General features: G+C 68.5%; 65 protein-coding genes and 1 tRNA gene (2 of these 66 only partly in view). 11 read left to right on the top strand and 55 right to left on the bottom strand.

The features are described 5' to 3' along the window. Nucleotides 1-127, top strand: the 3' end of a protein-coding gene (locus DEIGR_RS03780) for an AI-2E family transporter (RefSeq protein ID WP_058975387.1). Its footprint begins 1031 nt before the window's first position; only the last 127 of its 1158 coding nucleotides appear in the window; its start codon lies off the left edge, out of view; it ends in the stop codon at nucleotides 125-127. 235 nt (nucleotides 128-362) lie between these two features. Here the strand turns inward: DEIGR_RS03780 and DEIGR_RS03775 are convergent, their stop codons facing one another. The 9 genes from DEIGR_RS03775 to DEIGR_RS03740 all read right to left on the bottom strand — a co-directional run bounded on the left by DEIGR_RS03775 (nucleotide 363) and on the right by DEIGR_RS03740 (nucleotide 5757). Then, complete coding sequence (locus tag DEIGR_RS03775; RefSeq protein ID WP_058975384.1) at nucleotides 363-1448, bottom strand: GGDEF domain-containing protein; 1086 nt, start codon at nucleotides 1446-1448, stop codon at nucleotides 363-365. 232 nt (nucleotides 1449-1680) lie between these two features. Continuing rightward, nucleotides 1681-2031 (bottom strand): 50S ribosomal protein L17, encoded by a 351-nt coding sequence (gene rplQ / locus DEIGR_RS03770; RefSeq protein ID WP_046843183.1) that lies wholly within the window; start codon nucleotides 2029-2031, stop codon nucleotides 1681-1683. Between the two features lie 27 nt (nucleotides 2032-2058). Then, nucleotides 2059-3060 (bottom strand): DNA-directed RNA polymerase subunit alpha, encoded by a 1002-nt coding sequence (locus DEIGR_RS03765; RefSeq protein WP_046843184.1) that lies wholly within the window; start codon nucleotides 3058-3060, stop codon nucleotides 2059-2061. A 14-nt stretch (nucleotides 3061-3074) separates the two neighbouring features. Continuing rightward, on the bottom strand, nucleotides 3075-3695 hold the full coding sequence (gene rpsD, locus DEIGR_RS03760) for a 30S ribosomal protein S4 (protein WP_046843185.1): 621 nt from the start codon (nucleotides 3693-3695) through the stop codon (nucleotides 3075-3077). A 136-nt stretch (nucleotides 3696-3831) separates the two neighbouring features. Next, a complete protein-coding gene (gene rpsK / locus DEIGR_RS03755) occupies nucleotides 3832-4227 on the bottom strand; it encodes a 30S ribosomal protein S11 (protein ID WP_046843186.1) in 396 nt (131 codons plus the stop codon). A gap of 3 nt (nucleotides 4228-4230) precedes the next feature. Further along, the gene (rpsM, locus tag DEIGR_RS03750; RefSeq protein WP_058975383.1) at nucleotides 4231-4611 is read right to left on the bottom strand and encodes a 30S ribosomal protein S13; all 381 of its coding nucleotides are present in this window, start codon (nucleotides 4609-4611) and stop codon (nucleotides 4231-4233) included. A 2-nt stretch (nucleotides 4612-4613) separates the two neighbouring features. Continuing rightward, nucleotides 4614-4727, bottom strand: a complete 114-nt coding sequence (rpmJ, locus tag DEIGR_RS19565; RefSeq protein ID WP_012693977.1) for a 50S ribosomal protein L36 — start codon at nucleotides 4725-4727, stop codon at nucleotides 4614-4616. Nucleotides 4728-4843: 116 nt separating this feature from the next. Beyond that, nucleotides 4844-5086, bottom strand: coding sequence for a translation initiation factor IF-1 (infA, locus tag DEIGR_RS03745; RefSeq protein ID WP_012693978.1), 243 nt, complete (start codon nucleotides 5084-5086; stop codon nucleotides 4844-4846). 131 nt (nucleotides 5087-5217) lie between these two features. After that, the gene (locus DEIGR_RS03740; RefSeq protein ID WP_058975381.1) at nucleotides 5218-5757 is read right to left on the bottom strand and encodes a PadR family transcriptional regulator; all 540 of its coding nucleotides are present in this window, start codon (nucleotides 5755-5757) and stop codon (nucleotides 5218-5220) included. A gap of 68 nt (nucleotides 5758-5825) precedes the next feature. On the opposite strand from DEIGR_RS03740, the gene DEIGR_RS03735 reads away from it, so the two are divergent. Continuing rightward, nucleotides 5826-6332 (top strand): DUF4188 domain-containing protein, encoded by a 507-nt coding sequence (locus DEIGR_RS03735; RefSeq protein WP_058975379.1) that lies wholly within the window; start codon nucleotides 5826-5828, stop codon nucleotides 6330-6332. A gap of 37 nt (nucleotides 6333-6369) precedes the next feature. Then, the gene (locus tag DEIGR_RS03730; RefSeq protein ID WP_058975378.1) at nucleotides 6370-7593 is read left to right on the top strand and encodes a hypothetical protein; all 1224 of its coding nucleotides are present in this window, start codon (nucleotides 6370-6372) and stop codon (nucleotides 7591-7593) included. Here the strand turns inward: DEIGR_RS03730 and DEIGR_RS03725 are convergent. The 19 genes from DEIGR_RS03725 to rpsH form a co-directional block, all read right to left on the bottom strand. Then, entirely contained in the window at nucleotides 7576-9993 is a 2418-nt protein-coding gene (locus tag DEIGR_RS03725) for a putative bifunctional diguanylate cyclase/phosphodiesterase (RefSeq protein ID WP_058975376.1), read from the bottom strand. The two genes, DEIGR_RS03730 and DEIGR_RS03725, sit on opposite strands and share 18 nt — an antisense overlap. A gap of 94 nt (nucleotides 9994-10087) precedes the next feature. Continuing rightward, on the bottom strand, nucleotides 10088-11044 hold the full coding sequence (locus tag DEIGR_RS03720; protein ID WP_058975373.1) for an epimerase: 957 nt from the start codon (nucleotides 11042-11044) through the stop codon (nucleotides 10088-10090). A gap of 4 nt (nucleotides 11045-11048) precedes the next feature. Continuing rightward, entirely contained in the window at nucleotides 11049-12227 is a 1179-nt protein-coding gene (locus DEIGR_RS03715) for a VWA domain-containing protein (protein ID WP_058975371.1), read from the bottom strand. 25 nt (nucleotides 12228-12252) lie between these two features. Then, nucleotides 12253-13608 carry a polysaccharide deacetylase family protein gene (locus DEIGR_RS03710; RefSeq protein WP_058975368.1) on the bottom strand — a complete coding sequence of 452 codons (1356 nt, stop codon included), beginning with the start codon at nucleotides 13606-13608 and terminating at the stop codon, nucleotides 12253-12255. A gap of 42 nt (nucleotides 13609-13650) precedes the next feature. After that, nucleotides 13651-15903, bottom strand: coding sequence for a DUF5682 family protein (locus DEIGR_RS20785; protein WP_058975367.1), 2253 nt, complete (start codon nucleotides 15901-15903; stop codon nucleotides 13651-13653). Next, a complete protein-coding gene (locus tag DEIGR_RS20285; RefSeq protein WP_153013613.1) occupies nucleotides 15896-16222 on the bottom strand; it encodes a hypothetical protein in 327 nt (108 codons plus the stop codon). The genes DEIGR_RS20785 and DEIGR_RS20285 overlap by 8 nt, the downstream gene beginning before the upstream one ends. Before the next feature lie 116 nt (nucleotides 16223-16338). Beyond that, on the bottom strand, nucleotides 16339-16890 hold the full coding sequence (locus tag DEIGR_RS20280) for a hypothetical protein (RefSeq protein ID WP_153013612.1): 552 nt from the start codon (nucleotides 16888-16890) through the stop codon (nucleotides 16339-16341). Between the two features lie 5 nt (nucleotides 16891-16895). After that, nucleotides 16896-17987 (bottom strand): ATP-binding protein, encoded by a 1092-nt coding sequence (locus DEIGR_RS03700; protein ID WP_058975364.1) that lies wholly within the window; start codon nucleotides 17985-17987, stop codon nucleotides 16896-16898. Further along, a complete protein-coding gene (locus DEIGR_RS20275; RefSeq protein ID WP_153013611.1) occupies nucleotides 17984-18643 on the bottom strand; it encodes a hypothetical protein in 660 nt (219 codons plus the stop codon). Before DEIGR_RS20275 ends, DEIGR_RS03700 begins: the two co-directional genes overlap by 4 nt. Further along, the gene (locus tag DEIGR_RS03690; protein ID WP_153013610.1) at nucleotides 18640-20010 is read right to left on the bottom strand and encodes a DUF5691 domain-containing protein; all 1371 of its coding nucleotides are present in this window, start codon (nucleotides 20008-20010) and stop codon (nucleotides 18640-18642) included. The genes DEIGR_RS20275 and DEIGR_RS03690 overlap by 4 nt, the downstream gene beginning before the upstream one ends. After that, nucleotides 19994-21346, bottom strand: coding sequence for an SWIM zinc finger family protein (locus DEIGR_RS03685; protein ID WP_058975359.1), 1353 nt, complete (start codon nucleotides 21344-21346; stop codon nucleotides 19994-19996). The genes DEIGR_RS03690 and DEIGR_RS03685 overlap by 17 nt, the downstream gene beginning before the upstream one ends. A gap of 301 nt (nucleotides 21347-21647) precedes the next feature. Continuing rightward, nucleotides 21648-22241: an adenylate kinase gene (locus tag DEIGR_RS03680; RefSeq protein WP_058975357.1), complete on the bottom strand. Its 594-nt coding sequence runs from the start codon at nucleotides 22239-22241 to the stop codon at nucleotides 21648-21650. A 153-nt stretch (nucleotides 22242-22394) separates the two neighbouring features. Continuing rightward, on the bottom strand, nucleotides 22395-23726 hold the full coding sequence (secY, locus tag DEIGR_RS03675) for a preprotein translocase subunit SecY (protein ID WP_058975354.1): 1332 nt from the start codon (nucleotides 23724-23726) through the stop codon (nucleotides 22395-22397). Beyond that, on the bottom strand, nucleotides 23727-24185 hold the full coding sequence (gene rplO, locus DEIGR_RS03670) for a 50S ribosomal protein L15 (protein ID WP_058975352.1): 459 nt from the start codon (nucleotides 24183-24185) through the stop codon (nucleotides 23727-23729). Next, entirely contained in the window at nucleotides 24182-24349 is a 168-nt protein-coding gene (gene rpmD, locus DEIGR_RS03665) for a 50S ribosomal protein L30 (protein WP_046843198.1), read from the bottom strand. The genes rplO and rpmD overlap by 4 nt, the downstream gene beginning before the upstream one ends. Then, nucleotides 24346-24867 (bottom strand): 30S ribosomal protein S5, encoded by a 522-nt coding sequence (gene rpsE, locus DEIGR_RS03660; protein WP_083523915.1) that lies wholly within the window; start codon nucleotides 24865-24867, stop codon nucleotides 24346-24348. The genes rpmD and rpsE overlap by 4 nt, the downstream gene beginning before the upstream one ends. Further along, nucleotides 24857-25195 (bottom strand): 50S ribosomal protein L18, encoded by a 339-nt coding sequence (rplR, locus tag DEIGR_RS03655; protein WP_046843200.1) that lies wholly within the window; start codon nucleotides 25193-25195, stop codon nucleotides 24857-24859. Before rplR ends, rpsE begins: the two co-directional genes overlap by 11 nt. After that, nucleotides 25195-25752, bottom strand: a complete 558-nt coding sequence (gene rplF / locus DEIGR_RS03650) for a 50S ribosomal protein L6 (protein ID WP_058975348.1) — start codon at nucleotides 25750-25752, stop codon at nucleotides 25195-25197. The genes rplR and rplF overlap by 1 nt, the downstream gene beginning before the upstream one ends. A gap of 93 nt (nucleotides 25753-25845) precedes the next feature. Next, nucleotides 25846-26247 carry a 30S ribosomal protein S8 gene (rpsH, locus tag DEIGR_RS03645; RefSeq protein WP_046843202.1) on the bottom strand — a complete coding sequence of 134 codons (402 nt, stop codon included), beginning with the start codon at nucleotides 26245-26247 and terminating at the stop codon, nucleotides 25846-25848. Between the two features lie 340 nt (nucleotides 26248-26587). Between rpsH and DEIGR_RS03640 the strand changes: the two genes are divergently transcribed. Continuing rightward, on the top strand, nucleotides 26588-27319 hold the full coding sequence (locus DEIGR_RS03640; protein ID WP_083523914.1) for a basic secretory protein-like protein: 732 nt from the start codon (nucleotides 26588-26590) through the stop codon (nucleotides 27317-27319). Between the two features lie 63 nt (nucleotides 27320-27382). Here DEIGR_RS03640 and DEIGR_RS03635 read toward each other — a convergent pair whose 3' ends face one another. The 20 genes from DEIGR_RS03635 to rpsL all read right to left on the bottom strand — a co-directional run bounded on the left by DEIGR_RS03635 (nucleotide 27383) and on the right by rpsL (nucleotide 39459). After that, nucleotides 27383-27568 (bottom strand): type Z 30S ribosomal protein S14, encoded by a 186-nt coding sequence (locus DEIGR_RS03635; protein ID WP_046843203.1) that lies wholly within the window; start codon nucleotides 27566-27568, stop codon nucleotides 27383-27385. A gap of 13 nt (nucleotides 27569-27581) precedes the next feature. Further along, nucleotides 27582-28121, bottom strand: coding sequence for a 50S ribosomal protein L5 (gene rplE / locus DEIGR_RS03630; RefSeq protein ID WP_046843204.1), 540 nt, complete (start codon nucleotides 28119-28121; stop codon nucleotides 27582-27584). A 90-nt stretch (nucleotides 28122-28211) separates the two neighbouring features. After that, nucleotides 28212-28559, bottom strand: coding sequence for a 50S ribosomal protein L24 (gene rplX / locus DEIGR_RS03625; protein WP_046843205.1), 348 nt, complete (start codon nucleotides 28557-28559; stop codon nucleotides 28212-28214). Next, nucleotides 28559-28963, bottom strand: coding sequence for a 50S ribosomal protein L14 (gene rplN / locus DEIGR_RS03620; protein ID WP_058975344.1), 405 nt, complete (start codon nucleotides 28961-28963; stop codon nucleotides 28559-28561). Before rplN ends, rplX begins: the two co-directional genes overlap by 1 nt. Beyond that, nucleotides 28960-29244 carry a 30S ribosomal protein S17 gene (rpsQ, locus tag DEIGR_RS03615; RefSeq protein WP_046843206.1) on the bottom strand — a complete coding sequence of 95 codons (285 nt, stop codon included), beginning with the start codon at nucleotides 29242-29244 and terminating at the stop codon, nucleotides 28960-28962. Before rpsQ ends, rplN begins: the two co-directional genes overlap by 4 nt. Next, complete coding sequence (gene rpmC, locus DEIGR_RS03610) at nucleotides 29241-29441, bottom strand: 50S ribosomal protein L29 (protein ID WP_046843207.1); 201 nt, start codon at nucleotides 29439-29441, stop codon at nucleotides 29241-29243. Before rpmC ends, rpsQ begins: the two co-directional genes overlap by 4 nt. Continuing rightward, nucleotides 29428-29853, bottom strand: coding sequence for a 50S ribosomal protein L16 (gene rplP / locus DEIGR_RS03605; RefSeq protein WP_046843208.1), 426 nt, complete (start codon nucleotides 29851-29853; stop codon nucleotides 29428-29430). Before rplP ends, rpmC begins: the two co-directional genes overlap by 14 nt. Continuing rightward, on the bottom strand, nucleotides 29853-30599 hold the full coding sequence (gene rpsC / locus DEIGR_RS03600; RefSeq protein WP_046843209.1) for a 30S ribosomal protein S3: 747 nt from the start codon (nucleotides 30597-30599) through the stop codon (nucleotides 29853-29855). Before rpsC ends, rplP begins: the two co-directional genes overlap by 1 nt. Beyond that, nucleotides 30599-30997, bottom strand: a complete 399-nt coding sequence (gene rplV, locus DEIGR_RS03595) for a 50S ribosomal protein L22 (RefSeq protein ID WP_081424521.1) — start codon at nucleotides 30995-30997, stop codon at nucleotides 30599-30601. Before rplV ends, rpsC begins: the two co-directional genes overlap by 1 nt. Continuing rightward, nucleotides 30994-31281 carry a 30S ribosomal protein S19 gene (gene rpsS / locus DEIGR_RS03590; RefSeq protein ID WP_046843210.1) on the bottom strand — a complete coding sequence of 96 codons (288 nt, stop codon included), beginning with the start codon at nucleotides 31279-31281 and terminating at the stop codon, nucleotides 30994-30996. Before rpsS ends, rplV begins: the two co-directional genes overlap by 4 nt. Nucleotides 31282-31294: 13 nt before the next feature. Then, nucleotides 31295-32128: a 50S ribosomal protein L2 gene (gene rplB, locus DEIGR_RS03585; RefSeq protein WP_058975342.1), complete on the bottom strand. Its 834-nt coding sequence runs from the start codon at nucleotides 32126-32128 to the stop codon at nucleotides 31295-31297. 13 nt (nucleotides 32129-32141) lie between these two features. After that, nucleotides 32142-32429: a 50S ribosomal protein L23 gene (locus tag DEIGR_RS03580; protein WP_046843212.1), complete on the bottom strand. Its 288-nt coding sequence runs from the start codon at nucleotides 32427-32429 to the stop codon at nucleotides 32142-32144. After that, the gene (gene rplD, locus DEIGR_RS03575) at nucleotides 32426-33031 is read right to left on the bottom strand and encodes a 50S ribosomal protein L4 (protein ID WP_046843213.1); all 606 of its coding nucleotides are present in this window, start codon (nucleotides 33029-33031) and stop codon (nucleotides 32426-32428) included. The genes DEIGR_RS03580 and rplD overlap by 4 nt, the downstream gene beginning before the upstream one ends. A gap of 3 nt (nucleotides 33032-33034) precedes the next feature. Next, a complete protein-coding gene (rplC, locus tag DEIGR_RS03570; RefSeq protein WP_058975340.1) occupies nucleotides 33035-33655 on the bottom strand; it encodes a 50S ribosomal protein L3 in 621 nt (206 codons plus the stop codon). Continuing rightward, a complete protein-coding gene (rpsJ, locus tag DEIGR_RS03565) occupies nucleotides 33652-33975 on the bottom strand; it encodes a 30S ribosomal protein S10 (protein WP_014685998.1) in 324 nt (107 codons plus the stop codon). Before rpsJ ends, rplC begins: the two co-directional genes overlap by 4 nt. A 5-nt stretch (nucleotides 33976-33980) precedes the next feature. After that, a complete protein-coding gene (tuf, locus tag DEIGR_RS03560) occupies nucleotides 33981-35198 on the bottom strand; it encodes an elongation factor Tu (protein ID WP_058975338.1) in 1218 nt (405 codons plus the stop codon). Between the two features lie 366 nt (nucleotides 35199-35564). Continuing rightward, nucleotides 35565-35993, bottom strand: a complete 429-nt coding sequence (locus tag DEIGR_RS03555; protein ID WP_058975337.1) for a hypothetical protein — start codon at nucleotides 35991-35993, stop codon at nucleotides 35565-35567. 107 nt (nucleotides 35994-36100) lie between these two features. Then, a complete protein-coding gene (gene fusA / locus DEIGR_RS03550) occupies nucleotides 36101-38194 on the bottom strand; it encodes an elongation factor G (protein WP_058975335.1) in 2094 nt (697 codons plus the stop codon). A 256-nt stretch (nucleotides 38195-38450) separates the two neighbouring features. Further along, entirely contained in the window at nucleotides 38451-38921 is a 471-nt protein-coding gene (gene rpsG / locus DEIGR_RS03545; RefSeq protein ID WP_046843218.1) for a 30S ribosomal protein S7, read from the bottom strand. A 136-nt stretch (nucleotides 38922-39057) separates the two neighbouring features. After that, nucleotides 39058-39459 (bottom strand): 30S ribosomal protein S12, encoded by a 402-nt coding sequence (rpsL, locus tag DEIGR_RS03540; protein ID WP_046843219.1) that lies wholly within the window; start codon nucleotides 39457-39459, stop codon nucleotides 39058-39060. A 329-nt stretch (nucleotides 39460-39788) separates the two neighbouring features. Here rpsL and DEIGR_RS03535 point away from each other — a divergent pair. Continuing rightward, nucleotides 39789-39878: transfer RNA gene (locus tag DEIGR_RS03535), tRNA-Ser, on the top strand. Nucleotides 39879-39927: 49 nt separating this feature from the next. On the opposite strand, the gene DEIGR_RS20780 is transcribed toward DEIGR_RS03535, so the two are convergent. Further along, complete coding sequence (locus DEIGR_RS20780; RefSeq protein WP_058975333.1) at nucleotides 39928-40359, bottom strand: hypothetical protein; 432 nt, start codon at nucleotides 40357-40359, stop codon at nucleotides 39928-39930. A 93-nt stretch (nucleotides 40360-40452) separates the two neighbouring features. Here DEIGR_RS20780 and DEIGR_RS03525 point away from each other — a divergent pair, with 93 nt between their 5' ends. The 5 genes from DEIGR_RS03525 to DEIGR_RS03505 all read left to right on the top strand — a co-directional run bounded on the left by DEIGR_RS03525 (nucleotide 40453) and on the right by DEIGR_RS03505 (nucleotide 45748). Next, entirely contained in the window at nucleotides 40453-41259 is an 807-nt protein-coding gene (locus DEIGR_RS03525; protein ID WP_236704647.1) for an aminoglycoside N(3)-acetyltransferase, read from the top strand. Nucleotides 41260-41339: 80 nt separating this feature from the next. Then, complete coding sequence (locus DEIGR_RS03520; protein ID WP_058975330.1) at nucleotides 41340-42404, top strand: IS4 family transposase; 1065 nt, start codon at nucleotides 41340-41342, stop codon at nucleotides 42402-42404. Between the two features lie 320 nt (nucleotides 42405-42724). After that, entirely contained in the window at nucleotides 42725-44434 is a 1710-nt protein-coding gene (hflX, locus tag DEIGR_RS03515; RefSeq protein WP_058975328.1) for a GTPase HflX, read from the top strand. 97 nt (nucleotides 44435-44531) lie between these two features. Next, nucleotides 44532-45461: an endonuclease/exonuclease/phosphatase family protein gene (locus DEIGR_RS03510; protein ID WP_236704646.1), complete on the top strand. Its 930-nt coding sequence runs from the start codon at nucleotides 44532-44534 to the stop codon at nucleotides 45459-45461. 80 nt (nucleotides 45462-45541) lie between these two features. Next, complete coding sequence (locus DEIGR_RS03505) at nucleotides 45542-45748, top strand: hypothetical protein (RefSeq protein WP_046843224.1); 207 nt, start codon at nucleotides 45542-45544, stop codon at nucleotides 45746-45748. 94 nt (nucleotides 45749-45842) lie between these two features. Here DEIGR_RS03505 and DEIGR_RS03500 read toward each other — a convergent pair whose 3' ends face one another. From DEIGR_RS03500 to DEIGR_RS03475, 6 genes are all read right to left on the bottom strand, one after another. Then, nucleotides 45843-46514: a M48 family metallopeptidase gene (locus DEIGR_RS03500; RefSeq protein WP_058975324.1), complete on the bottom strand. Its 672-nt coding sequence runs from the start codon at nucleotides 46512-46514 to the stop codon at nucleotides 45843-45845. 107 nt (nucleotides 46515-46621) lie between these two features. After that, on the bottom strand, nucleotides 46622-47479 hold the full coding sequence (ypfJ, locus tag DEIGR_RS03495) for a KPN_02809 family neutral zinc metallopeptidase (RefSeq protein WP_058975322.1): 858 nt from the start codon (nucleotides 47477-47479) through the stop codon (nucleotides 46622-46624). A 150-nt stretch (nucleotides 47480-47629) separates the two neighbouring features. Beyond that, nucleotides 47630-47932: a DprA-like winged helix domain-containing protein gene (locus tag DEIGR_RS03490; RefSeq protein ID WP_058975320.1), complete on the bottom strand. Its 303-nt coding sequence runs from the start codon at nucleotides 47930-47932 to the stop codon at nucleotides 47630-47632. Next, nucleotides 47929-50151, bottom strand: coding sequence for a ferrous iron transport protein B (gene feoB, locus DEIGR_RS03485; RefSeq protein WP_058975317.1), 2223 nt, complete (start codon nucleotides 50149-50151; stop codon nucleotides 47929-47931). Before feoB ends, DEIGR_RS03490 begins: the two co-directional genes overlap by 4 nt. Further along, a complete protein-coding gene (locus DEIGR_RS03480) occupies nucleotides 50148-50378 on the bottom strand; it encodes a FeoA family protein (protein ID WP_058975315.1) in 231 nt (76 codons plus the stop codon). The genes feoB and DEIGR_RS03480 overlap by 4 nt, the downstream gene beginning before the upstream one ends. Nucleotides 50379-50631: 253 nt before the next feature. Next, a complete protein-coding gene (locus DEIGR_RS03475; RefSeq protein ID WP_058975314.1) occupies nucleotides 50632-51651 on the bottom strand; it encodes a D-alanine--D-alanine ligase family protein in 1020 nt (339 codons plus the stop codon). A 315-nt stretch (nucleotides 51652-51966) separates the two neighbouring features. On the opposite strand from DEIGR_RS03475, the gene DEIGR_RS03470 reads away from it, so the two are divergent. Further along, a protein-coding gene (locus tag DEIGR_RS03470) for an ABC transporter substrate-binding protein (RefSeq protein WP_058975312.1) crosses the window boundary here: on the top strand, nucleotides 51967-53119 show its 5' portion. Its footprint extends 569 nt past the window's final position; only the first 1153 of its 1722 coding nucleotides appear in the window; the start codon lies at nucleotides 51967-51969; its stop codon lies beyond the right edge, outside the window.

Genomic DNA, 53119 nt, shown 5'->3' with positions numbered 1-53119 from the left:
CATCCTGATCGGGGCGTCGCTGCTGGGCTTCGCCGGGGCGCTGCTGGCGGTGCCGCTCGTGGCGCTGGGGAAGCTGATGCTGCAGCGGTACTACTACCCCAGTCGCGTGTACACCGACGGGCCCTGACCGGCCACATCGGTGGGTGAGGGGGACGGGGCAGCGTGGCCCGTCCCCCTCACGCCGTTCAGGTCGACGCCGTTCAGATCGTGGTGAGTCCGCCCGGGTCGAGGTCGGCGCGGTGGACGCGGTTACGCCCGGTGTTCTTCGCGTGGTACAGGGCCTCGTCGGCCGCGTCGAGCAGGGTGGGAATGTGGGCGGGGACAGGACTGACAGCGGTGTTCAGGTGTGCTGAGGAAACCCCTCAACACACCTGAAACGAGCGAAGCGAGTAGCCGTCCTCAGCAGCGGTTGGAAGTGGAATTGAAGGGCGTGCTGTTGGCCCTTCAATGGAACTGAAAACCGCTGTGACGACCAGGCCGACGCTGACGGTAACGTTCAGGCCGTGCAGCGGTTCGTTCGCGAGGCGGCGGCGCAGGCGTTCGCAGGCGTCGTGGGCGCTGCTGGGGTCGGGGACGCGCAGGATCAGCAGGAATTCCTCGCCGCCGTAGCGGCCCACGACACCGGCCTGCTGCGCGTGCTGGTGGCTGCGCAGGTGCACGGCCAGCCGGCGCAGCACCTCGTCCCCGGTGGCGTGCCCGTGCCGGTCGTTGATGAGCTTGAAGTGATCCACGTCCAGCAGGCCCACGGCGAGCAGGCCGCCCCGCTGGTCGTGGGCGTGTTCCTCCAGGGCGTGCAGCAGCGCGCGGCGGTTGGGCAGACCGGTCAGGACGTCGGTGTGGGCCTCCTGGAGGGCCTGGCGGGCGCGGACGCTGATCAGGTGGTGGCGGCGCAGCACGACGGTCTGCGCGACGATAACGGTCGCGGCGGCCATCAGGAGTTGCAGCAGGACGTTCATGAGCTGCACCTGCTCGGCGGTCCAGGGTGGGGCGGGCCACCAGGCGACGCCGAGCAGGGCGATGGCGCCCACGACGATGCCGTTCACGGACAGGCTGGCGCGTTCGGGCACCACCCAGCTGGTGATCAGCAGCGCCACGATCACCCACGGGAGGGTGGCGGCCAGTTGCGCCGCGCGGGCGTCCAGGTCGGGGGTGAACAGCACCGCACCGACGCGCCACGTGACGAAGCCGTCCAGTTGCACGATGATCGCGCATTCCAGCCAGAAGAGCGGCAGGGACAGCCAGCTCAGCGCGGTGAGCAGCACGTACGTGGCGAGCATCAGCGGGAGCACCTGCTGGTCGAAGGGCGCCAGGAACGGCTGCTGGTGGTGCAGCCACAGCGGCGCCGCGAAGGCGACGACGCCGCCCGGGAGGATCATCCGGTGGTACTGGTGACGGCTCCACGAGGCGTGATCCAGCGTCGGGCGCGCCGGGTCGGGTCGGTCGGTCATGGGTCATCTCAGCATGCGTGCTCTGGCAGGTTCCTGACAGCGGTGTTCAGTTTCATTGAGGGGCCAGGGGCACGCCCCTCAATTCCACTTCCAACCGCTGTCTTTTTCAGGTGCTCGCTCTGCTCGTTCAGGAGTATCGAAGGGAGCCTTCAATACTCCTGAATTCTGCCATGACAGCCAATGGGTGTGCCCGCCCTCACCGGTGGGTGGGGGCGGGCACGGGGGTCTGGGGTCAGACCAGTTCGATGAGGGCCATGGTGACGCCGTCACCGCGGCGGGTGCCGACGCGCAGGATGCGGGTGTAGCCACCGGGACGCTCGGCGTACTTGGGGGCCACTTCGTCCATGACTTTACGCAGCACGGCGTTGTCGTGGATGTCCTGGGCGACGAGGCGGCGGGCGTGCAGATCGCCGCCCTTGGCGGTGGTGATCAGTTTCTCGACGAAGGGGCGAAGCTCTTTGGCCTTCGTGAGGGTCGTCTGGATGCGGCCCTCGCGCAGCAGGGCCGTCGCCTGGGCGCGGGCCAGGGCGGTGCGGGCGCTGCTGTTGCGGTTGAGCTTGCGACCGGCTTTACCGTGACGCATGGTGTGTCTCCTTGGGGTTCAGTCGGCTCAGTCGCGCAGGGCGAGGCCGAACTGGGCGAGTTGCTGCTTGATCTCGTCGAGGCTGCGCTCGCCGATGCCGGGGACCTTTTTCAGGTCGCGGTCGGACAGGGCGCACAGGGCGTCCACGCTGTCGATGCCTTCTTCCTTCAGGGAGTGCAGCACGCGGGTGGTGAGGCCCAGACCCTCGAGGGTCACGCGGGGGGAGTCCATCTCGGCGGGGTAGTCGCCGGGGTTCAGGTTCAGGCTGGCGGTGCTGGGCGGCAGGTCGTACACGTTCGGCGCGGTGGGCGCGGGGGTGTAGACGGGCTGCTGGTACTCGGGGGCGGCGGCGGGGAGGGTCTCCACGTTGCCGAACACCGTGAGTTCCTCACGCAGGATCTCAACAGCCTTGTCCAGGGTGTCCTGGGGGCTGGTGCTGCCGTCGGTCCAGACGCGCAGGATCAGGCGGTCCAGGTCAGTCTGCTGGCCCACGCGGGTGTTCTCGACGTGGTACGCCACGCGGCGCACGGGGGAGAACATCGCGTCGACGGGGATCGAGTTGATGCGGTCTTTGGTGGCGTGCTTGTCCGCGGGGACGTAGCCTTCGCCTTCCTCGATGCGCACTTCCATAACCAGTTTGCCGTCCTCGGCGAGGTTGGCGATGACCAGGTCAGGGTTGACGATCTCGGCGTCGCTGGGGACCTCGAAGGCGCTGGCCTTGACGACGCCTTCGCCCTGCGCGCGCAGGGTGAGGGTCTTGGGGCCGGTCGCGTGGAATTTCACCACGAGTTCCTTGAGGTTCAGGATGATCTGGATGACGTCTTCCTTGACGCCGGGAATGGTGGAGAACTCATGCAGGACGTCCTCGATGTACACGCTGGTGACGGCGGTACCGGGGATGGAGGACATCAGGATGCGCCGGATGGGGTTCCCGATGGTGACGCCGTAGCCGCGGGTGAGCGGTTCCAGGACGAACTCGCCGTAGTCGCCGTCCACGCGGGCTTTGAGTTGAGGGCGCTTTTGATCCACTGGGGCCTCCTGGTTTAGCGCGAGTAGTACTCGATGATGAAGTTCTCGTTGATGGGCAGGGCGAGGTCTTCACGCGCGGGGAGGCGGGAGAAGGTGCCCTTGAAGTTCTCGGCGTCCAGTTCGACCCAGGGGCTCACGCGGCGGCGCTTCTGCGCTTCCATGTTTTCCTGGATGAAGCCGATCTTGCGGCCCAGGTCGGACACGCTGATCTCGTCGCCGATCTTGACGCGGTAGCTGGCGATGTCGACCTTCTTGCCGTTGACCAGGATGTGGCCGTGGCCGACGAACTGGCGGGCCTGGCGGCGGGTGCTCGCGAAGCCCATGCGGAAGACGACGTTGTCTAGGCGGCGTTCGAGCAGCTGCAGGAACACGGTGCCGGTCACGCCGGGAACGTTGGCCGCTTCCTCGAAGAGGTTACGGAACTGCTTTTCCCCGATGCCGTACAGACGGGCGAGTTTCTGCTTTTCGCGCAGACGCACGCTGTAGTCGCTGGGGCGGCCGCGGCCACGGCGCTGGCCGTGCTGGCCGGGCGCGTAGGGGCGCTTGTCCAGGTACTTCTGGACTTTTTCGGTCTCCGCGAGGTTGATGCCTTCGCGGCGGCTGAGTTTGGTAATCGATCCACGGAAACGACCCATGTCTTACTCTCCTTGCGGCGCTTCCCCTGGGGGGAGGCCGGGTCTGCGGCCCTCTGTTGCCCGCCTCCGTTGCCTGTGGTGGGGCTTACGTCACGTGGGACGGTGGAGGCGGGGCAGGTGGGCGCGCGCGTGCGCGTTAGGCGCGGAACTTCTTCTTGGGGCGGCAGCCGTTGTGCGGCACGGGGGTGTCGTCCATGATGGACTTCACTTCGATGCCCGACGCCTGGATGGCGCGGATGGCCTGCTCGCGGCCGGAGCCGCTGCCGCGCACGATCACGTCGACAATGTTCATGCCGAAGGTCTGCTGGGCCTTCTTGACGGCGTCAGCGGCGGCCAGCTGGGCGGCGTAGGGGGTGCCCTTCTTGCTGCCCTTGTAGCCGATCGTCCCGCCGCTGCTCCAGGCAACGCTGTTGCCGTCGAGGTCGGTGATGGTGACGATGGTGTTGTTGTAGCTGGCGTGCACGTACGCGCGGCCAGCGCTGATGTTGCGCCGGGCGCGGCGCGGGGTCTTGCCTTTGGTGCTCTTCGCCATGGCTTACTTCCTCGTGGCCTTTTTCTTGCCGGCGACGGTCTTGCGGGGGCCCTTGCGGGTGCGCGCGTTCGTCTTGGTGCGCTGGCCGCGCACGGGCAGACCGCGGCGGTGACGCAGGCCGCGGTAGGCGCCGATGTCCATCAGGCGCTTGATGTTCTGGCCGACTTCGCTGCGGAGGTCACCTTCGACCTTGTAGGTCTTCTCGATGGCTTCACGCAGGGTGCTCTGCTCGCCTTCGCTGAGGTTCTTGACGCGGGTGTCCGGGTTGATGCCGGTGCGTTCCAGAACTTCTTTGCTGCGGGTCAGGCCGATGCCGTAGATGTAGGTGAGCGCGATTTCGACGCGCTTTTCGCGGGGCAGGTCAACGCCAGCAATACGCGCCATGATTAACCCTGCCTCTGCTTGTGCTTGACGTTGGAGCAAATGACCAGCACGCGACCATGGCGGCGGATCACTTTGCAGTTGTCGCACATCTTTTTGACACTGCTACGAACTTTCATTGCTTCCTCCTCGCGCCGCCGCGCCGCGCGCCCCATCATGGGTGCGCGGCTGGCAGCGCTCGACCCCCCTCCCACCTCTGCGGGCGGGGAATCTGTTGGGTACTTCGGCCCGGGTTTTACTTGCGGTAGACGATGCGTCCGCGCGTCGTGTCGTAGGGACTGATTTCCAGAACCACACGGTCCCCGGGCAGGATGCGGATGTAATGGATCCGCATCTTGCCGCTGATGTAAGCCAGGATGTCGTGCCCGGTATCGAGCTTCACGCGGAACGTGGTGTTCGGCAGCGCCTCTTCGACCACGCCCTCGGCCCGCACGGTATCGGACTCTTCCTTCTTACGCTTTTCCCGCTGTTCCGGCATCTTTCGTCTCGCCACGCAACCTCCAGGCCTGATACAAGCCAAACGTAAAGGTATCATGACCCCTCACGGAACGGCAAGGCCGCAGCGGGCGTCGGCCGGGCGAGTTCACCAGTGGCCCCAGAAGCGTTCGTCTATTCGGGACGTAGGGCATCGAGGACCTCCTGCCAGAAGGTCAGGCAGGCCTGCTCGTACAGTTCACCCATCCGCAGGGTGCGCGTGAACGGAGGTCGGTCGGGCAATTGGCAGGGGTCGGCCTGCATCATGGCGTGGTAGGTGTCCAGCCGCTCCTGATGCTGGCGCAGCTGCCCGGCGGCCAGGTCGCGCAGGGCGGCGTGATCGTCTTCAGGCGTGAAGAACATCCGCAGCAGGCCCGGGTCGCGCAGTTCGGGCATCCCGGCAGGGCTGCGCCGCCACCCCTCCAGCGCGGCGCGGCCCGCGTCGGTGACCGAATACAGGCGGCGGCGACGCCCTGAATCCTCCTGCGTCTCGGTAAGCAGGCCCAGTGTGACGAGGCGCTGCGGTTCGGCGTACAGCTGCGAGCGTGGGAAGGTCCAGAAGAAGCCCACCGAGTCGTCCGCCCAGCGTTTGAGGTCGTAGGCGGTGGCGGGTCCCGCGTGGTTCAGGAAGCCCAGCACGATGAACGCGGAGGGGCCCAGGGTTGCGTCCGGCATACCCGGAGCGTACCATCGGATCAGACCGTCCAGAATGGACTATTTGATCTGGACGGTCAGGAGGCGTCATGACCCGCAGCGCGACCCCGCAGCTCCCCCCCAGCCGCCTGACCGCCGAACTGGACGGACCTTTCGCCGTGTTCCTGATCGGCGCCCGCGTGAACCAGCCCTGGAACGTCCCCGCGTGGCTGCCGGTGTTCCGCGCCATGCCGCGCATGCTGCGCGAACTCCAGGCCCACCCAGAACTGGGCCTGCTGGGCGGTCAGACCCACGGCGGCACCCTGATCCAGTACTGGCGCAGCGCCGAGCACCTGCACGCCTACGCGCACGCCCGCGACCACGCCCACCTGCCCGCGTGGCGCGCCTTCAACCAGGCCGCGCAGCGCCATCCGGGCGCGGTCGGCATCTGGCACGAGACCTACCTGATCCAGCCCGGCGCGTACGAGACCATGTACGTGGACATGCCCCCCTTCGGCCTGGGCCGCGCCGGGACCCTGACCCCCGCCACCGGTCGGCGCCAGAGCGCCCAGGGCCGCCTGACCGGACCACCCGCCACCGTGGGGGCCGGCACCTGAGCCGCGCCCCCGCCCCACCGCGTGTCACGCTGACGGCATGCACCCGCCCGCCGCGCTGACCGGCGCCCTGACCCTGATCGCCCGGGCCCCTGCCCTCTGGCCCGGCTTCGCGCCGCAGCGCACGCCGCTGCTGACCTTCGACGGCACGCGCACGTGGCTGAACCACGCCGATCCGGGTGAGGACGGCTGGACCCACGTGGACGGAGCGTGGGTGTGGCCGGGCCGCCACCCGGCGCTGAGCGCGCACACCGCCGTCACCCTGCCGGGCGGCCTGGGCGCGGCGGGCGTGCTGCTGCCTGACCTGTCCCTGCCCGGCGACCCCGATCAGGCGGCGCGGACGCTGGCCGCCACGCTGATCCACGAGGCCTTCCACGTGTACCAGGGCGCCACGCCGTCCCCCGCGTGGCCCGCCCCCGAACTGGCCGCCTTGACCTACCCCGCCGGGGCGGAGGTCCGCCACGCCCGCGCCGAGGAGACCCACTGGCTGCGAGTGGCCCTGCGAGCAGGAGCGGGGGACTGGGCGACCCCGGCGCGGCACACCCTGCACTGGCGCTCCCGGCGGCACGCGCAGCTGGACGCGGCCCACCGCACGTTCGAGACGCGCATGGAGACCACCGAGGGCCTCGCCCAGTACGTCGAGACGCGCTTCCTGAGTGAGTACCCGGACCTCGACCCGGACGGGGCACCCCAGCAGACCCCGCGCTTCTGGAGTTACCGCAGCGGCGCGGCCCTGGCGCACCTGCTCGACCGGACCGGCACCCCATGGACCGGCGAGGTACTGGCCGGGCACCCTCTGGCCGACCTGCTGACCGGACAGGTCGGGTCTCCCCTGCCCGCCGCGCCCCACCCGGACCTGGAAGGCGCCGCGCAGGCTGCGGCCGACGCGCACGACGCGGATCTGAGCGCCCGACTGGCGGCCTTCCATGCCCAGCCCGGCCCCGCGCTGCACCTGAGCAGCCCCGGCCGTCTGCGGCTCGGCGGGTTCGACCCGATGAACCTGCACGCCGTGGGACCGGGGATGTTCCTGCACGCCCGGCACGTTCAGGTGCGCGGCCCCGATGCGGAACTGCTCACGGTCGGCCATCCCGTCCTGACGCGCGGCCCGGACCTGTTCGACGTGCACGAGGTGACGCTGCGCGGCCTGCCCGCACCCACGGCCCACGGGGGACGCTGGCGGATCCGCACGCCCACCCTGACCCTCGACCTGCCCGGGGATGCCATCCAGGTCACGCCGGCCGGCTGGTCAGTCCGCCTGGATTGACGATAGCGGCCAGGGCCCCCACACCAGATCGTCCGGGGCGGCCGGGCGGGACACGAAGTACCCCTGGATCAGGTCGCAGCCCCATTCGCGCAGGTCCCGCCACTGCTCGGGCCGCTCGACACCCTCGGCGACGACCTGCACCCCGGCCTCGTGGGCGAAGGTGATCAGCGCCCGCACGATCGGCCGGGACGACCGCGCGGGCGGCGGGGCGTCCTGATCCTGAATCAGCGACCGGTCGATCTTCAGCCAGCGGGCCGGGAGGCGGTGCAGGCGACTGATGCTGGAGTACCCGGTACCGAAATCGTCCAGCGCGAGCGGCAGGCCCAGTTCCGCCACGCGCGACACGTGCGCCTCGCCGTCCTGGCCGAGCACCGCGCCCTCGGTCACCTCCAGGATCAGGGCCTGCGGGTCCAGGCCGAACTCGTCCAGCGCCGCCTGCACCACCTCCGCGAAACCCGGCTGCGCCAGCTGACGCGGCGCGACGTTCACCGACACACGCAGCGTGGGCCGCTCGCGGCGCCACACCTGCAACTGCCGCGCGGCCTCGCGCAGCACCCACGCACCCAGCGGCACGATCAGGTCCGTGCCCTCCATGAGCGGAATGAACCGCCCGGGCGGGACCAGCCCCAGCTGCGGGTGCCGCCAGCGCACCAGCGCCTCCAGCGCCCGCACCTCACCCGTCGCGGCGTCCACGATCGGCTGGTAGTGCAGGCAGAACTCCGCGCGGTCCAGCGCCGCCCGCAGCGCCTGCTCCAGCTCCACGCGCTCCAGCGCCGCGGCACTCAGGTCCGCGTGGAAGCGCCGCACCGCGTGCCGGTCCTGCTTGGCCTCGTACATCGCGAGGTCCGCGTTCTTCTGCAGCGTCCGCACGTCCCGCCCGTCCTCCGGGAAGACCGCCACCCCGATGGACGCCGTGACCGTCCACTCGCGCCCCGCCAGCACCACCGGCGCCGACAGTGAACGCAGCAGCCGCCCGGCCGCCAGTTCCGCCTCCTCGTGCGAGCGCACGCCGCGCAGCAGCACCGTGAACTCGTCCCCGCCCTGCCGCGCCACGAGGTCCCCGTCGCGCACCGCGCGCCGCAACCGCTCGGCCACCTGCACCAGCAGCACGTCCCCCATGTCGTGCCCCAGCGTGTCGTTCACCTGCTTGAAGTGATCCAGGTCGATGAACAGCACCCCCACCGGCGCGCTGCCCTGCACCGACACGTGCAGTTCCGCCTCGAACGCCGCGCGATTGATCAGACCCGTCAGCGCGTCGTGCCGCGCCTGATGCGCCAGCTGCGCCTGGGCCTCCTGCAGCGCCACGTTCGCGGTGGTCAGCTCGGCGCTGCGCCGCCGTTCCTGCTCGGCCCGGTGCGACACCTGCTCCAGCTTGATCTGCGCCGCCGTGACCTCCGTGCGGCGCCGCAGCGCCTCGGTCAGCGCCTCGCGGTCCAGCTCGGCGGCGAGCCGCGCGTGCCGCAGCGCCCCCACGGCGTCCCCGTGCGCTTCCAGCAGCCCCGAGAGTTCCTGGTGCGCCTCGGTCTGCCGGAAACTCACGCCCAGCTCGTCCGCGAGGGCCGCGGCGCGCTCCAGCACCGCGCGGGCCTGCGGGTCACGCAGGGCCCGCAGCGCCCGGCCCTGCATCACCAGCGCGTCGCACAGGTTCTCCCGGTCCCCGAGATCCTCGCTGCCGCGCACCGCCCGTCCGGCCTCCGCGAGCGCCTCGGCCGGGCGGTCCAGGCCCAGCAGGCTCGCGGCCATGTTCGCGCGCAGCAGGAACTCGTGCTGCCGGTACCCGCGCGCCTGCGCGCCCGCCAGCGTCGCGCGGTTCAGCGCCAGCGCCTCCGCGAACCGGCCCAGATAAGTGAAATCCAGCGCGGCATTGATGGACGCGCTGGACACCATCAGGTCATGCCCGAGGTCGCGGGCCAGCGCCAGAGCGTCCTGATGGTACGCGAGCGCCGTGTCGAAATCCCGCAGGTCCAGGTACAGGTTCCCGATGTTGTTCAGGGACCGCGCCTGCGCCACCCGGTCCCCGCTCGCCTGCCCCAGCTGCAGGCAGTGCAGGTGCCGGTCCATGCCCGCCCCGTACTGCCCCTGCGTGACCAGGATGATCGCCTGACCGTTCACGGCGCGCGTCTGCGTGGCGAGCGCCCCGATCCGCGCGGCGAGCGCCTCGCTCTGATCGAACAGCCGCAGCGCCTCGGGGTACTCGGACAGGAAGTAGTGCCCGTACCCGCACAGCATCCGCGCTCGGGCCTCCCCGGCCTCGTACGCGAGGCGAGAGGCGAGCGTCAGGGCCTCACCGGCCAGTTCCCGCGACCGCTGCATGGACGTCATGAGCACCGCGTCCGCCTCGTCGTTCAGGCGGTCCACGTCGGCGCGGGTGGCGGGCACGGGCAGGGCAGGGTGATCCACGGGCGGGTTGCCTCCTGCCCCCACCATAGGCGCGCGCGGCTGACAGGCTTCTGAACGCCGCGCCCACAGGCGACGTGAAGACCGCCCGTGCTGGTCAGTGTCCGGCGTGCCCCTCCCGGCGGGCCTGCGCGACCAGATTCCGGATCGCCTGCGGCCACGCGGGGTGCTCGAAGGTGAAGCCCGCGTCCAGCAGGCGCGTGGGCACCACCCAGCGGCTCTTGAGGAGCAGTTCCGCCTCCGAGTCCATCACGGCGGCGCCCAGGCCGATCAGCGCGGCGGTGGACGGCACGCCGAAGGGCACGCCCCACGCGTCGCGGTACGCGCGCAGGAACGCGGCGTTCGGGAGGGGCTGCGGCGCGGTGACGTTCACCGGTCCTTCGAGCGCCGATTCGGGCGGCGAGTCGATCAGGAACTGCGCGGCGCGGCAGAAGTCCCGCTCGTGAAGCCACGACACCATCTGCCCCCCACCGGCCATGGCGCCCGCCGCGCCCAGCCGCACCACGCGGTCGGTCGTCTCCATGATGCCCCCGGCGCCCACGCCGTACACCATCGCGGTGCGCAGCGCCACGCGCCGCGTGTGCGGCAGGGCTTCCTCCATCAGCGCGGCCTCCCAGCGGCGGGCGACATCCACGCTGAAGCCCGTGCCCAGCTCCCCGCCCAGCTCGTCCTGCGGGTGGTCGCGGGCGTCCCGGTAGATGGTCGCCGTGGAACTGTTCAGCCATGCGCGCGGCGGGCGGTCCACGCTGGCCAGGGCGCGGCCCAGCGCGCGGGTGCTGTCCAGGCGGGACGTGTAGATCTCCAGCATGTTCGCCGCGCTGTACCGGCAGTTCACGGTGCGCCCCGCCAGGTTCAGCAGGGCCGACGCACCGTCCAGTTCCCGCACCCACTCGCCCTGCCGCAGCGCGTCCCACGCCACCCAGCGCCCGGGAGTGGGCACGGCCGGGCAGGACCGCGACAGGATCACGACCTCCCACCCCAGCGCCGTGAAGTGCCGCGCCACCGCCCGACCCAGGAACCCGCTGCCACCCGCGACCACCAGACGCTGCGTCATACGGTTACCCTACGCCGCTCCCCCGGACCACAAGTCCCTGATCGCCCGCCCACGCGCCCGGATCGTCCCCGCGCAGCGCGGCGGCCAGCAGGCCCGGGAAGTGATCCGGCGTGCACGCGAACGCCGGGATGTCCAGGCTCGCCAGGGCGCGCGCCACGCCGTGATCGAAGCTGGGCGCGCCGTCGTCCGACAGGGCCAGCAGCGCCACGACCAGCACGCCGCTCTCGCGCAGCGCGCGGGCCCGGGCGAGCATCTCGCGTTCGTTACCGCCCTCGAACAGGTCGCTGAGCAGCACGAGGACCGTCTGCTCGGGCCGCTCGATCACGCCCTGGCAGTACGCCAGCGCCCGGTTGATATCCGTCCCGCCGCCCAGTTGCAGCCCGTACAGCAACTCCACCGGGTCGCCCAGGTGCTCGGTCAGGTCCGCGACCGCCGTGTCGAACGCCACCACGCGCGTGCTCAGCGCCGGGAGGCTCGCCAGGACCGCGCCGAACACCCCGGCGTACACGACGCTGCCCGCCATGCTGCCCGACTGGTCCACGCACAGCACCACGTCCCGCAGGCTCCGCCGCCGCCGACCATGCCCAATGAGCCGCTCAGGGACGAGGGTGCCCAGTTCCGGCCGGTACGTGCGCAGGTTCGCGCGGATCGTGCCCGGCCAGTCGATCTCCGCGGCCTTCGGACGGCGCGTCCGCTGCGCGCGACTGAGACTCCCGGTCACCGCCGCGCGGGTCGGTTCCTCCAGGCGGCGCGTCAGGTCGTCCACCACGCGCCGCACCACCGAACGGGCCGCGTCCCGCGCCGACGGCGGCATCACGCCCTTCAGGGACACCAGCGTCGCCACCAGATGCACGTCCGGCTCCACGCCGTCCAGCATCTCCGGCTCGAACAGCAGCTGCTGCAGGTCCAGCCGCTCGATCGCGTCCGCCTGCATCACGCGCACCACGTCGGACGGGAAGAACTCGCGCAGGTCCGCCAGCCAGCGCGCCACGCGCGGCGCACTCCCCCCCAGCCCACCCCGCCGCTCGCCCTCGGGCGGGTCGTACAGCCCGGCCAGCGCGGCGTCCATCCGGCGGTCCTCCAGCGTGAGGGGCACCTCGGTCCCCTCCTGCGCGGCCAGCCCGTCGGCGTCCCCGCCGCCCAGCACCAGCCGCCAGCGGCGCGTGCGTTCCTCTGTGGTCATCGCTCCCCTCCCTCTGCCCACCTGCTTACCAGACGGACGTGAACTTCACGCCGAACCGGCCCGCGCCGCTCACCTCGGCGGTGAGGCTGTAACTGCCCACCCGGTACTCCAGCTCCGCGAACGGCCCGGCCCCCTCGCCCCAGCGGTACCCGCCCCCCAGCCGCAGCGGGCGGCCCTCGCCGTCCTGCCAGGGCAGCGCGGCCCGCAGGCCCAGCTGCGTGCCGGTCACGTCCCGCGCGGCACTGACCTGCACGTAATCCACCGGAATGACGGTCAGACCCGCCCCCCAGGTCCACGCGCCGTTCAGGCGACTGGTCCGCGCCCAGACCTCCCCGTACCCGCCCAGCGCCAGCGCGCCGCCCAGCAGCGGCCCGCTGCCGTCCCACCCGGCCGCCAGCGTGACCGGCGCGACGTTGAACGCCACGCTGCCCCCGGTGTACGCGCCGTCCACGCGGCCCACCCCGCGGCGCGCGGCGGCGTTCACACTCCAGCGGCCCTCGCGCCACGCCAGCCGCGTCTCACGCTCGCCGCGCCACGCGACGCTGATCAGCCCGTTGCCCAGCAGTTCGTAATGCGCCGGGTTCCAGGTCAGGGGCGGCTCGACCGCCGGGGCCTCGCCCGCCCCCTGACCCAGCAGGGTGTCGAGCGCAGGCTCGGTCACCCCGGCCAGCAGCAGCGGCGCGCGGGCGTCCAGCCCCCAGCGGGCCCGCAGCGGCAGCAGCGTGTCGTCCCAGGGCGTGATGGCCGGTGCGGGCAGCGCCAGCGGATCCGGGCGGCCCAGCGCGGGCGGCCCCCCGGCCACGCCGCACGAGAGCCCCTGCTCGCTCGCGGCGCGACGTACCCGCGCGTCGTGGCGGTTCAGCGGGTACGCGACGCAGCGGGCCGCCTCGCCGTCCGGGACGCTCAGCTCGCGGCGCAGGCCCGCCGGGGCGAGGTCGGCCAGCGCCGCGTGCCGGTGCGAGTGCGTGCCAATCTCCCACCCGGCGGCGCGCAGTTCACGCACCTGCGCGCGGCTCAGGCTGCCCGGCTGATCCAGCCGCGACCAGATCACGTACGCCGTGCCGGGCACCCCCAGGTCACGCAGCACCGGGAAGGCCAGCCGGTACACGCTCTCGAAGCCGTCGTCGAACTGGATGACGGCCACCTTCTCCTGCGGGGCGGCGCGCGCGGCCTCGCTGGAGGTCACGAAGCGGTACCCGAGGCGGCGCAGGGTCTCGACCCGCTGCCGCAGGGCCTGCGGCGCGATGCCCAGCGACGCCCCACTGCCCGCCCCGACCTGGTGGTACACGAGCACCATGGGACGCGCCTGGGCGTGGGAACACGCCGCGCCGGAGATCAGGGCCATGGGGAGCAGCAGCGCGCGCAGGCGGGACGTCAGCATAAGACCCGATCAAGATACCCGGCACCGAAACTCATTTTCTTATCATTCCCGGGATACCCCCAGCAGCCCCAGCACGACCGGAACGACCCGCGCCGCCCGCGCGTCATCCACCGCGACCGGCGCCAGACGCGACGCGGGCGTCCCCCCGCGCACCGCCTCGCCGATCGCGCGGCGTTCCGGCGCCTCGAAGCGCGCGAACACCCGGCGCAGCAGCGGCAGCACACTCTGGAACACCTCCGCGTCCAGGGCCGACAGCCAGCCGTCCACCAGCGCCAGCAGGCCCGCGTCGTGCACCAGCAGCGCCCCGGTGTCCCCCAGAAACCCGTCCAGCCACGCCGTGACCGCCAGCGGCGACGGGTCACTCAGGGCCAGACCCAGCCGCGCCTCGACCTGACCGGCGTCCAGCACGCCCGCGTCCCGCAGGCGGCGCAGCGCGTCCCCCAGCAGCAGCGGATGCGCGTCCACCCGGTCCGCCGCCCGCCGCAGGGCCGCACGCCACTCCCCGGTCACGTCCGGGTCGTCCAGCAGGCGCGCGGCCGCGTCCGCCCCCCGCACCGCGTCCCGCACCCCGGCAGCCGCGTCGTCCCCCAGGCCCACCCCGGCCAGCGGCAGGCCCACCGCCGCGCGGGTCAGCAGCGCCCGGAACGTCTCCAGCGGCGCCACCTCTCCCCCACCCGCGCCCGCCGCGCCGCGCCCACGCACGTCCCCATACCGGGCCAGTCGCGCCAGGGGCGGCAGCGCCCGCAGCACGTCCGGCACGTCCGCGCCCAGCGCCGACCGCTCGTCCAGCGCCGCGAGCGTCACCGGCAACGCACCCGGCAGGTCCGCGAGGCGCAGCACCTCCAGCAGCCCCGTCAGTTCCGCCAGCGTCCCCGCGCCCCGCGCGGCCTCCAGCGCGGACGCCGTCGCCGCGTCCCGCACCGTCTGCCCCAGCCGACTCGCCTCGACCAGCCGCACGCTGAACTCCGGCCGCCAGCGCACCTGCCACCCCTCCCGGAACGTGCCCAGGCCACCCGACCCACGCGGTTTCGCCCACGGCACGCCCAGCAGGTTCAGGCGATGAAACAGCACGCTGCGCGCCAGATCGTTGTCCGAACGCAGGTCCAGCTCCAGGTCCAGCTTCTCCGGCAGCACCTTCAAGCGCAAACTCTTCTGCTGCCGCGCCACGTCCCGCGCCAGCGGCACCGTCAGCACCCCGTCCGGCACCGCGCCCAGCGCCTCCCCGACCACCAGCCGCTCCTCGATCAGCCGCAGGGGCAGGTCCCCGTCCCAGCCGAACACGCTCAGCGCCGCCTCGTTCAACTCCTCCAGGCCCGGCAGCGCCCGGCCCCGCAACGCCGCCAGCGCGTTCGCCAGCCGCGTCGCCTCGATCACCGACGCGCTGCTCGCCTCCAGCCGCTCCGCGCGCAACAGCCGCGCCACCCGCGCGAACCACCGCTCCGCGACCGCGCCGCGCGACGTGAACAGGTGCTCGTAGTACCCCGGCGAGCGCACGCCCGCCCCGTACCCGCTCGCCACGCTCAGACGACCATGCGTCCACGGCACCCACGTCAGCGTCACCTTCACCTTCGGCAGGCCCTTCAATAGCGCCGCGTCCCCCTTCACCGGGAACGCCGTCACGTCCAGCGCGGGCGCATGCCACGCCCCGCACACCACCGCCACCCGCGCAAAACCCTCCTTCAACGCCGCGCGGATGCCCTGCCGCATGAACGCCTCCCGCTGCGCCTCCCGACCCACCGGAGCCAGCGCGTCCGCCCGCACCGCCCGCATCGCCTCATTCACCGCCGCGAACACATCGAACGCCGCCTCACCCGGCGGCCCCCCCACCCCACCCGCCCCCACCAGGGGGGAGGGAGAAAGACGAGCCTCCACCAGCGACTCCCACCACCGCTCGAAATCCGCGAAACCCGCCGCCTGCGCCAGCACCCCCAGCGGATCATCCCGCAACTCATCCTCCGGCCCGTCCCGCTCCCCGGCCAGCACCACCCCCGCCGGAAGATCCACGAACCGCGCCGCCACCCCCGCCCGCGCCGCCCACCGCAACGCCACGAACTCCGGACTGAACACCGCGAACGGCCAGAACGCCGCGCGAGAAGGATCATCATTCACGTACCCCAGCAGCGCCACGGGCGGCGTCATGTCCACCTGCGCCAGGAACGGCAGCACGGAATCCGCATCCGACGGCCCCTCCACCAGCACCACATCCGGATTGAGCTGCGACAGCGCATGCTCAAGACTGCGCGCCGAACCGGGGCCATGATGACGGATAGGGAAAATGGAAATCGAATCAATCATTGGTTTTTATCTTGTGAGTTTGCCACGGCAAACCCTTCAAATCATATAAATCAGAAATCTGCTCAGACATGGCATCAACAGCTCTCCTTAGACTCAAAATTGACAATGATTCATGCGTCCTGCTCGATTTCAAATACCAATCCGTGATTTTATCCAAATCATCCTGCGATGATACTAGATCTCTCACAATACTCTCAAATGCCAATTGACCTTTAACAGCTGCTTCGTGAATCCCAATTAGATTTAGTGCCTTTATAAAATCAGACAAAATATCATCATCGGTTATGAATATGCTTTTATATATTGAATTGTCCCCCATGCGGGATCTGTAAAAAAAGTGATAAATATGCCACATATCACAAGAAGACGATCTAATTGATCTAAGTATATCTTGTTTTTGCTTTTTAATAATTGCCCTTAGCTCCGTTTTCCGATCTATGTGGTAAAAATCAGTATGGCAAGCCGGATTATTAAGACTAGTCTTATGCCGACCTTATCATCATACCATTTTGCAAATAGCTCAAACTTTTCCAACGGCGTTTTATCTCTATTCTCAATTAGCGTAAAAGTGATCGCCATTAAACACAATTGCATAACCCTAAGGTGTTTTACAGACTTATAAAGCAAAAGATAGTCATTCATAGAAACAAAATTGCTTCTCTCGGTAATAATTCCGCGATCCGACATCCACCCCTCTAACTTAATCGCGAATCCTATCATTTCATCTTTTTGTTCATCTAAGGATTTAGAAAAGCTTCTTGAAAACATTTCCAAGCAGGCAGTATCATACTGTACATAACTCTTTTCTATACTCGAAATAAACATTATCATGTCATCAATCTTAGTATTTTTGTGATTCAACTCCTCTCTACTTAAATTTATAATAACGTTTGAATCATAAAATAAATAATAGGTTCCATCATGGCAAGCACCTTTCTCAATCTCAGCACCAAAAGCATCTAAGTAATAGAATTGATTACGGCTCATCCCGTTCAGCTCACCGCCCGGCAGGCCTTATAAAAATCTTTCCAGTCGTCGCGTTTTTTGGTGACGGTTTCGAGGTATTCACGCCAGATGAGGGCGTCCTGGGTGGGGTCTTTGATGATGGCGCCGATGAGGCTGGCGGCGATGTCGTGGGGGGTCAGCGTCCCGGTGCCGAAGTGCGCGGCGAGGCTGAGGCTCTGGCCTACGACGCTGATGGCTTCGGCGGTGCTGAGGCTGCCGCTGGGGGTTTTGAGGCGGGTTTTGCCGTCTTCGGTGGTGCCGGAGCGGAGTTCGCGGAAGACGGTGACGATCCGGCGGACTTCTTCGAGGGCGGGGGGCTGGGCGGGGATCTGGAGGGCGGCGCTGAGGGCCTGGGCGCGCTGGGTGACGATGCGGACTTCGTCGTCGAGGGTGTCGGGGACGGGGAGGATGACGGTGTTGAAGCGGCGTTTGAGGGCGCTTGAGAGGTCGTTGACGCCGCGGTCGCGGGTGTTGGCGGTGGCGATGAGGTTGAAGCCCTGGACAGCCTGGATTTCGGTGTTGAGTTCGGGAACGGGGAGGGTCTTTTCGCTCAGGATGGTGATGAGGGTGTCCTGCACGTCGCTCTGCACGCGGGTGAGTTCTTCGAGGCGGGCGATCTTGCCATCCCGCATGGCGCGCAGGATCGGGCTTTCGACGAGGGCGGCGGGGCTGGGCCCTTCGGCGAGGAGGCGGGCGTAGTTCCAGCCGTAGCGGAGGGTGTCCTCGGCGGTGCCCGCGGTGCCCTGGATGAGGAGGGTGCTGTCGCCGCTGATGGCCGCGGTGAGGTGTTCGCTGACCCAGCTCTTGGCGGTGCCGGGCACGCCGAGTAGCAGGAGGGCGCGGTCGGTGGCGAGCGTGGCGACGGCGATCTCCATGAGGCGGCGCTCCCCGACGTACTTGGCGGTGATCTCGGTCCCGTCGGGCAGGGTACCGCCGAGCAGGTACGTGAGCACCGCATGCGGGCTGAGGTTCCAGCGGGGCGGGCGGGGGCGGGTGTCGTGCGCGGCGAGCGCGGCGAGTTCGTGCGCGTACTGCTGTTCGGCGTGCTGGCGCAGGACGGTGGCATCAGGGGTGGTCATGAGTGGGCTCCTTCCTGCATCAGGTGTTGCTTGATCTGGGCGCGTACGGACGTGGCGACCTTGTCGACGTGTCGGTGCAGGATCTGCCTGATTTCGGGGGATGGGTGATCCAGCAGGCGGCGGGCTGCGCCAGCAGGGATCAGTTCGCTGAGAGCCATGCCTTTGATGAGGTCTGGGACCGTTTTGTCGAGGTTGGCACATGAGGCGTTGTCACCGTATTCGACGAGGATCTTCAAGCCCTGGATCGTCAGATTGCCGGAGCGGGGGGCGATGATGGTCAGGACGTCCAGCGGGGTTGAGAGGTTGCTGGCCAACTGCCCCTGAATCCTGGCGTTGCGGTGCTGGGCGAGTGTCTCCAGTTGGGACGGTGGTGTGCTCTTGTTTCCTGCAACGGCGACGAGAAGTTCCATATCACTACTCCGGCAGAAGGCCGCAAGCAGAGTTGGTGGTGTTCTGGGGTTGCTGGCCAGAGCGAGTCGGACTCTCAGGTCGGGATGCTGAGCAAGTGTAGCCAGGACGTCGGGCGGGGTGTTCTGAGCCCTGGCGACTTCCCTGGCGAGGTCGGGAGCGAAGTGGGCCAGTTCCAGGCGTCGTTCCGGGCTGGTGTCCTGACGCCGGGCTTCGCGCTTCAATGCTGTCCAGTCCACCGTGGTCATGGGTGCTCCTTGAAGTCGTGCCGGATCTGCCTGCGGGTGTCGAGGGTGCTCGTCAGGTCGTGCCAGACGCTCTGGGCGTGGTGGGGGGCGTCGGGTGGCAGGGGTGCGGGGGGCCTGGTGTCGGGGTGGAGGTGCCAGGCGTGGTCGTGCAGGGTGCGCCAGCGTTGCGGCCACTGGTAGGGGTGGTCGACGTGGCGGAGGGTGTCCTGGAGGAGGGTGAGGATGGCGTGGCTGTCGTCGGGCGTCCAGGGGGTGGGGTGGTGCGCGAGGGCGGCGAGGTCGGGGTCGCGGTCGTGCAGGCCGCTCTGGAGGGTGCGGTGTGGGTCGGCGAGGGCGCGCAGGGCGGGGGTGGGCGCGTGCGGGAGGAGCGCCTGGGCGAGGGGCTGGTGCCGGTGCGTGAGGGTGCCCGCGATGAGGTCGTCGAGCAGGTGGTGGTCGCGCGCCAGGGTGATCAGGGCTGGGGGGCCGTCGGGCGTGGCGTGCAGCAGCGCGTCCGGGTGGGCGTGCCGCAGGACGTGGCCGAGTCGGGCCTGGGGGCCGCCGCTCAGGCCGTCGCGGGGGCTGGGGGGCGTGCCGGGGTCGTGCAGCGCCTCGGCCAGTCGGGCGTTCAGAGCGCTGCGCGGGAGTCGCTGGAGGACCTGCCGGGCGAGGGTCTGCACGTCGGGGCTGCGGTCGTCCAGGGCACCCTCCAGCAGGGGTTCGAGGGTGTGGTCGTCGTCATTCAGGGTGTCCAGCACGGCGCTCAGGAGGCGTTTGCGGCTGGCGGCGCGTTCCGTGTCGAAATGCGTGCGCAGCAGGTAGCGGGCGGCGTCGGGGTTGAGGTCGCGCAGGACGCGGTGCAGGGTGTCGCGGTCGGTGTCGCTCAGCGCGGCCCAGGTGGGTTCGTCGGGGGCGTCGGCGTGCGCCAGGGCTGGGTGACCGGCGTGCGGCGCGAGCCAGCGGCCCCGCTCGCCGAGCACGCGGGCCAGGGGGACGCGCAGGCTGCGGTCCTGCGTGGCGAGGCTCAGCAGGCGCGGCAGGTACAGCGCCGGGGCGCGGGAGCCGTGCGTGTGGCACAGGGTCAGCCACTCGTGCAGCAGGGGGCCGCCCAGGTGCGGGAGGTGCCGCGCGGCGCGGGCCGGGGCTTCCGGGCGCGGGTCGGTGGGGGCGGGGATGGGGGCCGGGGCGGGCGGGTCGGGTTGCCGTCCGGCGGTCGCGGCGAGGGTCAGCAGCGCGGCGCGGGCCAGCAGGGTGCCTGCCGGGTCGTCGCGGGTGACGCGCGCGGCGGCCTGTCCAGTGGTGTCGGGGCCGGGGGTGGGCAGGGGGGCGCGTTCGGTGCCGATCAGCGCGGCGCTCAGCAGGGCCGGGAGGTCAGAACCCATCGTCATGCTCCAATTCATCCAGCGGGTTTAGGGTGCCGTCCTGCCCGGCGCACAGGGGCGTGAGGGTCTGCCCGTCCCATTCGGCGGTGAAGGTCTGCGGGTGCCCGCCGCCCAGGGCCAGCAGGGTGAGGCGGGCCGTGTCGCTGCCGCCCAGCGGGAGGCTGCCGCGTGCGTCCCCTGCCCGCCAGGGGTCGCCGTCCCGCGCGGGCGGGTGGACGGTGACGGGCCCGAGGTGGTGCGCGGTGCGCTCCAGCCAGGGGTTCAGGGACAGGGCGGCGCCGTGCGCGTCGAGCAGCCCCTCCAGCGTGACGGGTACGGGCAGGGGGGCGGGGGCGCTGCGGGTGGCCTCGCCGTCCAGGACGTGCCGCTGGGGGACCGCGCCCGGGGCGGGGCTCAGGCGGGCGCGGACGCTGCCCCCGGCGGGCAGGGGGGGTGGGAGTGGCCAGCCGGGCGCGGCGAAGTCCAGCAGCAGCGCGGTGGTGCCGCCTTCGTGCAGCCAGGTGCGGCGGGTACGGACGTGCTCCTCGTCGCTGACGGTGTGGCCCAGGATCAGCCAGCGGGTGTCGGTGCCTCCGGCGGCGACCGTGGCGGCCCTGTCCAGCGGGAAGCCCAGCGCGGCGCGCAGGTCGGCCTGCTGCGGGGCGGTCAGGGTGTCGCGGCGGGGCCACGCCTCGGTCAGCAGGTGCAGGCGGGCCAGGTGGGCCAGCAGCCGGTCCGGGTGGGGCAGGACTTCGGGGATCATGCGGACCAGTCGCGCGGCGCCGGGGGCCTGGGCGTCCACGAGGCGGGCGGCCTGGGTGTCCCAGTCGCTGTAGGGGCGCGCGGCAGCCTGCGCCAGTCCGTCGCGGACGAGGTCGTTCAGGAAGGTCTGCAGGGCGTCCAGGCCCAGGCTGACTTTCTTCTCGCGGGCGGCGCGGCGTCTGGCCTGCGCGGCGGGGTCGGGGCCGCTGCGGGTCTCCCCTGCCGGGTCGGTGTCGGCTGGGCTGGAGTCGGACGGGGCGTGTTTCGCGGCGCGGCCGTCCAGCCACTTCCGGATGGGGTCCGGGGCGGGGTCGCAGCCGAAGTGCTGCGGGTGCGATTCGTGCAGGAGCAGCAGCGCCAGGGCGTGCTTGCAGGGAAACTTGCGGCTGGGGCACGAGCACTTGAAGGCCGGGGCATCCGGGCCGCTGCGGTCCACCCCGGTCAGGTAGGGCTGCGCGCCGCTGCCCTGGCAGTGCCCCCACAGGTGGGTGGGTCCGGCGTGCAGGTCGGGCCACCCGGTGGGCGTGGCGAGCTTACGGGCGCTGGCGGCGCTGCCCGCGTCGGGGGCCAGGGTCAGGATGGGGTCGGGGGTGGGCGTCATGGGGCATCCTTCCAGCCGTTACGCTGCCAGCGTAATGTAGTGCATTCCCCCATCCGACTCAAGCGCGCCGACTCAGACGGACTTCGATTGAATGGCTGATAAAGCCGTTCAATCCGAGCGGATGCGAGTAGGAGAGGAACGGATTCCGGACGTGGAGTTGGCAGATCGGTGGTGTTCCGATCTGTCAACGAAATAAACGGAATCCGTATCAGGCGCGCCGACCCGGGAGCACTGCCGGGCATACGAAGGGGGCGGGTGGGTCCAGCCTCAGCCGGAACCACCCGCCCCCTCGCAACTACCGTTACTTCATGCTGCCCAGGATGCGGCCGTAGACCTCGTCCATGCTGCCCACGCCGTCCACGCGGGTCAGCTGGCCACGCGCGCTGTAGTAGTCGATCAGGGGCTGGGTCTGCTCGCGGTAGATCTCCTGGCGGCGGCGGGCCACCTCCTCGGTGTCGTCGCTGCGCACCGCCTCACCGCGCGCGGCGGCCTGACGGCCCCGGTCCACGATCCGGTCGATCAGCACCTGATCCGGCACCTCCAGCAGCGGCACGGCACTGACGGGCGCGCCGAGTTCCTCCAGCAGCACGTCGAGTTCCCTGGCCTGCGCGCCGGTGCGGGGGAAGCCGTCGAAGATGACGCGCACGGCGTCCATGCTGGCCAGCTTGTCGCGGATCAGCGCGATCAGGATGTCGTCCGGCACGAGCTGCCCGGCGTCCAGGATGGGCTTGACCTGCTGGCCCAGTTCGGTGCCGCGCGCCACGTGGTCGCGCAGGATGTCGCCGGTGCTGATCTTGGTCAGGCCCCTGTCCTGCGCCAGTCGTTCCGCCTGGGTGCCCTTGCCCGCGCCGGGAGGCCCGAGGAAGATGACGACGTTGTGTTTGGGTTGAGTCACTGTAGTCCTCCGTTCACCCCCCAGCATAGAGGCTGAAGGTCGCCTTGAGGTTGCCCTGCCCAGGGCGCGGCTGTCCCCACCCTGGGAACAGCAAACGCGCCGCCCCCCGGGTGGGAGGGCGGCGCGCGTCAGGGCTGGGGCCAGTTGCTGGGGTCAGCTGTCGCGGTTCATACGGCCGCGGATGCGGCCCTTGCTGATGAAGCCGTCGTAACGGCGGACCGTCAGCTGCGCCTCGAGCTGCTTGAGCGTCTCGAGCGCCACGCCCACGATGATCAGCAGGCCGGTGCCGCTGAACTGGAAGGTCGTGATGCCGGTCCAGCGCTGCACCAGCTGCGGCATGACCGTCAGGATCACCAGGAAGATGGCGCCCCACAGGCTCAGGCGGCTGCTGATGGTACCCAGGAATTCCGCGGTGGGCGTGCCGGGGCGGACGCCGGGAATGAAGCCCCCGGCCTCGCGCAGCTGCTCCGCGATGCGCTTGGGATCGAACTGCACGCTGTTGTACAGGTACGTGAAGCCGAAGATCAGCAGGGCTTCCAGCGCGATGTACAGCGGCTGCCCGAACGTCAGGTACGTGGCGATCCAGCTGCTCACCTGCGGCGCGCGGGTCGCGGTGCCCTGCTGGATCAGGTTGGGAATGATCAGCATGGCCGACGCGAAGATCACGGGGATCACGCCCGCCTGGTTCACCTTGATGGGCAGCCAGGTGGCCTGACCGGCGCTGCGGGCCTGTCCGGCCGCGCCGCCACGCGCGCGCGCGTACGTGACGGGCACGCGGCGCTCGGCCTGGTACACGTACACGATCCCGGCGATGGTCACGAGGATCACGGCGACGAACGCCACGATGCGCAGCAGCCACGGCGCGTCGGCGGATTCACGCACCAGCGCGGCGGTTGCCGCGATCTCGCGCGGGTACATGGCGATGATGCCGCTCGTGATGATCAGGCTGATGCCGTTGCCGACGCCCACTTCCGTGATGCGCTCCCCGATCCACATGGTGAACGCGATGCCCGCCACCTGGGTCAGGACCATCACCAGGATGGTGAACAGGCCCGGCTCCCAGCCGACCGCCAGGTAACTGGGGTTGGCGTTGATGAACGACGCGAAGAACGCGGCCTGGAAGGTCCCCAGGGCCACGGCGGCGTAGCGGGTGTACTGGTTGATCTTCTTGCGGCCTTCCTCGCCTTCCTTGGAGAGTTTCTCCAGTGGGGGCAGCGTGGTGGTCAGCAGCTGGATGACGATGCTCGCCGTGATGTACGGCAGCACGCCCAGCGCGAAGATCGAGAACTGCGAAAGATTGCCTCCCGAGATCATGCTGATCAGGCCGAACAGACCGCCGCCTGTGGCACTGCTCAGCGCGGCGCTGTTGACCCCTGGTGTGGGAATGCTGCTCCCCAGCCGGTACACGGCGAGGAGCAGCAGGGTGAAGACAATCTTCCGCTGAAGATCCGGAATCCGGAATGCGTCGCGGAAGGCGCGAAGCATTTACTCCGCCTTCTCGGCTTCGTTCGCTTCGGGCAGGATGACTTTGCCGCCGGCCGCTTCCACGGCCTTCACGGCGCCTTCGCTGGCGGCGTCCACGTGAATGGTCACGGCGCGGGCGATCTCGCCGCTGCCGAGCAGTTTCACGGGGCGGTTCTTGCGGCGCACGAGGCCCGCGAGTTCCAGCACGTTGCGGTCGATGGTGGCGTCCTCGATGTTCGCCAGCTGCGCCAGGTTCACAACTTCGAACGTCACGCCGACGTTGTTGAAGCCGCGCTTGGGCAGGCGGGCGATCAGGCGGCTGCGGCCACCTTCGAAGAAGCTACCCTTGCCAGCGCCGCTGCGGCTCTTCTGGCCCTTGTGACCGCGACCGGCGGTCTTGTCGGTGCCACCGGGGCCGCGACCGACGCGCTTGCGGTTCTTGCGGCTGCCGGCGTTGGGCTTGAGTTCGTGGAGTTTCATTCTTGCACCTCCAGCAGGTGCTTGACGGTGTTCACCATGCCGCGGACGGCGGGGGTGTCACTGACCTCGCGGGTCTGGCCGATCTTCTTCAGGCCGAGCGCCTGGACGGTCTTCACCTGGTAGCCAGGGCGACCGATGACGCTGCGCTTCAGGGTGATTTTCACTGGGCGCCTCCGGTGGGCTGCGCCTCGCCGCGCAGGGCACGGACCTGCTTGGCGGTGCGGAGGTTCTTCAGGCCGTCGAACACGGCGTACGCCACGTTGACCTTGTTGCGGCTGCCCAGTTCCTTGGACAGCAGGTTGGTGATGCCGGCCAGTTCGGCGATGCTGCGGGGCACGGTGCCCGCGATCACGCCGGTACCGGGGCCTGCGGGCTTGAGCAGCACGCGGCTGGTGCTGTTCACACCCACGATGTCGTGGGGGATGGTGCCGTTCTCGACGGGCACCATGATCATGTTCTTGCGGGCGATGCTCTTGGCCTTCTCGATGGCCACGGGCACTTCTTTCGCCTTGCCGATGCCCATGCCCACGCGGCCGTTACGGTCGCCCAGGATCACGAGTGCAGCGAAGCGGAAGCGGCGGCCGCCCTGGTAGGTCTTGCTCGTACGGTTGACGAACAGCATCTTCTCTTCGAATTCGCTGCTTTCGCGGTCCATACGGTCGTTACGTCGGTTAGAAGTCAAGGCCACCCTCCCGCGCCGCGTCGGCGAGCGCTTTCACGCGTCCGTGGTAGCGGTACTGACCACGGTCAAAAACAACCTTCTTGACGCCCTTGGCCAGAGCGGCTTCCGCGAGGGCCTTGCCCACGGCGGTGGCGGTGTCGGTCTTGGTGCCCGTCTTGACAGCGGCGCTGCTGGCGGCAGCCACGGTGACGCCTTTGCTGTCGTCGATGATCTGGGCGTAGATGTGCTTGCTGGAGCGGTACACACTCAGGCGCAGGCGATCTCCGGCGGCCTGCCGCACTTTGCGGCGGGCGCGGAGCTTGCGGCGCACGGTCGTCTGGGCAGCCATTATTTCTTCCCTTTCCCGCCGGTGGCGCCAGCCTTACCGGCCTTGAGGCTGATCTTCTCACCAGCGAAGCGCACACCCTTGCCGTGGTAGGCATCGGGCTTGCGGACTTTACGGACGTTCGCGGCCACCTGACCGACGAGCTGCTTGTCGATGCCGCTCACGTCGATCTTGGTGGGTTCGGGCACGGCGAAGCTCACGCCAGCCGGGGGCTCGATCACGACGGGGTGGCTGTAACCGATGGTCAGTTCCAGGGCCTTCCCGGCGAGCTTGGCGCGGAAACCGACGCCCTTGAGCTCCAGGTTGATGGTGTAGCCGTCGCTGACACCCTTGACGGCGTTCGCCACGAGCGTGCGGGTCAGGCCGTGCAGGGCGCGGTGGCGCTGCGCGTCGCTGGGACGCTCGACGAGCAGCTGGTCGCCGTCCTGCTTGATGGTCAGTTCGGTGTTGTAGGGAACGGTCAGTTCGCCTTTGGGGCCCTTGACCTTGAAGACGCCGTCCTGGGCGCTCGTGGTCACGCCGTTCGGGACGGCGATGGGCTGTTTGCCAATTCGGGACATGGTCTGTCCTCCTTCTTCCTTAAGTTCGGCCTGCCCGCTGTGGGGGCCGAGGGGTCAGGTGAGATGCTCGCGCGCCGGGAATCCCTGTGGGGATTACCAGAGGACGCAGATGACTTCGCCGCCGACGCCCTGCTTGCGCGCGTCGCGGTCGGCCAGCAGGCCCTTGCTCGTGGACACCACGGCGAGGCCCAGGCCACGCTGCACGCGGGGCAGGTTCTCGGCGCTCACGTACGCGCGGCGGCCGGGGCGGCTGATGCGCTCGATGTGCTTGATGACCTGCTCGCGCTTGGCGCCGTACTTCAGGGTCAGGCGCAGCACGTCGAACTTCTGGCCTTCGGGCAGCAGACGCTCGTAGCTGGCGACGTAGCCTTCAGCCACGAGCAGTTTGGCCAGCTGCTCTTTGAACTTGGAGGCCGGGACGTCCACGGTCTCCTTGTGGGTGCGCGTCGCGTTGCGGATGCGCGTGAGCATATCGGCGATGGGATCACTCAACATGTAGCCTCCATGGGCTGGTGTTGATCCGGGCTGGTTCCCCGTAGGGGCCTGGTCCCGGCAGGTGGCCCGGCCCCAGGCAAGCTGGCGGTCGGGCGCGATTCTCCCCAAGTGGAAGCGGGGGCCACAAGGTGGCGCGTCTCTTCTGTTGGGTCTTCACCACCACCGGACGATGACCTCTCAAGGCGACAGGTTCGTATCCGGGGGGCACTGCGTCCGTTCCTCTTTCAAGGCACGGCAACTTGAGAGTGTATCAGTTCTCTTCGGCAGTCTCAAGTTCTGTCACGAGAAGGGGCGAGAGGCCGGTCACGCTGCGGTCACCCCCTCCTCTGTACCGTGACGTATGACCCTTCGATCATCACGTCTGAGCCTGGCCATCACCCTCCTGCTGGCCTCCTGCGGCGCAAACAGCGGGCAGGGGGACCCGTCCACACCTGCGCCCCGCTACTCGAATGACGCGGGCATCCAGGATTCCCTGCGCACCTGCGCTCCCGTGACGGTCACGATGCTCACCCGGAACGAGGCGGGGGTCGCGGCCTCCCTGGTCGCGCCGCTGGAGGCCGAGTTCGCTCAGGTGTACCCGAAGATCGCGTGCTTCCTCCGGGACGGTCCGGCACCCTACCCGGACGTGGTCACAACCGTGCGGACTTTCACGCCCCAGGATCCGGGGGTAGCGAATGCCTGCTGCGGCCGCGTGGATATCAGCGCGGCGTACCTGACGCAGTCGAACGGTGATCCTGGACTGCTGACCCACGAACTGACCCACCTCGTCCAGAACTACCCGGCGGGCGTCACCGAGTGGTGGTGGACGGAGGGCATCGCGGACGCCATCCGGTACCTGTACACCCCGGCGAACGCCGGGTGGGCGATTTCCGCGCCGGACCGGGCAACCTCGTACCGGGACGGGTACCGGGTCACGGCGGGGTTCCTGCTGTGGCTGGAACGCACGCGCCGCCCGGGCCTGATCCGGGCGCTGGACGGGGTGCTGCGACGCGGCGGGAATCCCGGCCCGTTCTGGGTCACCACGTTCGGCGTGTCGGTGGATGACCTCTGGGCGGCCTACCTGGCCCAGTGACCTCACCAGTAAGCCAATGCAAAAGACCTCCCGGGTGGGGAGGCCTTGAGGGGTGTCAGCTGATTACCAGCTGGCTTTCTTCACGCCGGGCAGTTCGCCCTTGTGCGCCATCTCGCGGATGCAGATGCGGCACAGGCCGAAGAAGCGGTAGTACCCGCGGGCGCGACCGCAGCGGCTGCAGCGGTTGTAGTTCTGCACGGCGAACTTGTGGCCGCGCGCAGCTTTGACGACTTTCGAGGTGTTAGCCATTGTTCATCCGTCCTTATTTGCGGAAGGGCAGGCCCATGGCTTGCAGGAGCGCGCGGGCTTCTTCGTCCGTCTTCGCGGTGGTCACGATGGTGATGTCCATGCCGCGCACCTTGTCGACCATGTCGTAGGTGATTTCGGGGAAGATCAGCTGTTCTTTGATGCCCAGGTTGTAGTTGCCGCGGCCGTCGAAGGCGTTGGGGTTCACGCCTTTGAAGTCACGGATGCGGGGCAGGCCGATGTTGATCAGCTTTTCGAGGAACACGAACATGCGCTCGCCGCGCAGCGTGACCTTGATGCCCACGGGCATGCCCTGGCGCAGCTTGAAGTTGCTGATGCTCTTTTTCGCCTTGGTGACGATGGGCTTCTGCAGGGTGATCAGCGCCAGTTCCTTGGCGGCCTTGTCGATCGCCTTGGAGTCTTCCTTGGCGCTGCCGAGGCCTTCGTTGACGACGATCTTCTCGATGCGGGGCACGGCCATCACGCTGGAGTAGCCGAACTGCTGCATCATGGCAGGGCGGACCTGCTCGTTGTACTTGGTTTTCAGTTGCTGCATGGTGGGTTCCTTCGAGCGGTCTCCCAGTTTTTCAGAGAGCGCCGCTCAGGCCGCCGCGAGTCCATCTGGGTGGGCGGCGGCCCGGAGTGGTCAGTCGATGTTCTTGCCGCTCGCGACGGCCACGCGGACTTTCTTGCCGTCCACGATGGTCTTGCGGATGCGGGTCGCCTTGCCGGTCTCGGGGTCCACGATGGACACCTTGCTGGCGTGCAGGGCCAGCTCGCGCTGCTCCTGGCCGCCCTGGGGGTTGGCGGGGCTGGGCTTGACGTTCTTTGTGACGAGGTTCACGCCTTCCACGACGACCTTCTGGTCGCGGGGCAGAGCCAGCAGCACTTTGCCGGTCTTGCCCTTGTGCTTGCCGCTCAGGACGATGACGGTGTCACCCTTCTTGATGTGCAGCTTGTCGTTGTGGTGGCTACCAGCGCTGGGACGGGGCATTACAGCACCTCCGGGGCCAGGGACACGATCTTCATGAAGCGGCGGTCGCGGAGTTCACGGGCGACCGGCCCGAAGACGCGGGTGCCGCGAGGCTCGCCCTGGTTGTTGATGATGACGGCGGCGTTCTTGTCGAAGCGGATGGTGCTGCCGTCGGCACGCTTGATGGCGTGGCTGGTGCGCACGACCACGGCCTTGACGACGTCGCCGGCTTTGACGGTGCCGCGGGGGGTGGCGTCCTTGACGGAAGCGACGATGATGTCACCCACGTGGGCGTAGCGCTTGTTGCCGCCGCCGCCGGTGGTGAGACCCTTGCCGCCGATGCCGCTGTTGAGCACGCGGATGCACATGATCTCGCGGGCGCCGCTGTTGTCCGCCACGTCGAGGCGGGACTGGGGCATGATCATGCTTTACCCCCCTCGGTTTCCACGGCGGTGGTCTCGATGCCGCGGGGGCGCTCGATCAGCTTGGTGACCTTCCAGGTCTTGGTCTTGCTGATGGGACGCACGGCGATGATCTCGACGCGGTCACCGATCTTGTACTCGTTGTTCTCGTCGTGCGCAGCGTACTTGTGGCTGCGGGTGACGACCTTGCCGTACAGGGGGTGGGCGAACTTGCGTTCGACCTTCACGCTGACGGTCTTGTCGGCCTTGTCGCTGACGACGACGCCGGTAAAGGTCTTCTTCATGCCTGCTCCCCTTTGCTGCGCTCGCTCAGGATGGTGTTGAGCTGAGCCACTTCACGGCGGAGCTGCTTGACGCGGTGGGGCTGGGCGAGGTTGCCCACGGCCGCCTGGAAGCGCAGCTCCATCAGTTCCTTCTTGCGGCTGTCGATTTCCTTGGCGAAATCGGCGGCCTGCAGGTTACGCATATCACTGAGCTTCATCGTAGACCTCGCGCTTCACCATCTTGGTCTGGATGGGCAGCTTGTGACCGGCCAGGCGGAAGGCTTCCTTGGCCTGCTCTTCGGTCACGCCGGACACTTCGAACATCACGCGGCCGGGCTTGACGACACTGACCCAGTACTCCACGGCGCCTTTACCTTTACCCATTCGGGTTTCGGCGGGCTTCTTGGTGACGGGCTTGTCGGGGAAGATGCGGATGTAGATCTTACCGCCGCGGCGGAAGTGGCGGCTCATCACGATGCGGCACGCCTCGATCTGGTTGCTCTTGATCCACGCGGGTTCCAGGGCGATCAGGCCGAAGTCGCCGAACGCGACGTAGTCGCCGCCCTTGGCGTCACCGGTCATCCGGCCGCGGTGCTGTTTACGGAACTTGGTGCGCTTGGGAAGAAGCATCACTCACCTCCGGGGCGGCGCCGCGCGGCGGGGCGGCGGCGGTTGGGGCGGTCACCGTCTTCACGGCGGCGCTCGTCGTTGCGGCGCTGGGGACGGGCGTAGGTTTCGGTCTTGCCGCCGATGACTTCACCGGTGAAGACCATGACCTTGATGCCCAGGCTGCCGTAGGTGGTCTCGGCGCGGGCGGTGCCGTAGTCGATGTCGGCGCGCAGGGTGTGCAGGGGCACGCGGCCTTCGCGGACCATCTCGGTGCGGGCCTGCTCGGCGCCACCGAGGCGACCGGACAGGATGATCTTGACGCCGCGGGCGCCGCTTTCCATCACGCGCTGGGCGGCCTGCTTCATGGCGCGGCGGAACGCGAAGCGGCGTTCGATCTGCTCGGCGATGCGCAGGGCGACCAGGGGCGCGCTGATGTTGGGGTTGGGGATCTCGGCGACGTTCACGGCGACGGTGCCGGCGGACACGAGGCGCTCGATGTCCTGGCGGAGTTCCTTGATGGACTCCCCGCCCTTGCCGATCACGATGCCGGGTTTCGCGGCGCTGATGATCACGTTGACCTGCTGGCCGGCGCGCTCGATCTCGATGCGCGCGATGCCGGCGGCGTTCAGCTTGCGCTGGACGAGCTTGCGGATCTTCTCGTCTTCCTTCAACAGGCCGGCGTACTGCTTCTTACCGGCGTACCAGCGGCTGTTCCACGTGCGGGTGATGCCCAGGCGGAAGCCGTTCGGGTTGATCTTGTTCCCCATTACTTGTTCCCCTTCTCGCCCACGACGATGGTGATGTGGCTGGTGCGCTTCTTGATGATGTTCGCGCTGCCACGGGCGCGGGGGATCAGGCGCTTGAGGGTCGGGCCGGCGTCCACGTACGCAGCGGTGATGACCAGACGGTCCTCGAGCATGTTGTCGTTGTGCAGCGCGTTGTGCTTGGCGCTGTTCAGGACTTTCGCGACGGGTTCGCTGGCGGCGCGGGGGATGAAGCGCAGCAGGTCCTCGGCGTCACGGACGCTCTTGCCGCGGATCACGTCGACGACCAGGCGCACCTTGCGGGGGCTGATGCGGACGTACTTGGCAATGGCCTTGCCGGGCGTGCGCAGCTTGACGTTCTGCTTACGCTGCTTCTTGTTGCGGAATTCAGGAGCGGTCATTTCTTCTTGCTCCCCTTGGCGTTCTTGTCAGCGCCGTGACCGCGGTAGTTGCGGGTGGGGCTGAATTCGCCGAGCTTGTGGCCGATCATCTGCTCGTTCACGAAGACGGGCACGTGCTGCTTGCCGTTGTGCACGGCGATGGTGTGACCGATCATTTCGGGAACGATGGTGGAGCGGCGGCTCCAGGTCTTGATGACGCGCTTGTCCTTCTTTTCGTTCTGGACGTCGACCTTCTTCAGGAGGTGGTCATCCACGAACGGGCCCTTCTTGAGGCTACGGGGCATGTCCTACCCTCCCTTACTTCCCGCCGCGGCGGGTGATGATGAAGCGGTCGCTGTTCTTGCGCTTCTTGCGGGTCTTCAGGCCCTTGGCGGGCTGGCCCCAGGGGCTGACGGGCACGCGGCCCGCGCCGGTACGGCCTTCACCACCGCCGTGGGGGTGATCCACGGGGTTCATGGCGCTACCACGCTGGTGGGGCTTGCGCCCGAGCCAGCGGCTGCGACCGGCCTTACCGATGTTGATGTTCTTGTGCTCGGCGTTGCCGACGGCACCGATGGTGGCGTAGCACTCGCTGTGCACGCGGCGGAGTTCGCCGCTGGGCAGACGCAGGATGACGTAGTCGCCTTCCTTGCCCTGCACCTGGATGCTGGTCCCGGCGCTGCGGGCGAGCTGGGCGCCCTTGCCGGGGATCAGTTCCACGCTGTGCACGACGGCACCGACGGGCACGAAGCGCAGGGGCAGCGCGTTGCCGAGCTTGGGTTCGGCTTCGGGGCCGGAGTTCACCATGGCGCCGACCTGCAGGCCTTCGGGCGCGAGCACGTAGCGCTTCTCGCCGTCGACGTAGTTCAGCAGGGCGATGCGGGCGCTGCGGTTGGGATCGTACTCGATCGCGGCGACCTTGGCGGGCACGCCGGCCTTGTCGCGGCGCTTGAAGTCGATGATGCGGTACAGGCGCTTGTGACCGCCGCCGATGAAGCGGCTGGTGATGCGGCCGCGGTTGTTACGGCCACCGGTCTTGGGGAGCGCCTCGGTGAGCGCCTTTTCGGGGCGCTTTTTGGTCAGTCCGCTGAAGTCCGCAGTCGTCATGTGGCGACGGCTGGGGGTGTAGGGACGGTATTTCTTGACGGCCATGTTCAATCTCTCCTTAGGCCTGGCCTTCAAGGGCGGCGATGGTCTGGCCGTCGGCGAGGCGTACGATGGCCTTCTTGCGGTCGGCGCGGTGGCCCATGAAGCGGCCGACGCGCTTGCGCTTGCCGGGGACGTTCATGGTGCTGATGCCGATCACGGTCACGCCGAACGCTTTCTGGATGGCGCCCTTGATCTCGGTCTTGGTGGCCTTGGGGCTGACCCAGAAGGAGTACACGCCGCGTTCCATGCCAGCGTAGGCTTTCTCGCTGATCACGGGGGCCTGGATGATGTCGTAGTGGCTCATGCCTCTTCCCCTTCCTGCGCGGGCTCGAGAACGACCGCGTCGATCACCAGGCGCTCGTGGCGCAGGATGTCGTAGGCGTTCAGGCCGGCGACGGGCAGCACGGTGGCCCAGGCGACGTTACGGGCGGCCTGGCGGGTCGCGGCGTCATCGGTCACGATGAGCACGCGCTCGCTGCCGTCCATGCCGTTCTCTTTGGCCCAGGCGACGAAGTTCTTGGTCTTGCCGTCCTGGTCGTAACCGTCGACGGCGATCAGCTTGCCGGCTTCCTGGCGCGCGGCCAGGGCCATGGCCAGGCCCAGCTGACGGACCTTGCGGGGCAGGGTGTAGCTGTAGCTGCGGGGCTTGGGGCCGAAGGCCACGCCGCCGCCCACGAAGCTGGGGACGCTGCGGTCGCCGTGACGGGCGTTACCGGTGCCTTTCTGACCGTACATTTTCTTGCCGGTCTTGCTGACTTCCGCGCGGGTCTTGGTGCTGGCCGTGCCGCGGCGGCGGCTGGCGAGCTGCCAGGTGACGACGTCGTGCAGGACGCCGCTGTTCACTTCCGGCAGTTCGAGGTCGATGGTGCGGCCCCCGTTCTTGCCGATGACGTTGATCTGCGCCATGTGTTACTTGCCTCCCTTGGCGGCCTGACGCAGGACGACGAGGCCACCGTTGGCGCCGGGGATTGCACCCTTGACCAGGATGATGTTCTCGTCAGCGCGGATCTCGACCACTTCGAGGTTCTGGACGGTGATGCGCTCCATGCCCATGTGGCCGGCCATGCGCTTGCCTTTGTACACGCGGCCGGGCGTCTTGCGCTGGCCGATCGAGCCGGGGCGGCGGTGCCACTTCTTGGAACCGTGGCTGGCGGGGCCGCCCTTGAAGTTCCAGCGCTTCATGACGCCCTGGAAGCCTTTGCCCTTGCTGGTGCCGGTCGCGTCGATCTTCTCGCCTTCGGCGAAGATGTCGATGCTGACGGTGTCGCCTTCGGGGTTGAAGTCGCGGAATTCACGCAGGAAGCGCACGGGGCTGACCCCGGCCTTCTTGAAGTGACCGGCTTCGGGCTTGTTGACGCTCTTCTCGCGCTTGGGCGCGTAGCCGATCTGCACGGCCTCGTAGCCGTCGCTGGCAGCGGTCTTGCGCTGCACGACGGGGCAGGGGCCGGCCAGCACGACGGTCACGGGAATGGCCTTGTCGCCCTTCCAGATCTGGGTCATGCCGATCTTGGTGCCGAGGATGCCCTTCATGCGCGGCCTCCCACCGTCTTGATCTCGATGTCCACACCGGTGGGCAGATCGAGGGTCATGAGGCTGTCAATCGTCTTCTTGGTGGGGTTCATGATGTCCACCAGACGGTTGTGGGTGCGGATCTCGAAGTGCTCGCGGCTGTCCTTGTTCACGAAGGGGGAACGCAGGACGCAGAAGCGGCGGATGCGGGTGGGGAGGGGCACGGGGCCGCTCACGTCGGCGCCGGTGCGGCGCACGGTGTCCACGATCTTGCTGGCGGACTGGTCCAGCGCCTTGTGGTCGAAGCCACGCAGTTTGATACGGATCTTGGGGGCAACCATGTCGATTACTCCAGGACCTTGGCGACGACGCCGGCGCCGACGGTACGGCCACCTTCGCGGATGGCGAAGCGCAGGCCCTCTTCCATCGCGATCGGCTTGATCAGTTCCACCACGAACGTGATGTTGTCACCGGGCATGACCATTTCCACGCCTTCGGGCAGTTCCACCACGCCCGTCACGTCCGTCGTGCGGAAGTAGAACTGCGGGCGGTACCCGCCGAAGAACGCGCTGTGACGCCCGCCTTCGTCCTTGCTCAGCACGTACACGCTGGCTTCGAACTTCGTGTGCGGCTTGATGCTGCCGGGCTTCGCCAGCACCTGGCCGCGTTCCACGTCGTCACGCGCCACGCCGCGCAGCAGCACGCCCACGTTGTCGCCCGCCATGCCGCTGTCGAGCAGCTTGCGGTGCATTTCGATCCCGGTGACGGTGGTCTTCTTCGTGTCGCGCAGACCGATGATTTCCACTTCGTCCTGGACCTTCACGACGCCACGTTCCACGCGGCCGGTGGCCACGGTGCCACGACCGGTGATCGTGAACACGTCTTCGACGGGCATCAGGAAGGTCTTGTCGGTGGCGCGCTCGGGGGTGGGGATGTAGCTGTCTACCGCGTCGAGCAGTTCCCAGATGCGGTCAACCCACTTGTCTTCGCCGCGGGCGGTCTTGGGGTTGGCCTGCAGGGCTTCGAGGGCCTGCAGCGCGCTGCCCTTGATGACGGGCAGGTCGTCGCCGGGGAACTCGTACTTGCTCAGCAGTTCGCGGACTTCCATTTCGACGAGCTCGAGGAGCTCTTCGTCGTCGACCATGTCCACTTTGTTCATGAACACGACGATGTAGGGCACGCCGACCTGACGGGCGAGCAGGATGTGCTCGCGGGTCTGGGGCATGGGGCCGTCAGCGCTGGAGACCACGAGGATCGCGCCGTCCATCTGGGCGGCACCGGTGATCATGTTCTTGACGTAGTCGGCGTGGCCGGGGCAGTCGACGTGGCTGTAGTGGCGGGTGGGGGTGTTGTATTCGACGTGGGCGGTGTTGATGGTGATGCCGCGGGCTTTTTCTTCGGGGGCCTTGTCGATCTGGTCGTAGGCCAGTTTTTCGATGGTGGGGTCCATCGCGGCGGCCGTGAAGGTGATCGCGGCGGTCAGGGTGGTCTTGCCGTGGTCGACGTGACCGATGGTGCCCACGTTCACGTGGGGCTTCGTGCGCTCGAACGTTCCTTTAGCCATGTTCTTACTCCCTCCAAGAGGTGGATCTGCACGCAAAAGCGGCCCTTTGATCGGGGCTCCCCCGCGCATGTCGCAGGGTTCTGATGGTGCTGAACCACATTGGGTTGATTCTCGCCAGGGTGGTGTCCCACCGTGCTGGCCACGCTACGCCGCCTCTGCGTTCCGCTCCGGCGGTGGGTGAGGCCGCGGGGCAGAGCCGTGAGTCCACGGCGTACCGAAGAAGTATGTTACAGGATCACCTGTCAAAGGGCAAGTGGGAATGAAGTGACGAGAGAGAGCGGGAAACGCCCGTACAAGCGGAAAACAGACAGAAAGCGGTGCGGCCTGTCACGTGACTTGTGACAGACCGCACGTCCCCCATCAGGCTCAGCGGCGCGTGTACGCCACGACCTGTTTGTCAAAGGCCCCGATCAGCATCACGATGCCCAGAATGGTGAAGATGGGGGGAATCAGCAGGCTGAACACACCCAGAACGATGCTCGAGACGCGCCCCCAGTTTCGGCCATCCAGAACAGCGCGGCGGGTGTAGTACACCCACAGGATCTGGATCATGGTCAGCCCGAACGAGATCCACAGCGCCACCTGGATCTGCGCGGGCGTCACCGTCAGGTCTGGGACGCCCATCTGCCGGACCATCTCGCCCGTCGTCTCGGTCAGGGTAGGTCCGGCAAACGGCAGGAACAGCAGGGTGATCGCCGAGTAGATCAGGTTGATCATCAGCGGCACGGTCAGGAAACCGATCCGGGGGGGAAGCGGTCCGCTCGGGGCGGCCGGGTTGGGCGTGGGCACCGTCATGCACGCAGCTTAGCGTGCCTGCTCCCTCCCGTGCCTGAAGCGAAAAAAGAGGAAGCCCCACAGTGGGGGCTCCCTCTGGCGTCACCCCGGTGCGGGGCGAGGCGGGTTTACTTCTTCATCAGCTGCTGGGCGATGTTGTTGGGCAGCTGGGTGTAGTGGTCGAAGAACATGGAGTAGCTGGCGCGGCCCTGCGTCTTGGAACGCATGTCGGTCGCGTAGCCGAACATCTCGCTCAGGGGCACGAAGGCCTTCACGATCTGCGCGTTGCCGCGGGCTTCCATGCCCTGGATCTGGCCACGGCGGCTGTTCAGGTCGCCGATGATGTCACCCATGTACTCCTCGGGGGTGGTCACCTCGACGCGCATGACGGGTTCCAGGATGGCGGGGCTGCCCTTCTGGACGGCTTCTTTCAGACCCATCGAACCGGCGATCTTGAACGCCATTTCCGAGGAGTCCACTTCGTGGTAGCTGCCGTCGTAGATGGTGACTTTCAGGTCGACCACGGGGAAGCCCAGCATGGGGCCGCTCTGCATGGCTTCCTCGACGCCCTTCTGGGCCGGCCCGATGTACTCCTTGGGCACGGTGCCGCCGACGACGGCGTTCTCGAAGATGAAGCCCGCGCCGGGCTCCAGGGGCTCGACGCGCAGTTTGACGTGACCGTACTGACCGCGACCACCGGACTGGCGGGCGAACTTGCTGTCCACCTCGACCTGCTTGGTGATGGTTTCACGGTAGGCCACCTGGGGCGCGCCGACGTTCGCGTCGACCTTGTACTCGCGCTTCAGGCGGTCCACCAGGATTTCCAGGTGAAGTTCGCCCATCCCGGCGATGGTGGTCTGGCCGCTTTCCTGATCGGTTTCGACCTTGAAGGTGGGATCCTCTTCGGCGAGTTTCTGCAGGCCGATGCCCATCTTCTCCTGGTCGGCCTTGGTCTTGGGCTCGATGGCGAGCTTGATGACGGGCTCGGGCACGTCGATGCTCTCCAGCAGGACCTTGTCGTCGCCGTCGCCGATCAGGGTGTTGCCGGTGCCGGCGTCCTTCAGGCCGATCACGGCGCCGAGTTCCCCGGCCTTCAGCTCGGTGACTTCCTCGCGGCTGTTGGCGTGCATCTTCAGCAGGCGGCCGACGCGCTCGCGCTTCTCCTTGCTGGCGTTGTACACGTAGCTGCCGGACTGCAGGGTGCCCGAGTAGATGCGCACGAAGGTCAGGCGGCCCACGTAGGGGTCAGCCATGATCTTGAACGCCAGCGCGGCCAGCTTGCCTTCAGGATCGGCGGGGAACTCGATGCTGTCTTCGCTGTCCTCGACCTTGCCCTTGATGGCGGGCACTTCCAGCGGGCTGGGCAGGTAGTCAATGACGGCGTCGAGGAGCAGCTGCACACCCTTGTTCTTCAGGGCGCTGCCGCAGAGAACGGGGAAGATGCGCTTCTCGATGGTGCCCTTACGCAGGGCGGCCACGAGCTGCTCCACGCTGGGTTCCTCGCCTTCGAGGTACATCATCATCAGGTCTTCGTCGACTTCAGCGGCCGCTTCGATCAGCTGGGCGCGCATCTCGGCGACCTTGTCCAGGTACTCGGCCGGGATGTCAGTCTCCTCGATGTCGGTGCCCAGGTCGTTGGTGTAGAAGTGGGCGCGCTGACGCACGATGTCGATGATGCCCTTGAACTCGTTCTCGGCACCCATGGGGTACTGGACGGGCGCGGCGACGGCACCGAGGCGCTCCTTGATGTCGTTCAGCACGAGCTCGAAGCTGGCGCCGGTCTTGTCCATCTTGTTGCTGAACGCGATGCGGGGCACGCCGTAACGGTCGGCCTGACGCCACACGGTCTCACTCTGAGGCTCCACGCCCTGGCTGCTGTCGAACACGGCGACGGCGCCGTCGAGCACGCGCATGGAACGCTCCACTTCGATCGTGAAGTCCACGTGACCGGGAGTGTCGATGATGTTCACGACGTATTCCTGGTCGGTGCCGCTGCGCTTCCACTTGGCGGTCGTGGCGGCCGCCGTGATGGTGATGCCGCGCTCGCGCTCCTGCTCCATCCAGTCCATGGTGGCGGCGCCGTCGTGCACTTCACCGATGTTGTGGGTACGGCCGGTGTAGTACAGGATGCGCTCGGTGGTGGTGGTCTTACCGGCGTCGATGTGCGCGGCAATCCCGATGTTACGGAAGTGGGTGAGGTACTGCTGGGCTTTGGTGGTCATAAGACTCCCTATTGTGGCGGGTGACGTGTCTCGTCACCGTCAGTTGCGCTGGGTTTCGCTTCACGCGACATGGACGGCAGGGCGAACCTACCGTCCGGTCATCGCGGCTTGCCGGGTGTATCCGGGCCGCACCGTTCATTCCATGCCGCCGCCAGTCGGACAATGCACCGACTTGCGGCTTCACTTCACGAACGGTGCGGTCGTCCCTGCTCGCTCCGCTCGGGTCTCAGGGCCCAGAGGGCCCTTTCGACCGGAATTACCAGCGGTAGTGCGCGTAGGCGCGGTTGGCTTCCGCCATGCGCTCCACGTCGTCTTTCTTCTTGATGGCGCCGCCACGGCCCTGGGCGGCGTCCATGATCTCGCCGGCGAGGCGCTCGACGGCGGTGCGCTCGGGACGGCTGTCCACGGCGCTGATCAGCCAGCGCAGGGTCAGGCTCTGCTTGCGGCGCTCGCTGGGCTCGACGGGCACCTGGTAGGTGCTGCCGCCGACGCGGCGGCTGCGGACTTCCACGCGGGGTTTGACGTTGTCGTACGCCTGGCGGAAGATCTTCAGGGACTCCTGGCCGGTGCGTTCCTGCACGAGCTTCATGGCTCCGTAGAAGATGCGGCTGGCGAGGTTCTTCTTACCATCACGCATGATGCGGTTGATCAAAGCGCTCACCAGAACGTCCTGGTAGACCAGGTCGGGCTGGATGACGCGCACTTCAGCTTGGCGGCGACGTGCCATGGTTGACTCCCTTGAGGCTCGGTCCCCACGCGCGGTGGGGTGAGCGCGCGCACTTCAGGCGCGAATATGCTGCTTCATTGGCATCACCCCTGTGGGGGATGGGTTCGGGCGTGCGCCGGGGTCCGGCGCGGCGGCCTTACTTCTTCTTCGCGCCCGCGGCAGCGCCGGCCTTGGGCTTCTTGGTGCCGTACTTGGAACGGCTCTTGTTGCGGTCCTTGACGCCCTGGGTGTCGAGGCTGCCGCGCACGATGTGGTAACGCACACCGGGAAGGTCCTTCACACGGCCGCCGCGGATCAGCACGACGCTGTGCTCCTGCAGGTTGTGGCCTTCACCGGGGATGTACGCGGTGACTTCGAAGGCGCTGGACAGACGCACGCGGGCGATCTTACGAAGCGCGGAGTTCGGCTTCTTGGGGGTGGTGGTCTTGACGACCGTGCACACGCCGCGGCGGAAGGGGCTGCCCTTCAGGGCAGGGACCTTGCTCTTCTTCTGGATCGTCTTACGACCCTTACGGAGCAGTTGCTGGGTAGTAGGCAGGGGAAATCACTCCTCATCTGGTTCGGCCGCAGCGCACCAGTCTGGCGGCGCGGGCCGGGGGGCGGGTGGCCACCCACGCGTACGGGGCGGCACTGGGTTGACTCATGCGGGCTTGGAGGTGATCACGCACCACTCGGGGCTGCGCGCGCCGGTGGTGGCATGCCGAAAAACCCCCCTGGTGCAACCCGGTACCGGGGCAGTTTTCAACCTTGAAAGCATACGCCTTCCCCGCAGGCAAGTGCAAGCGGGGCGTGAAGCGCCGGGAGTAGCGCGCCGCGTGAGGGGCGTGCTATGCTCCCCGTCGCCCGTTCAGGCAATCATCAAGGTGCGGAGAGGTGCCAGAGTGGTTGAATGGGTCGGTCTCGAAAACCGAAGTAGTCGCAAGGCTACCGTGGGTTCGAATCCCACCCTCTTCGCCAAACAGGAAGCCCCCGGGTCAGGTGCCTGGGGGTCTTTCATTGCCTCCGTTCAGTGCGGGCGCAGGCCGCGCCAGTGTTGCAGGAGGGCCGCCTCCCGCGCGGCGTGCAGCACCGCCCCGTGAGCCTCACGCTGAGCGGCGGGCGTCAGGGGCAGGAAGAGCGCGTCGTACAGCGCCTGCCCGGCCCGGGCGAGGTTCACGAGTTCATCCCGCCACGCCTGCGCACTGGTGGGCTGCCAGCCCTGCGGGTCGGTGGGGTCGCTGAGGAGCGCGTGCGGGTCGGCGAGGCGCAGCGCGGTGAGTTCCAGCGTGTGCCGCAGCGCCATGACCCGCCCGGCCAGGCCGGGGGCGGCGCGCAGGTCGTCCAGGGTCAGGGCGTGCGCGGCGCGGAGCAGGCCGTCGCCGGGCACGCTGAACAGGCCCGACAGGCCGTCCGGGCCGTAGAGCACCTCACGCAGGGTTTCACGCAGCAGGTCCGACATCGCCGCCCACTACGCGCCCTGGCCGATGCGCGTTCCCGGCCAGCGCGCGTACGCTTCGGACATGCAGCGGGAAACAGCATGCCAGGGAACATCATGAGTGAGGCCGACATCATCGCCCGGACGGACACGCCGCGCACCCGCGCGACCCTGGCGGGCGACCTGCGCCGCCTGGGGGTGCAGCCGGGCGACACGCTGATCGTGCACGCCAGCCTCAGCCGTCTGGGCTGGGTGGCGGGCGGCGCGGCAGCCGTGGTGCAGGCGCTGCAGGACGTGGTCGGGCAGCAGGGCACCCTGGTCGTGCCGACCTTCACGCTGAACCTGACCGACCCGGCCGGGTGGGGCCGGACGAGGGTCCCCGAGGCGTGGTGGCCGGTCATCCGCGCCGAGTTGCCCGCCTTCGATCCGGCGGTCACGCCCAGCCGGGGAATGGGTCGCGTCGCGGAGACGCTGCGGACCTGGCCGGGCGCGCGGCGCAGCGACCACCCGCACAGTTCCTTTGCCGCGTGGGGCCGCCACGCCGAGTCCGTCACGGCGGATCACCCGCTGGCGTTCTCGCTGGGTGAGGGCTCACCCCTGGCGCGCGTGTACGATCTGAACGGCCGGGTGCTGCTGCTGGGCACCGAGGTGAACACCAGTCTGCACCTCGCGGAGGTGCGCGCCGGGCAGCGGCCCACCGTGCCCTTCAGCGGTCCGGTCACGGTCGGGGGCGAGCGGCGCTGGCTGACCTTCGACGAGGCGGACTACCACGAGCAGGCCTTCCCGCCCGTCAAGGCCGCGTTCGAGGCGACCGGCGCGGTGACCGTGGGCGTGGTGGGCTCCGCGACCGCGAAGCTGATGTCGCAGCGCGCCTTGGTGGACTTCGCCACGGGGTACTGGCGCGAGAGGGAGAGCGGTGAGTAGGCCGTGGGGTCTTTTCCCTGACTACCCTTCAAAACGCACAGTAGGCAGCAGAAAGTCGGCTCCTGTACGGTATTTCTGCGATGAAAACCCTTAGGAGCCGACCACCTCACGATACCTTGCAGACCGCCTTGCGGTCTGCTTTCCCTGTGGACGCTCGCCGCCTCGTCGTCTTCACGGCCCTGATCCTGGCGGTCATTCAGGCGCGCACCGTTGTCCTGTACAGCCTGAAGACGCATGTCGCCCTCCCGGGCTCGTTGACGACTCGGTATCAGCGGCTCTGCCGGTTCGTCCAGTTCCCGTTTCCTGAGGCGCTGTTCCCCCGATTCGCCTTGTCCTTTCTCCCGCCCGGCCCAGTCGACCTCATTCTCGATCGCACCAACTGGAAACTTGGCCAACAGGACGTCAATATTCTCCTGCTCTCTGCCGTGTGGAACGGGTTCAGTTTGCCGCTGATGTGGACACTGCTCCCGCACGGTGGGGCCAGTCGTTCCTGTGTCCGGGAAGCGCTCGTGGAGCGCTTCCTGAAGCTCTGCCCAGATCGGGAGATCCGGTGCCTGCTCGCGGATCGTGAATTCATTGGGCAGCACTGGTTTCGATTCCTCGACCAGCACGGGATTGCACCCTGCATTCGTCTCCCAGCTCGCGCCACGATCGGCGCGCACGGCATGCCGGTCTGGGCGGTCTTCAAGAACCTTCAGGTGGGTGAAGTCAGGGTCTGGCATCGCCAGACCCGCATCTACGGTGTGAATCTGCGAGTGGCGGCCACGAAAAACGCAGCCGGTGACATGCTGTACCTGGCGTATCGGGGGCACGCCCTGCCGAACATGCGCCGGTATGCCCTGCGCTGGCAAACAGAAAATCTGCACGCCGCGTTGAAAACCAGAGGGTTCAACCTGGAAGATACGGGTCTGACGCGCCCCGAGCGAGTGTCTTCGCTCCTGACGGTCGTCAGCGTCGCCTTCATCTGGGCGTGCGTGACGGGCGAGGTCGTGGCACGTCGAACAGCTACCAAAGTAAAGAAACACGGACACCGCACGGTGTCTGTGTTTCGACTCGGGCTTGATCATCTCCAGGATCTTCTGCTGCATCCGTCCGGCGCATCCTGGCGCACCTTGAGCACACTCATGCCCCGTTTTGAAGGGTAGTCAGGTCTTTTCCTTCTCCTATCAACCATCAACCATCACCTATCAACCCCCTACGTCAGGTGGCCGATGCGCCCCCTATCGCCTGCCGGGTACCCTGGGGGCACGATGATCAAGATCTTCAAGTGAACCCACACGTTTGTCCGTGACCTGCGGCGGTAACATGACGTCAATGCAGGCATGGCCGCGCCCCCAGTTCCAGCATGAAAGCTGGGCGGGGCTGCTGACGGCCCGGCAGTGTGCCCTTCACCCCCTCTCCCCTGTCCGGCCGCCTGCGCGGCGGGTGGGGCGCGTATTCAAGGAAGTGACCAGCTATCGATAAAGTGCATGGCAACACGTCGGGCCTCCGCCCGGCGCAGATGAAAGCCCTCGGGAACCTGTACCGCCGCCGGATCGAGCCGGGCCGGGTGGGTTCGCCCGAACTCGCGCGGAACCTCGCGGAACTGTCGAACGACGTGCGGCGCGAGGTGGGCGTCCTGATCGACCGGCGGGGCCGCGTGATCTCCGTCAGCGTGGCCGACGCCAAGGGGACCGAGTTCCCGGACCTGCGCATGGGCGAGAACCGCCTGAGCGGCTTCCACCTGCTGCACACCCACCCGCGCGGCGGGGCGCTGAGCAAGGGCGACCTCTCCACGCTGTTCCTGAAGCGCCTGGACGCCGTGTCCGCCATCGAGGTCCGGAACGAGGGTCAGGCGGGGCTGGTGCACACGGCGCACCTGACGCCGCCCGGCACGGTCGGGGAGGAGGAGGACTGGCGCATCCTGCCGCCCGTGCCCGCCTTCCAGATCGACGAGTTCGACCTGGGCGCGCAGGTGCAGGCGCTGGAGGAGGAGATTGCCCGCGCGGCCCGCACGCGCGTGGCGAAGAAGGACCACGAGCGCGCCATTCTCGTGCAGATCGACCAGGGTGAATTCGACGCGGAGGACCGCCTGGACGAGCTGGCCGAACTGGCCCGCACCGCCGGGGCGGAGGTCGTGCACCGCGAACTGGTGTTCCGCCGGAACCTGAAGCCCGGCACGCTGGTCGGCGCGGGCAAACTGGAAGAGTTGACGAGTCGCGCGTACCACCTGGACGCGGACCTGCTGATCTTCGGCCAGGAACTCGGCGCGGCCCAGGCGCGCGAGATCGAGGCCGCGACCGGCCTGAAGATCATCGACCGGACGCAGCTGATCCTGGACATCTTCGCGCTGCACGCGCAGGGTGTGGAGTCGCGCCTGCAGGTGGAACTGGCGCAGCTGCGCTACATGAAACCCCGCCTGCTGGGGGCGGGGGCGGCCCTGTCCCGCATCGGCGGGGGCGGGGGCAGCGCGGGCGGCGGCGCAATCGGCACGCGCGGCCCCGGCGAGACGAAGCTGGAGCTGGACCGCCGCCGCATCAACGACCGCCTGAGCTTCCTGGAGAAGCAACTGGAGGGTGTCGCGCAGCGCCGCGAGGAACGCCGCAAGGGCCGCGAACGCAACGCCGTGCCCGTGATCAGCATCGTGGGGTACACGAACGCCGGGAAGAGCACGCTGCTGAACGCGTTCACGCACGCCGCCGAGGAACCCCGCCGGGTGCTGGCGGAGAACAAGCTGTTCGCCACCCTGCGCCCCACCAGCCGCCAGGGGTACCTGGAAGGCATCGGGCCAGTCGTCCTGACCGACACCGTGGGCTTCATCCGCGACCTGCCCAAGGACCTGACCCGCGCCTTCCGCAGCACCCTGGAGGAGATCGGGGACGCGGACGTGCTGCTGCACGTCGTGGACGCCGCCAGCCCCGGCGCGGACACCCGCCTGGACGCCGTGAACCGCATCCTGGAGGACCTGGGCTTCCGCGACATGCCGACCGTCGTGGCGCTGAACAAGGCCGACGCCGCCGACCCGGAGGCGCTGGACCGTGAACTGGAACGCACGGGCGGCATTGCCGTCAGCGCCCTGAAGAACCGCGGGCTGGCCGAACTGAAGGAGGCGCTGGCGGACGCCGTGTCGGGCGTGCAGCGCGCCGAACTGGCCCGCCAGGAGGAAGCCCGCGCGCTGGCCGCGCAGTACCGGTAACGGCCCTGTTCAGGTGGAGGGTGGGCGTCGTGGGGCGCCCACCCTCTCCCCTTTTCTGTGGACGCGCGGGGCAGCCATGAGCGGCACACTGCGCCGTGTGCGTGCCCACCTGCCTGCCCTGCCGACCCTGACGCTGATCCTCGTGGCGCTCGGCTGGGCACTGGGCGACCTGATCGGCGAGCGGACGCTGCCCACCCTGCTGCTCGCGTATGCCCCACCGCTGGTGTGGGTCCTGCTGTGCCTGCCCGCGCTGGCCTGGGCGGCGTGGCGTCGCCGGGGCCGGGGTGTGGCGCTGGCCGCGCTGCTGCTGGCCGCGTGGGGTGCGGGCATCCTGCACTGGCGGCCCCAGCAGTCGGGCACGCTGCGGGTCGTGACCTTCAACGTGCTGGGCGGCGCACGCACCTCCCCGGCCGAACTGGGTTCAGCCCTGCGCGCCCTGAATGCCGACGTGATCCTCCTTCAGGAAGCCCGCTTTCACGACCCTGCCTTCGAGGCGCAGCTGCGGGCCGCCCTGCCCGGTTACCGCGCCGTGCGCGCGCAGGAGGTCATGACCCTCACCCGGCTGCCGCTGCTGGGCACCGACACGCGCCCCCTGCCCGGCCTGAACCGCGCCGCGCTGGTGACGCGCCTGCGCTGGGCGGGCCGCCCGCTGACGGTCGTGAATGCCCACCCGGGGGCCACGCAGGTCAGTGCCGCCCTGCGCGACCCGGCCCGGCTGCGCCGCTCCCGCGACCTGCGCGCCGCGCAGCTGGACGTCCTGACGGCCCTGGCGCGCGCCACTCCCGGCCCCCTGATTCTGGGCGGCGACCTGAACACCCCGCCGCGAGGACCGGCGTACCGGGCGCTGCGGCAGGCGGTCGGCCCCGACGCCTTTCAGCGTGCCGGGCGCGGCCCCGGCTGGACGTACCCTGGCCTGCGCCTGCGGATCGACCATCAGTTCAGCCGTGACCTACGCCCCTCCCGCGCCCGCGTGCTCCCGTGGACGCTCAGCGATCACCGACCCCTGCTGGCCGAGTACCGACCCTGAAGCCCGCTTCATGCACCTCGGGGGTTTATCGCACCCTGGCGCGGCAGACTGACGGTCATTCCCACTCAGGAGGTGCCCCGATGACTGGACCGTACGACCGTCCGCCCGCCCCCGCATCCGAACCCACCGACATGCCCACCCCGATGCCCGAGCAGATGCCTGGCACCGGTGACAGCGGCCCTGTGATGGATCCCCCGGTGAACCCGGATACCCCCGGGATGCCCGAGCCGCACCCCACGCCCAATCCGGACACGCCCGGCATGCCAGAACCGATGCCCGCCATGTAGAGGGGGTCAAGGGTCCGAGGGTCGAAGAGTCTAAGGAGATGAATACCTTGGACGCTTCGACCCTCGACCTTTTGACCCTCGCCTCATTGCTCCGTCAGAGGGTGTGGCCGTACTCCTTGAGCCACGCCCGGTGCGTCTGCCAGTCGGGCATCAGACGGGTCACGTGCGCCCAGTAGCGCGCGGAGTGGTTCAGTTCGAGCAGATGCGCGGCCTCGTGCAGCGCGACGTAGTGCAGGATCTCGCTGGGCGCGCGGCTGAGTTTCCAGTGCAGGCGGATCACGCCGTCGGCGGAGCAGCTGCCCCAGCGGGTGCGGGTGTCGCTGACGTGCACGGCACTCAGGCGGTCGGCGGCGCCGAGTCGCGCGGCGTACTCCTGTACCAGTTCGCGGTAGGGGGCGGCGCAGGCGCGGCGGGTCCAGGCGGTCAGGTGCGCCTCGGCGTTCTGGGCGGGCAGGTGCAGGGTATCCCCGCTGCGGTCCGGGCGGGTGCGGGCCGGGTCCAGGTGCAGGGTCAGGTCCTGTCCCAGGAACGGGACGCGCTGCCCGGTCTGCGCTTCAGGGCGCTGCGGGGGCCGTGCGGCGTACCCAGCGAGGTGCCCGGCCACCCAGTCGCGGCGGGCGTCCAGAATGTCGCGCAGCTGCGCCAGCGGGACGCGGGTCGGGGCGAAGAGCGTCACGGCGCCCGGCGTGACCTGCACCGCCACCGTCCGGCGCCGCGCGCTGCGTCTGATCTGTACGGGCACGCCCGCCACCTCCCAGTCCGTCATACCCCCAGGAAAGCGCATGGGGCGCCCGGGTGTGGTGAGCCCCGTCACGCAACAGAACGGCGGGGCGCGGCCGGGTCTCCCCCACCGTACCCCGCCTCCCAGGGGCCTTACAGCTGGTTGTAGTTCACATTGAAGGTGTCGCAGCCGTTCGGGTTGCCGCTCCTGAAGCCGGTCATGAACCACTTGACGCGCTGCGCGGCGCTGCCGTGCGTGAAGGAGTCCGGGGCGACGTAGCCCTGACCCTGGCGCTGAAGGTTGTCGTCCCCGATGGCCTCGGCGGTCGCGACGGCTTCCTGCACGTCCGCCTGGGTGATCTTGGCGTCCTGCTGGGTCTTGTTGCCCCACACCCCGGCGAAGCAGTCGGCCTGGAGTTCCAGGCGCACGCTGTAGCTGTTCGCCTCGGCCTCGGTGCGGGCGCTGCGCTGACGGCGCTCGACCTGATCGGCGATCCCGAGTTCGTTCTGCACGTGGTGGCCAACCTCGTGGGCGATCACATAGGCGTAAGCGAAGTCACCGCCACCACCGAGCTGACGGTCCATCTGCGTGAAGAAACTGGTGTCGAGGTAGATCGTCTGGTCAGCGGGGCAGTAGAAGGGGCCGACGGCACTGTTCGCCGTGCCGCACTCGGTGCCCGTGCCGCGCACGTACCGCACGAGACGCGGATCGTTGTAGGTGCGTCCGGCCTGCTTGAAGATGTCGTCCCACACGAGGTTGGTGTTCCGGTAGATCTGGTTGACGAACTGGTACGCCTCGTCGTCCTGGGCGGGCTGGGTGGTCTGGGACTGCTGGGTCTGCGTGCCGCCCCCCCCGAGGATCGCGCCGGGGTCAATGCCGAAGAACATGGCGATCAGGGCAATGATCAAGCCACCTACGCCACCCACGGCGATGCCGCCACCGGGCAGCCCTCCGCCACCGCTGCGGTTCTCTGCGTTCCCACCACTGCCGGGAAGATTCTTCCAGTCCATATCCTGCCCCTTTGACGCTGCTTGAATTCAGAGGAGGTGGCGGGTGTGCGCCCGCGAGTGCCGTCCGCTGTTGATGCCCTCATTGTAGGAAGGGGCGTGTCCTGCCCGTCTGATCTGACCTTTAGGCTTTGTACGGGAGACGTTGCGGCTTCAGGCGAGGCGCCTGAGGTACGTCTCGCCGCGCGGGGTGAGGCGCAGCAGGTGCAGGGCGGGTTCGGCATTGTCGGCGTTGCGGCACATGCTCTTCAGGGCGCAGGGGCCGCACGCGCAGCCGTCCTGCTGCGGGGTGGCGTCCTGCACGTACCCGCCGCTTCTGAGGGTGCGGAGCATGCCGTTCAGGGCGTCCGGGGTGCTGCCGAGCGCGCGGGCGAGTTCGTCCGGAGTGCGCGGCTGGATGCCGATGGCGTGCAGCAGCGCGCCCAGCGGGCTGGCAGGGGGGCGGGCAGCGGTCACAGGACGGCCCGCGCGAGCTGGTACACGAGGAACGCGGCGATCCAGGCGGTGGCGAGCTGGTACGTGACGGTCGTCCACGCAAATCTCCGGCCGTGTTCCTGCGCCAGCGCACCGACGGTGGCGATGCACGGGGTGTACAGCAGCACGAACACGAGGTAGCTCAGGCCGCTGGCGGGCGTGAAGGCGCGGGCCAGCGCGGCAGCCAGAGGGGTATTGAGGTCCCCGGTGGCGTCGGCGTTCAGGCTGGGCAGCGCGAGGATGGTGGGAATGGCGCTGACGCTGGCGACCACGGCGTCCCAGGTGGCCCTGCCCGCCTGCACGACGCCGTCCACGAGGCCCAGCGCGGTGGGGCGGGCGGCTTCCTCACCCAGGTAGATCTGCCCGAGCGTCCCGACGACGACCTCCTTGGCGATGAAGCCGGGGACGAGCGCGCCGGTCGCCTGCCACGTGCCGAAGCCCAGCGGCGCGAAGATCGGGGACATGGCCTGACTGACGCGCCCGAACAGGCTGTCCTGTGGGGCGACCGTGGCGAAGCTGGCGCCCCCCACGGCGGGAATGGCGAGCAGCAGCCACACGCCCGCCACCGTGGCCAGCACCGTGGTGCGGGCGCGCCGCGCGAAGCTGGCGGTGCGGCGCCATGCGTGCTTCCACAGCACCTGCGCGGTGGGGAAGCGGTACGGGGGGAGTTCCAGCAGGACGCCGCTGCCCTCGGCGGGGTAGCTGGTGCGGCGCAGCACGAACGCGAAGGCCAGGGCGACCAGCATGCCCAGGGTGTACATGGCCCACACGAGCAGGCTGGCCTGCCGGGGGAACAGCGCGGCGGCGAACACCACATACACCGGCAGCCGCGCCGAACAGCTCATGAACGGCAGGATCATGCTGACGAGCAGGCGGTCGCTGCGCCGTTCCAGGGTGCGGGTGGCGTACACGGCGGGCACGTTGCACCCGAAGCCCAGGATCAGGGGGATGAACGCGCGGCCGTCCAGGCCGACGCTGCGCATGGCGCGGTCCATCAGGAACGCCGCGCGGGCCATGTAGCCGCTGTCTTCCAGGAAGCTCATGGCGAGGTACAGCACGAGCAGGGTGGGCAGGAAGCTCAGGACGGTACCGACGCCGGGGATGATCGCGCCGGTCACGAGGTCGCGCGCCAGCGGGAACCAGCTCAGCGCGGCGCTGGCCCAGCCGGTCAGGGTGTCCTGAAGCGGCCCGCCGATCAGGTCCACGAAGGGCGCGGCGACCGTGAAGGTCAGGCGGAATACCAGTAGCACGAGCGCCAGGAACAGCGGGATGCCCAGCCAGGGGTGCAGCGCCAGCGCGTCCAGACGTTCGGTGACGGTGCGCCGCGCCTGCGCCTGCGGGGCGGCGGCGCGGGCGAGGTCCCCGGCCAGCGCGTAGCGGGCCTCGGCGATCTCGATCAGCGGGTCGAGGCCCTGGGCGTCAAGGTCGCGCAGTTGCGCGTCGGCGGCCTGCACGAGGGCCGCGTGCCCGGTGGCGTTCAGGCGGCCGCGCACGCTGGGGTCGCCCTCCAGCAGGGTCAGGGCGAGGTAGCGGTGCGCGTGGGGCGGCAGGGTGTCCACGCCGGTCATGCGGGTGCTCAGGGCCTCCACGGCCCGTTCGATGGCCTCGGGGTAGCGCACGCCGATGCCCAGCGTGGCGTGGCCCAGGGCGCTGTCCAGCACGGCGTCCGTGCCGCGCGCGCGGCTGGCGACCGTCTCGACGACCGGCACGCCCAGCAGGCGCGACAGCGCGCGTGAGTCCACCTGCACGCCCTTCTCGCGCGCCTCGTCCACGAGGTTCAGGGCCACGGCGACCGGCAGGCGGTAGTCCATGAGCTGGAGCGTCAGGTAGAGGTTGCGTTCCAGGTTCCCGGCGTCCAGGACGTTCAGGACGGCGTCCGGGGCCTCGTCGAGCAGCGCGGTGCGGGTGATGAGTTCCTCGGGGGTGTGCGGGCTCAGGGAGTACGCGCCGGGCAGGTCGAGGAGGTACACGCGCCGCCCGCCGTGCGTCAGGTGCGCCTCGCGCTTCTCGACGGTCACGCCGCTCCAGTTGCCGACCTTCAGGTTGGTGCCCGCCAGAGCGTTGATCAGGGTGGTCTTGCCGACGTTGGGGTTCCCGACGACCACCATGCGCGGTTCACGCGCGGCCTTCAGGCGGGCCAGGGTGTCGGCGCAGGCCAGCGCGTCGGGGATCAGCGTGGCGGGGCGGGTGGCGGAGGTCACGCGCGCACCCGGATCAGGCGCAGGTCGTCGGCGCGCAGGGCCAGCAGGGTCGCCCCGATGCGCAGTTCCACCGGGTCGCCCATGGGGGCGCGGCGGATCACGGTGACAGGCGCGCCGCGCACGAAGCCCAGTTCCATCAGGCGGCGGCGCAGCGGGTGGGCGGGGTCGAGGGCCACGACGTGCGCGGTCTGACCGGGGGTCAGGGAGTCGAGGGGCACATCCGGCATATACCCGAGTATACAGATGGGGATTAAAGGGAAGTAAACACGGGGAAGCCGGTCCCACCGCGACGGGGGACCGGCCGGACTCACAGCGGCTTCCAGTTCCACCCCAGGGCTGACCGCACACCCCAGGGGGACCGTCCACCGCTACCGCTCTCCGATGCTCGCGCTGCGGCGCCGCTCTTCGAGTTCGCTCGATTCAGAGAATCCGAGGGACACCCTCACCGCCCCTCTGAATGCGGCGGTCAGTGCAGACCGCTCAGCGTTCTTCGAGGGCCAGTTCCACCAGTCGGGTGACCAGGGCGCTGTAGCTGAGGCCCGCCGCCTCGAACAGCTTGGGGTACATGCTGGTCGTCGTGAAGCCCGGCATGGTGTTCACCTCGTTCAGCAGCAGTTCGCCGGTCTCCTCGACGTAGAAGAAGTCCACGCGGGCCAGTCCGGCGCAGTCCAGCGCGCGGAAGGCCCGCAGCGCCAGGGCACGCACCTGCTCGGCGACCTCGGCGCTCAGGGGCGCGGGGATGTGCATGGTCGCGCGGCCCTCGGTGTACTTCGTCTCGTAGTCGTAGAAGTCCGCCTCGAAGCGCAGTTCCCCGACCGGGCTGGCGATGGGCGCGTCGTTGCCCAGGATGCCGACCTCGACCTCGCGGGGCTTGTGGGCGGTCATGGCTTCCAGGATCACGCGGCGGTCCAGGCTGAACGCCAGGTTCAGCGCGCCGTCCAGGTCCTCGGCGCGGGCGACCTTGCTGATGCCCACGCTGGAGCCCAGGTTGGCGGGCTTCACGAACAGCGGGTAGCCCAGTGCAGCGGCGCGTTCACGCACGCTGTCGGGCTGCTGCTGCCACTCGCGGCGCACGGCCAGTGCCCACGCGACCTGCGGAATGCCCGCCGAGGCCAGCACCTGCTTGGTCATGACCTTGTCCATGCTGACCGCCGAACCCAGCACGCCGCTGCCCACGAAGGGAATCCCGGCCAGGGTCAGCAGGCCCTGCACGGTGCCGTCCTCGCCCATCGGGCCGTGCAGCAGCGGGAACACCGCGTCGTAGCCCTCGGCGCTGGCGGCGCGGTGCAGCACGAGGTCCCCGCCGGTCGCGGCCTCGCCGGATTCCAGGGCGCGCTGCGTCTCGGTGGGGGGCAGCCAGCGGCCCTGCTTGCTGATCACGACGGGCGTCACGTCGAACTGGTCGCGGGGCAGGGCATTCAGGACACTGCGGGCACTCATGAGGCTAACCTCGTGTTCACCGGACTGGCCGCCGGCCAGCAGGAGGATGCGCTTCTTCACGCGGCGCAGTATGCCACGCCTGCACGCCTACACACGATGCTCAACAGCCGCCCCTGCTCACGTACCGCCACATGAGGCTTACCCTCATGAGACGCGCTGTCCAGCCGGGCGGAACATGCATAAATATAGACAGGTGCGATTTCTCAGCACAGCCACGAAGTATCTCTGATGCCCGGCCGCGGTAACCGGACGAAAGTCACATCCGCCCGTCTATCCCTGCGCTATGATGCCGCCGATCAACCCCTAGACAGCCTCAGCAAGACGCCGCAACAGGCGCCCTTGCCTGCACTGTCAAAGTACCAACCTGGAGGATCAATGAAAAAAGTTGCTGCTCTCGCCACCCTGCTGACCCTCACCAGCGCCCTCGCGGCCGCGCCCAAGGACACCCTGGTCTACCAGTCCTCCTCCGACATCCCCACCCTGGACCCCGGCGTCACCTACGACACGGCCTCCGGCGGCGTCGTCGAAAACATCTACGAGACCCTGGTCAGCTACAGCGGCGCCAGCCTCAGCAAGCTCGAGCCCCTGCTGGCCACCAAGTGGACCATCAGCAACGGCGGCAAGACCTACACCTTCGACCTGCGTAAGGGCGTGAAGTTCCACAGCGGCAACGCCATGACCTGCGCCGACGCCGAGTACACCTTCGAGCGCAACCTGGTCACCAACAGCGCCGAGTCCGGCAACTGGTTCCTCGCCGAGAGCCTCCTGGGCACCGGCGCCAACGCCGACGACGACAAGACCATCACCTGGGCCCGCATCGACAAGGCCGTCGAGTGCAATGGCGCCGGCCAGCTGATCTTCAACCTGCCCGCCGTGGACCCCGCCTTCCTGGCCAAACTGGCCTTCTCCGGCCAGAGCGTCGTGGACAGCAAGCACGCCGCCGGCTTGGGCGAGTGGAACGGCAAGGAAGCCACCTGGAAGGACTGGGTCGGCAAGGACCTGACCAACAGCAAGCTGAGCCAGACCCCCAGCGGCACCGGCGCGTACAAGCTGGTCCGCAAGGACTCCAACACCCTGCTGGCCACCGCGTTCGACGGCTACTGGGGCAAGAAGCCCGCGATCAAGAACATCGTGATCCAGAAGGTCAGCGAACTCGCCGCCCGTCAGCAGGCCTTCCTGCGCGGCGACGCCGACCTGATCGACGGCGGTGGCCGCGCGGTCGACGAGACCCAGGTCAAGGGCAAGGCCGGCGTCGCCTGGATCGACAACCTGGAAAACACCCTCGCCAGCGCGTTCTTCATGAACCAGAACATCAAGAACCCCGCGCTGCTGGGCAGCGGCAAGCTGGACGGCAAGGGCATCCCCGCGACCTTCTTCAAGGACGCCAACGTGCGCCGCGCCTTCAGCTACGCCTTCGACTACCAGAAGTACATCACCGACGTGCAGAAGGGTAAGGGCAAGCAGCGCACCATGCTGCTCCCCGAGATCTTCGGCGGCTACGACGCCAAGGTCAGCAAGTACAGCTACG

It is taken from the genome of Deinococcus grandis (assembly GCF_001485435.1).
GTDB classification, from domain to species: domain Bacteria; phylum Deinococcota; class Deinococci; order Deinococcales; family Deinococcaceae; genus Deinococcus; species Deinococcus grandis.
Note: the sequence above shows the minus strand (reverse complement) of the source record. Positions and strands in the feature narration are given on the sequence as shown.

What these genes read in the sequence shown, in the direction of transcription:
- rplD (WP_046843213.1), bottom strand. Translation starts at nt 33,031, where the DNA reads ATGGCGCAGATCAACGTCATCGGCAAGAACGGGGGCCGCACCATCGAC.
- rplV (WP_081424521.1), bottom strand. Translation starts at nt 30,997, where the DNA reads ATGACCGCTCCTGAATTCCGCAACAAGAAGCAGCGTAAGCAGAACGTC.
- DEIGR_RS03710 (WP_058975368.1), bottom strand. Translation starts at nt 13,608, where the DNA reads ATGCTGACGTCCCGCCTGCGCGCGCTGCTGCTCCCCATGGCCCTGATC.
- DEIGR_RS03480 (WP_058975315.1), bottom strand. Translation starts at nt 50,378, where the DNA reads ATGCCGGATGTGCCCCTCGACTCCCTGACCCCCGGTCAGACCGCGCAC.
- rplN (WP_058975344.1), bottom strand. Translation starts at nt 28,963, where the DNA reads ATGATCATGCCCCAGTCCCGCCTCGACGTGGCGGACAACAGCGGCGCC.
- rpsG (WP_046843218.1), bottom strand. Translation starts at nt 38,921, where the DNA reads ATGGCACGTCGCCGCCAAGCTGAAGTGCGCGTCATCCAGCCCGACCTG.
- rpsJ (WP_014685998.1), bottom strand. Translation starts at nt 33,975, where the DNA reads ATGGTTGCCCCCAAGATCCGTATCAAACTGCGTGGCTTCGACCACAAG.
- DEIGR_RS20785 (WP_058975367.1), bottom strand. Translation starts at nt 15,903, where the DNA reads ATGATTGATTCGATTTCCATTTTCCCTATCCGTCATCATGGCCCCGGT.
- rplO (WP_058975352.1), bottom strand. Translation starts at nt 24,185, where the DNA reads ATGAAACTCCACGAACTCAAGCCCAACGCCGGCAGCCGCAAGAACCGC.
- DEIGR_RS20285 (WP_153013613.1), bottom strand. Translation starts at nt 16,222, where the DNA reads ATGGGGGACAATTCAATATATAAAAGCATATTCATAACCGATGATGAT.
- DEIGR_RS03525 (WP_236704647.1), top strand. Translation starts at nt 40,453, where the DNA reads ATGAGTGAGGCCGACATCATCGCCCGGACGGACACGCCGCGCACCCGC.
- rpmJ (WP_012693977.1), bottom strand. Translation starts at nt 4,727, where the DNA reads ATGAAAGTTCGTAGCAGTGTCAAAAAGATGTGCGACAACTGCAAAGTG.
- rplP (WP_046843208.1), bottom strand. Translation starts at nt 29,853, where the DNA reads ATGCTTCTTCCCAAGCGCACCAAGTTCCGTAAACAGCACCGCGGCCGG.
- DEIGR_RS03730 (WP_058975378.1), top strand. Translation starts at nt 6,370, where the DNA reads ATGCACCCGCCCGCCGCGCTGACCGGCGCCCTGACCCTGATCGCCCGG.
- DEIGR_RS03720 (WP_058975373.1), bottom strand. Translation starts at nt 11,044, where the DNA reads ATGACGCAGCGTCTGGTGGTCGCGGGTGGCAGCGGGTTCCTGGGTCGG.
- infA (WP_012693978.1), bottom strand. Translation starts at nt 5,086, where the DNA reads ATGCCGGAACAGCGGGAAAAGCGTAAGAAGGAAGAGTCCGATACCGTG.
- DEIGR_RS03520 (WP_058975330.1), top strand. Translation starts at nt 41,340, where the DNA reads ATGAAAACCCTTAGGAGCCGACCACCTCACGATACCTTGCAGACCGCC.
- rplC (WP_058975340.1), bottom strand. Translation starts at nt 33,655, where the DNA reads ATGAAGGGCATCCTCGGCACCAAGATCGGCATGACCCAGATCTGGAAG.
- rpsQ (WP_046843206.1), bottom strand. Translation starts at nt 29,244, where the DNA reads ATGAAGAAGACCTTTACCGGCGTCGTCGTCAGCGACAAGGCCGACAAG.
- rpsH (WP_046843202.1), bottom strand. Translation starts at nt 26,247, where the DNA reads ATGTTGAGTGATCCCATCGCCGATATGCTCACGCGCATCCGCAACGCG.
- rpsC (WP_046843209.1), bottom strand. Translation starts at nt 30,599, where the DNA reads ATGGGGAACAAGATCAACCCGAACGGCTTCCGCCTGGGCATCACCCGC.
- fusA (WP_058975335.1), bottom strand. Translation starts at nt 38,194, where the DNA reads ATGACCACCAAAGCCCAGCAGTACCTCACCCACTTCCGTAACATCGGG.
- DEIGR_RS03700 (WP_058975364.1), bottom strand. Translation starts at nt 17,987, where the DNA reads ATGACCACCCCTGATGCCACCGTCCTGCGCCAGCACGCCGAACAGCAG.
- rpmC (WP_046843207.1), bottom strand. Translation starts at nt 29,441, where the DNA reads ATGAAGCTCAGTGATATGCGTAACCTGCAGGCCGCCGATTTCGCCAAG.
- tuf (WP_058975338.1), bottom strand. Translation starts at nt 35,198, where the DNA reads ATGGCTAAAGGAACGTTCGAGCGCACGAAGCCCCACGTGAACGTGGGC.
- rplQ (WP_046843183.1), bottom strand. Translation starts at nt 2,031, where the DNA reads ATGCGTCACGGTAAAGCCGGTCGCAAGCTCAACCGCAACAGCAGCGCC.
- rplR (WP_046843200.1), bottom strand. Translation starts at nt 25,195, where the DNA reads ATGGCTGCCCAGACGACCGTGCGCCGCAAGCTCCGCGCCCGCCGCAAA.
- rpsM (WP_058975383.1), bottom strand. Translation starts at nt 4,611, where the DNA reads ATGGCGCGTATTGCTGGCGTTGACCTGCCCCGCGAAAAGCGCGTCGAA.
- DEIGR_RS03715 (WP_058975371.1), bottom strand. Translation starts at nt 12,227, where the DNA reads ATGACCACAGAGGAACGCACGCGCCGCTGGCGGCTGGTGCTGGGCGGC.
- DEIGR_RS20280 (WP_153013612.1), bottom strand. Translation starts at nt 16,890, where the DNA reads ATGAGCCGTAATCAATTCTATTACTTAGATGCTTTTGGTGCTGAGATT.
- DEIGR_RS03690 (WP_153013610.1), bottom strand. Translation starts at nt 20,010, where the DNA reads ATGACGATGGGTTCTGACCTCCCGGCCCTGCTGAGCGCCGCGCTGATC.
- rpsK (WP_046843186.1), bottom strand. Translation starts at nt 4,227, where the DNA reads ATGGCGAAGAGCACCAAAGGCAAGACCCCGCGCCGCGCCCGGCGCAAC.
- rpsD (WP_046843185.1), bottom strand. Translation starts at nt 3,695, where the DNA reads ATGGGTCGTTTCCGTGGATCGATTACCAAACTCAGCCGCCGCGAAGGC.
- rplE (WP_046843204.1), bottom strand. Translation starts at nt 28,121, where the DNA reads ATGCAGCAACTGAAAACCAAGTACAACGAGCAGGTCCGCCCTGCCATG.
- DEIGR_RS03640 (WP_083523914.1), top strand. Translation starts at nt 26,588, where the DNA reads ATGACCCTTCGATCATCACGTCTGAGCCTGGCCATCACCCTCCTGCTG.
- ypfJ (WP_058975322.1), bottom strand. Translation starts at nt 47,479, where the DNA reads ATGGACTGGAAGAATCTTCCCGGCAGTGGTGGGAACGCAGAGAACCGC.
- DEIGR_RS20780 (WP_058975333.1), bottom strand. Translation starts at nt 40,359, where the DNA reads ATGTCGGACCTGCTGCGTGAAACCCTGCGTGAGGTGCTCTACGGCCCG.
- rplB (WP_058975342.1), bottom strand. Translation starts at nt 32,128, where the DNA reads ATGGCCGTCAAGAAATACCGTCCCTACACCCCCAGCCGTCGCCACATG.
- rplF (WP_058975348.1), bottom strand. Translation starts at nt 25,752, where the DNA reads ATGTCCCGAATTGGCAAACAGCCCATCGCCGTCCCGAACGGCGTGACC.
- rpsS (WP_046843210.1), bottom strand. Translation starts at nt 31,281, where the DNA reads ATGCCCCGTAGCCTCAAGAAGGGCCCGTTCGTGGATGACCACCTCCTG.
- DEIGR_RS03735 (WP_058975379.1), top strand. Translation starts at nt 5,826, where the DNA reads ATGACCCGCAGCGCGACCCCGCAGCTCCCCCCCAGCCGCCTGACCGCC.
- DEIGR_RS03505 (WP_046843224.1), top strand. Translation starts at nt 45,542, where the DNA reads ATGACTGGACCGTACGACCGTCCGCCCGCCCCCGCATCCGAACCCACC.
- DEIGR_RS03555 (WP_058975337.1), bottom strand. Translation starts at nt 35,993, where the DNA reads ATGACGGTGCCCACGCCCAACCCGGCCGCCCCGAGCGGACCGCTTCCC.
- rplX (WP_046843205.1), bottom strand. Translation starts at nt 28,559, where the DNA reads ATGCCCCGTCCCAGCGCTGGTAGCCACCACAACGACAAGCTGCACATC.
- DEIGR_RS03500 (WP_058975324.1), bottom strand. Translation starts at nt 46,514, where the DNA reads ATGACGGACTGGGAGGTGGCGGGCGTGCCCGTACAGATCAGACGCAGC.
- secY (WP_058975354.1), bottom strand. Translation starts at nt 23,726, where the DNA reads ATGCTTCGCGCCTTCCGCGACGCATTCCGGATTCCGGATCTTCAGCGG.
- DEIGR_RS03685 (WP_058975359.1), bottom strand. Translation starts at nt 21,346, where the DNA reads ATGACGCCCACCCCCGACCCCATCCTGACCCTGGCCCCCGACGCGGGC.
- DEIGR_RS03740 (WP_058975381.1), bottom strand. Translation starts at nt 5,757, where the DNA reads ATGCCGGACGCAACCCTGGGCCCCTCCGCGTTCATCGTGCTGGGCTTC.
- DEIGR_RS03580 (WP_046843212.1), bottom strand. Translation starts at nt 32,429, where the DNA reads ATGAGCCACTACGACATCATCCAGGCCCCCGTGATCAGCGAGAAAGCC.
- DEIGR_RS03775 (WP_058975384.1), bottom strand. Translation starts at nt 1,448, where the DNA reads ATGACCGACCGACCCGACCCGGCGCGCCCGACGCTGGATCACGCCTCG.
- DEIGR_RS03635 (WP_046843203.1), bottom strand. Translation starts at nt 27,568, where the DNA reads ATGGCTAACACCTCGAAAGTCGTCAAAGCTGCGCGCGGCCACAAGTTC.
- DEIGR_RS20275 (WP_153013611.1), bottom strand. Translation starts at nt 18,643, where the DNA reads ATGACCACGGTGGACTGGACAGCATTGAAGCGCGAAGCCCGGCGTCAG.